The sequence below is a fragment of the Paenibacillus sp. J5 genome, from assembly GCF_054955055.1.
Window position 1 is genome coordinate 57672 of the sequence record NZ_JBUEDD010000012.1, and the last position, 56960, is coordinate 114631.

Here is a 56960-nt window from a genome sequence, read left to right on the forward strand (position 1 = left end):
GTGTCCGCAGTGTTGCTGAGCGGCTGTTTGTACCCTAAGGAGAATTTGGCGCAAAATAAAGCATCCACGCGCGAAGCTGTTCGCAATATGCAGGCGGTCATTGAGGAGTTCCAGCAGGCTACGGGTGTCCTGCCGCTCAAGAACAGCACGCCGGAAACGCCGCGGTACGAGAAATTTGTGATTGATTTGGCCAAGCTGCAAAACATGCAATATATTAGCGATTTACCCGCTGTGTCCTTTGAGAAGGGGGGCAAATATTACTTTCTCATACAGAACGAGGAGAGTGAGCCAACCGTCAAGCTGATGGATCTTGTTGTCTATCAGGCGGCGAACCAGATCCAAGGCTGGGTTGATAGCTATAAGCGTGAACAAGGCTCGCTACCGCTAGGCTCACAGGCATATCCTGGCTTCTATTATATTGACTATGGCAAGCTGGGACAGAAGGAGCCTGTCATCCAGAGCATCTATTCCGGCTTGACGCTGCCTGCGATTATCGATGAGTCAGGGACTGTATTTGTTGATTATGGCATCGATATTATGCAGGCGGTACAGCGTACTCAGGCCGAGCCCCAGGCGGGCGATGATCTTCGTGAGCTGCTCGTGGCCTCCAGCGAGCTCGTGCCTGTCAAGTCTACTGCCTATCATTGGATAGACGGTGACCCGCAGGCGGTAGCGGAGAAGAACGGAGCAGCCACGCAGTGATAACGGTGCATTTGGCGGGTACACCAGAGACGTGATACATGAGCAGTGACGCATTCTCAAGGGAGGAGGCGGCGCTGCTCTTTTGTTGTCATAGAGTTCCAACTCCTCTCATATATCATTTCTTGGAAGGACGTAGCGCGGGCGGCACAAACAATTCAGCGGAAAATGGTCATAAACAGGCCGTGCTGGCAATATGATTATACTAGTCCAAATGTTTGTACGAGTTGCGTCGCATACCCGCTCTTTCGTCCGGTGGATGGCGGCGAACCCTGGCGGTAGGAGGAATAAGCCAGTGTTGCAGCAGGAGATGTACCACCTTGTACTCGGAAATTTGATTGGGAGGGGATACTCAGTGGAGAAAGTGGACATTTTCAAGGACATTGCCGAACGAACGGGCGGGGATATTTACCTCGGTGTCGTCGGTGCGGTCCGCACAGGCAAATCAACCTTTATTAAACGATTTATGGAGACGGTTGTGCTGCCGAACATCGCGAGCGAATCAGACCGCGCAAGGGCGATCGATGAGCTGCCGCAGAGCGCTGCCGGCAAAACCATTATGACGACCGAGCCGAAATTTGTACCAAATCAAGCGGTGCAGATTAAGGTAACGGAAGGTCTGGATGTCAATGTCAGGCTCGTCGATTGTGTAGGCTATGCAGTCGAAGGGGCGAAAGGCTACGAGGATGAGAACGGTCCGCGCATGATAACAACGCCGTGGTTCGAGGAGCCCATCCCATTCCAGGAAGCGGCCGAGATCGGAACGCGCAAGGTCATTCAAGAGCATTCCACGCTCGGTGTCGTCGTGACGACCGATGGTACGATTGCCGAGATTCCGCGCAGCTCGTATATCGAGTCGGAGGAACGGGTTATTCAGGAGCTGAAGGAGGTAGGCAAGCCATTCGTCCTGATCGTCAACTCCACCCGGCCCTCCAGTGAGGAGGCGCAGCAGCTACGCGGCGAGCTGCAGGAGAAGTATGACATACCGGTGATGACGATGAGCGTGGCGACGATGGGCGAGGATGAGGTTATCTCCGTGCTGCGTGAAGTGCTCTACGAGTTTCCGGTGCATGAGGTCAATGTCAATCTGCCAAGCTGGGTGATGGTGCTCAATGAGACGCATTGGGTGCGCAGCAACTATGAGAGCTCGGTTCGCGATACTGTGAAGGACATTCGCCGGCTGCGCGATGTGGATCGTGTAGTAGCCCAGTTCATGGAATATGACTTCATCGAACGTGCAGGGCTGAGCGGCATGAATATGGGGCAAGGGGTCGCCGAGATTGATCTGTATGCGCCAGATGAGCTGTATGACCAGATTTTGATGGAGGTTGTAGGTGTAGAAATTCGCGGGAAGGATCATCTGCTGCAACTGATGCAGGAGTTCTCCCATGCCAAGCGGGAATATGACCGGTTCTCGGAGGCGCTGGAGATGGTCAAGACGACAGGCTACGGGATCGCCGCGCCGTCGCTGGCTGAGATGATGCTTGACGAGCCGGAGCTCATTCGCCAAGGCTCACGCTTTGGCGTCAGGCTGAAGGCGACTGCGCCTTCCATCCACATGATCCGGGTCGATGTAGAATCCGAGTTCGCGCCGATTATCGGCACCGAGAAGCAGAGCGAGGAGCTTATGCGGTATCTGATGCAGGACTTCGAGAATGACCCCATCAAAATCTGGGAGTCGGATATATTCGGACGATCGCTGCACAGCATCGTCAGGGAAGGCATCCAGGGCAAGATTGCGATGATGCCGGACAATGCGCGCTACAAGCTGCAGGAGACGCTCGGTCGCATTATTAATGAAGGCTCGGGCGGCTTGATCGCCATCATCTTGTAACGGAATATGGCCTGTGTAGACGCTCCTGTCGGAGTTTGAAGACACACCCTTACCAGTTGCACAAAAGCGACCGTCCACTTGGGACGGTCGCTTTTGTGCATGCAGAGCTGACGAATCTTATCATCATCGGATGCTCAACAAGTCCAGGATGACATAAAAAAGGCTTGATTTTTGCTGGAGGGCTTTCTATAATTGCACTTGTTGCTTGGATAAAGAGACGACAAATTTCGCTATTTAATACATAATTCCGATTGACATACTAGGGAAAAATGATATGATGAGTATAAATCATTTTGAGATAGAGAATTAGGAGGAAACGATCTTGAAAAAATGGGGAAAATCGTCACTGTTGCTCTTGCTTGCCGCGTTCATGCTGGTGGTCTCTGCATGCGGCAGCCAATCTGCAAATCAGCCTGCTAAGGAAGCGGACAAGCCTGCCGCTGGCGCTAACAGCTCGGCTTCAGGAGAGCAAGCGTCGGATCTGGCTTCACTGAAGGGGAAGAAAATTGCCCTCGTCATGCAATTCAATACCGGAACGTTCTCGGCGCAATATATTGAGGGTGTCAAGGAGCAAGCTGCTAAATTCGGCGGCGAAGTTCAAGTGTTCGCATCTGAGAATGATCTGGGCAAGATGGTCGCTAATCTCGACTCTGCAATTAATCAGGGCTTCGATGCTATCATGACTGACCATGGCGAAGCGGGTGCGCTTGATCCAGGCATCAAAAGAGCCGTAGAAAAAAATATTCCGGTTGTCTCGTTCGATGCGGACATCACAGTTCCCGGCGTAACCGTGCTGGCGCAGGCGGATGAGAAGATGGCAGAGGTGACGCTGGAGCAACTGGCTCAGGATGCTAGCGGCAAAGGCAACATTGTTAAGATATGGGTAGCTGGCTTCGCGCCGATGGAGCGTCGCCAGATCGCTTACAAGGCGTTCCAGGAGAAATATCCTGAGATTAAGGAAATTGCTGCATTCGGCAATGCGGGCAACCCACAGTTGGATGCGCAGCAGCAGATGGAAGCAGTGCTCACGCAATACCCGAACAAAGGTGACATCACAGCGGTATGGGCTGCATGGGATGAGTTCGCCAAAGGCGCCTCCCGCGCGATTCAGGCTGCCGGACGCAACGAGATTAAAGTGTACGGCATCGATATGAGTGATGAAGACCTGCAGATCATTCAAGACCCGGCGACACCTTGGGTTGCATCGGCAGCAGTAGACCCGAAAGAGATCGGTCGCGTGCAGGTTCGCCTGCTGTATCAAAAGCTTCATGGCGATACCGTTGCGGACAAGGTCGTGCTGGAGCCGACGTATGTGAAGCGTGAGGATCTGCCACAGCCGCCGACGGTCGTCAATACCACGAACCTGAGCGAGTATGTGAAGGAGTGGGGCAACGGCACACAGGGCGTCGCAGAGTGGATGACGGAGCTTGAGAAGGTTGCAGCGCAATAAAATTAAACAGTTAGGGGGCTGGGCGATGAAAGCGATCGGCCATCTTCAAATGGACAACATCGGCAAATCTTTTGCCGGTGTTCCTGCCCTTAGAGGGGTTCATTTCGATATACGCGGCGGTGAAATTCATGCGCTGCTCGGAGCGAACGGAGCGGGGAAGAGCACGCTGATGAAAATATTATCAGGCGCCTATACCGCCGATTCCGGACAGATCATCATCGATGGCAAGCCGGAGCGCGTCCAGTCCCCGCTGGATGCCAAGCGGCTCGGTATTCACTGCATCTATCAGGAGGTAGATACGGCGCTCGTACCGGGGTTGTCCGTCGCGGAGAATATTATGATGGATCAGTTGGCATCTGGCGGGCCGGGTCTCATACGCTGGGGAACGCTGTACAAGCAGGCTGAGGCGGTGCTGCAGCGGCTGGATGCGCACATCCCGGTACGCAAGTCCGTGGACGAGCTATCGCTCGCTGAGAAGCAGCTCGTGCTGATTGCACGGCTGCTCACCGAGCAGGCCCGCTTTGTTATCTTTGATGAGCCGACGGCACCGCTCAGCTTCGAGGAGGCTGAGCGGTTGTTCCGCGTCATGGGGCAGTTGAAGGCAGAAGGCATCGGCTCGGTGTTTATTTCGCATCGTCTGCCTGAGGTGTTCGAGCAATGCGACCGGATTACGGTCATGCGTGACGGACAGAAGGTGTATAGCGTCGAGACGTCGCAGACGGATATGGATCAGGTCATTCGGGCGATGCTGGGCAAGACGCTGGAGGAGGAATACATCAAGCAGGAGGCCGTTATTGGCGAGGTAGCGCTGCGAGTGCGGGATGTGCGGCGCGGTCATCATGTACGCGGGGTATCGCTCGATGTGCGGCGCGGCGAGATCGTCGCGGTGGTCGGTCTGGTCGGAGCCGGCAAGACGGAGCTGTCGCGGTTGCTGTTTGGAGCAGATAAGCTGGATAGCGGTGCTGTCGAGGTCGCCGCGCGTCGGGTCAAGCTGACTGAGCCGGCTGATGCCATCGGCGGGGGCATCGTGCTTGTGCCGGAGGAGCGGCGCAAGCAGGGCATTCTTGTCGAGGAGTCGGTTCAGCGCAATCTCAGCTTGCCTGTGCTGCGTCTGCTCTCGCGTGCTGGCTTCATCAAGCGAGCTTCCGAATCGGAGCTGGCAGATGATGCGATTGCCAGGCTCGGGATTAAGACGGCCTCTCCTCATCTGCCCACGATGATGCTTAGTGGAGGCAACCAGCAGAAGGTATCGATCGGGAAATGGTTGAAGACGAATGCGGATGTCTACTTGTTTGACGAGCCAACCAAAGGGGTCGACATCGGCGCGAAAACAGACATATTTCGCATCATTGGCGAATTGGCTGGTCAAGGCAAAGCGATCGTTTATTTCACTTGCGAATTTGCCGAAGCGATCGGCATTGCCGACCGGATCATCGTGATGTGCGATGGCAGATTTGTGAAGGAATTTGCCCGCGGTGAGGCGACACAGGAACAGCTATTGTATTATGCCAGCGGCGGAGGGGAGATACGATGAAATCAAGGGTGTTGGAGTTTTTATTTAAATACGGGGCGTTGCTTGTAATCGGGTTCGTCATCGTGTTCCTGTCGCTATGGAATGAGAACTTTTTTACCTATGGCAATCTGACGGATATATTGCGTTCGATCTCAATCGTTACCTTTGTAGCCATCGGTGTGACGTTCTCCTTGACTGTAGGAGGGTTCGATCTGTCTGTCGGCTCGACAGTATCGATCAGCACGATTATGGCAGCGGCGCTAATGGTGTGGTATGACCAGCCGCTATGGATCGTCATTGCGGTTCCGATCGCGATCGGCGCCTTGATCGGCTTGCTTAATTCCTTCCTGATCGTTAAGGTGCGCATTCCCGATCTGTTGGCGACTCTGGCTGTCATGTACATTATCTCCGGTGTGCACCGGACGTTCTCGAAGGGGTATACCATCTATAACAATATGCAGATGACAGACGGAACTACAGCGCCCGGCAAGTTTACGGAGTCGTTCCTGTGGCTGGGACAGGGCAAATGGCTCGGTATCCCCGTGCCGGTCATCTTGATGGTATTAACCGTTATTTTGGTGCACCTCTTCTTCAAGTATACCCGCTGGGGCAGACAGATGCACTTTATCGGGAGCAATGAGGAGGCAGCGAGACTGTCTGGCGTGCGCGTCAAGCGTGTGCGGGTAGCAGCCTATGTGGTATCCGGGGTGTTCGCGGCGATTGGCGGTATATTGCTGGCATCGCGGATTGGAACCGGTCAGATCGATGCGGGCGCTCCGTATCTGATGGAAGCGGTAGCGGCGGTATTTGTCGGTTATTCGGTGTTTGGCGCGGCCAAGCCCAATGTGATCGGTACCTTTTTCGGCGCGGTGCTTATTGGCGTTCTCGTAAACGGAATGACGATGATGAAATTCCAATACTATGTCAATGATATTATCAAGGGCTCTGTTCTGGTGCTCGCCTTGGCGGTTACCTACGTCCATCTGAGTCGCAAACGGCAGTAAAAGCATGGGCATCTTCATTTAAAAAAATTAATCTACTTGAAATTCATATTCGGCTGTATTACTATAAATTTGTTCGCTCTGAGGTATAATTTCAGGCGTTTGGGTAAAACAGAATGATAATAAGGCAATGGACACCGTCAAGGGAGGTGAATGTTATGAACAAAACCGATCTGATCTCTAAAGTAGCCGAGTCTGCAGAGCTGTCCAAAAAGGACGCGACCAAAGCGGTTGATGCTGTGTTTGATGCAATCTCTGAAGCGCTGCAAAACGGCGACAAAGTTCAATTGGTTGGCTTTGGAAACTTCGAAGTTCGCGAGCGCGCTGCACGCAAGGGCCGCAATCCGCAAACCGGCGAAGAAATCGAGATTGCTGCCAGCAAAATGCCTGCATTCAGACCAGGCAAGTCGCTGAAGGACATCGTATCCAACTAGTGAACACTAACGTCCGAACTTGGCTTCGGGCGTTTTTTGTTGTGGTGGACAAGGGTCGCCGCCTAGATATTGCACGGGTGCACGCCTCGTGTTATAATACGAGACATACCGAGCAGCAAACTGGAAAAACCGTGTAACTTAGCGGGAAACCCCACGTTAAACGAATGGAATACATAGGGCAGTATAGGGTACATCGGGGTATGGCGCAGCCTGGTAGCGCGCACCCTTGGGGTGGGTGAGGTCGCAGGTTCAAATCCTGTTACTCCGACCATACATAGTATTGAATCGACTGCTTTCCTGATGGGCGCATGTGTTCGGGGAAGCAGTTTTGCTTGATGGACAGCCCTATGATGGGCTGATGAACGGGTTGAATGAAGGAGGCGTGGAGATGGAGCCGACTAATGGTGAATATATTGTAATCAAGGCTCATGAGCAGGGTGTGCATGTCATCGGCTTAACGAGGGGACAGAACACCAAGTTCCACCACACTGAAAAGCTGGATCGCGGTGAAATACTTATTGCTCAATTTACGGACCACACTTCCGCAATCAAGATTCGGGGCAAGGCTACGGTTCTAACCAAATACGGAACCGTTGAATCAGACGATTGAGCAGGCATAGCCTGCTCATTTTTTTTGTACAATACAGTATAGGAGCATGATTATATCACGGTCATTTAACCTATACTGGAGGGAAACGGATGAGGAGTGCCTGGAAGCGAATTGCTCTTGGCGCAGGGCTAGCGGCAGCAGCTTCGCTTCTGCTCGGCCTGCTGCCGATAGCGGGCCACGTTGCTGGCAAGCAGCATCAGCCGCTAGCGGTGTTCCGCCAGGAACAGCCCCGCCTGCTCGCCTCGAGCAATGTAGTCGATGTGCTGGGGGGTCTGGAGCTTAGCCAGCACATCAAGCGTGTGCGGTGGAGCAGCGGTGTGCTGTCGATCGATCTGGCGGCTGCCAAGGATGCGACGGCGAGAAGCTTGAATCAGGATCTGCTGGAGCTGCTTCGAGTGAGCTTCGTGCATCTGGACAATGTAGAACGGCTGCTCGTTCGGGTGCTGGAGCGGCAGAAGGAAGCGGGCATCGCTGCGGCAGACGATGCACAGCAGGAGATTCGCTGGGCGCTGCTGCTGGCATCGGATGTGAGGCGCACCGACCCGCAGGTGGCGAGCTGGGTATCTGCTCCTACTGCAGATGATCTGCTGCTGCCTCATTGGCAAGAAAGACTCAGGCTCGTCTACACACCGCTATGGCGGGAGCGCTTCGGCGCCAGTACACGTTGAGTTCACTTTATTGCTGGAGTCGGCTTTTGCAGCCGTGCCGCGGGCGTTCACTTTGGTCAGAACATATGCTTGACTTTACAAGTTGTGCTATAATAATTTAGATATCGGGCTCAGTATGCTTGACTGCGCTGTTCGGAGGCTTGTCCCATGGAAACTTATCGCATACCAGAAATGGCTAGCAAATATACCAACTATGATATGATTCGGAACTACACAGAATTGCCGGCCTTCCCGGATTACCGCGTTCGCCTGCTCTATGCCTTCCTGTCTGATGAACGTGAGGCAGGGCGACATGGCGAGCTGTATGCGCTCGCGGTCTCGCTTGTTCAATTAGGCCTGGATACCCATGATTTAATTGATACCGATACGGAAGACAAGCCCGAGCAAGCGATGCGCTCCAGGCAGCTTAAGGTGCTGGCAGGAGATTACTTCAGCAGCCGCTTCTACCATCTGCTGTCCCAAGAGGGGCAGATTGATGTCATCAAGAAGCTGAGCGGCGCCATCTGCGAAGTGAACCGGATGAAGATGAGCCTGTACATGCGGATGAAGCAGTTGCGATTGACGGCGGAGGATTATCTTCGCACCTGCATTAAGCTGAAGACAGAGCTGTTCGAGGTGTTTGCCGGCATGCTGGAGGAAGGCAATCGCGGACAGTGGCCTGAAATTATGTACGGCTTTACCCGCTGTGAAGTCATGGCGGACGAGTTGGAACGGATCGAAGTGGCCGGGAGATTTAAGGGAAGCTGGGCATATTGGCATGTGCTCGGAGAAGGAACCGAAGAAGAGAAGCGTCGGCTGCAGGATAATGCCGAGGAAGAATGGATGGTTAGAGAATTGCTGGCAAAGTATCATATTCGCAGCCAATTGAGCTTTCAGCTTGCGCAGGCCGTGGAGCATGCGCAGTCGCTTGCCAAACGGCTGGATTCGAACAAGCTCGTTCAGGAATTGCAGCGAATCGGAGATTCCTTTCTTCAACCATTGGCCACTGCTCCGGCATTTAACGAGATGAGGTGACAGCATGGACTCCAAGTCCAAGGAGCAGTTCGTACATTCCGTTTTCGAAAATATTGCTCCCAAGTACGACATGATGAATAACCTGTTAAGCTTCCGCAGACATAAGGCATGGCGGAAGTTTACGATGAAGAAGATGGCAGTGCAAGAAGGTGCCACGGCGATCGACCTGTGCTGCGGGACATGTGATTGGACGATCGCGATGGCTCAGGAGAGCCGCACAGGAGCGATGATCGGTCTTGATTTTAGCGCCAATATGCTGGAATTCGGTCAGCGCAAGGTGAATGAGATAGGTCTGAATCAACAGATCACGCTCGTCCAAGGCAACGCGATGGCGCTGCCCTACGAGGACAATCAATTTGATTATGCTACGATCGGCTTCGCGCTGCGCAACGTGCCTGATCTGAAGCAGGTGCTGCGCGAGATGCAGCGTGTGGTCAAGCCAGGCGGCAAGGTGGTCTGCCTGGAGTTGTCCAAGCCGACCTGGCAGCCGTTCAAATCGATCTACTACTTTTATTTCCGGAAGGTCCTGCCGATGCTGGGCAAGCTGTTTGCCAAGCGCTATGAGCAGTATAAATGGCTGCCGGACTCCCTTGTTCATTTCCCGGATATGAATCAGCTCGCCGAAATTTATCGTGAGGTTGGACTGAAGCAGGTGAGTGTCTATCCGTTGACCTTTGGCATCGCTGCGCTGCATATCGGTACGAAAGGATCGGATAGACCATGATTCGCAAAATTGGCATTTTTCTTGAAATGATCAAATTTGAGCATAGTATTTTTGCTTTGCCCTTTGCTTTTGTCGGCGCCATTCTTGGCGCTGTTGTTTTGGAGCAGCGTCTGCCGCTCTGGTCTGAGATCGGTTGGATCATCCTTGCGATGATCGGAGCACGCAGTGCCGCTATGGGCCTGAATCGGCTCATTGATCAGGCCATTGACCTGCGCAACCCGCGCACGGCTAATCGCGCGCTGCCTGCTGGACTGTTGAAGGCCGGTGAAGTACTGGTATTTATCGCTATTTCATTTGTGCTGCTGTTCGTTGCTGCGTTCCGTCTCGACCCGCTGTCGGTGAAGCTGCTTCCCGTAGCGGTCTTTATGCTCGTTATCTACTCCTATACGAAGCGCTTCACCTGGCTCTGCCATGTTGTGCTTGGCCTGACCATCGGCCTGGCTCCACTAGGCGGCTGGGTAGCAATTACCGGCCGGATCGACGCCACAGCATTGCTGCTCTATCTGTCGGTCGCGCTATGGACGGCAGGCTTTGACATTATCTACGCTTGTCAGGACGCCGACTTTGACCGTGAGGAGAAGCTGTACTCGATTCCTTCCCGCTTTGGAGTGGCTACAGCGCTGTGGATCGCCCGCATTTTCCATCTCGTGACGGCTGTAGGCTTCATCGTGCTGTTTGCTGTGACCGATCTGAGCTGGGGCTATCTGGTCGGAACATTGATTGCCGTGGCGATCCTGTTCTATGAGCACACACTGGTCAAGCCATATGATCTGAGCAAGCTGAATATGGCATTCTTTACGATGAATGGCGTGCTCAGTATGGTGATATTTGTATTTACCTTATTCGACCTGGTGGTGCTGCGCAAATGGTAAGCGTAGCAGCAAGGAGAAGATGGGCGGTAGGCATTACGGGAGCCAGTGGCGCCATCTATGGCGTGACGCTGGTTCAGGAGCTGCTTGCACGCAACATTGAGGTGCATCTGGTCATCAGTGAAGCAGGCTGGCGTGTGCTCAAGGAGGAGCTGGGATGGGAGACTGCTCATCGCCAGCAGGCGCTGCAGTCACGATTCGGTCAGGAGCTGGCCGAAGGGCGGCTCGTGTTTCACCCGAATGCCGACATTGGGGCCAGCATCGCGAGCGGCTCTTACCGGATGGAGGGGATGGTGGTCATCCCGTGCTCGATGGGTTCATTGTCCTCGATCGCGACAGGCGCTTCGCGCAATCTGCTGACCCGCGCTGCGGACGTGGCGCTCAAGGAGGGACGCCGCCTCATCCTGGTGCCGAGAGAAACACCGCTGCATGCCATTCATCTGGAGAACATGCTGAAGCTGGCTCAGCTCGGCATAGTTATTTTGCCGGCCATGCCTGCATTTTATAATCATCCGGCTTCACTGGACGACATCGTCCGCTTCGTCGTTGGCAAGGTCATGGATAGCATGAGGCTGGAGCATGAGCTGTATAGAAGATGGGGGGAACCTAGCGATGAAGGATAACCGTCCCTTTCGTCTGGGTCGCATCGATTACGCGAATGCCTGGCCGCTCTTCCATTACATCAGCGAGGAGACGGCGGATGGTCTGGAGATCGTCCGTGACGTTCCGAGCGGGCTGAATCGTGCGTTGCAGACGGGTGACATCGACATGTCGGCGATCTCGTCTTTTTCCTACGCTGAGAATGCCGACCGTTATTACATTCTGCCGGATCTGTCGGTCAGCAGCCCAAGCCGCGTTAATTCGATATTGTTATTTTTGAACAAGCCGCTGGATGAGGTGCTATGTGGAACGATAGCCGTTACCAATACGTCGGCGACATCCGTGAATTTGCTAAGGATATTGATGGAGCAAAGGTTCGGCGGCGCACCGACATATGTGGCTCAGCCGCCCAATCTGGATGCGATGCTAGCCAAGGCAGATGCTGCGCTTCTCATAGGCGATCCGGCGATCAGGGCTTCCTGGCAGCAGCGCGGAGGAACGGTGCTTGATCTGGGCGAGCTGTGGCGCAACTGGACAGGTCATGGCATGACCTTCGCGCTCGTCGCTGTGCGCCGGGAGCTTGCACCATCCGCAGCGCATGTAATTGAAAGAATCTACAGAGCGATGCAAGACAGCAAGCGCCGCAGTCTGCAGGAGCTGGAGCCTCTTGTGAGCAAGGCACGTACCCTAATTGGAGGGACAGCGGAGTACTGGCACCGATATTTTACCGAGCTGAAATTTGATTTTGGCCCCAGGGAGCAGGCGGGTCTGCAACTGTATTATGATTATGCCTATGAGCTGGGGCTGCTGAAGCGCAAGGTGAAGATGGAATATTGGCCCACTATATCTGCTGTACAGGTGAACGAATGAAACTACTGGATTTGTATGCAAAAATGAAGCATGATTTAAATGTGATCGAGGACGAGCTGGAGAATAGCATGACTTCTGACCATGCATTGCTTAGCGAAACCTCGCTCCATCTGCTCAAGGCCGGGGGCAAGCGAATTCGTCCGGTGCTCGTGCTGCTGGCGGGCAAGTTCGGGGAGTACGATCTGGATCGTCTCAAAAAGGTGGCCGTAGCGCTGGAGCTGATCCATATGGCATCGCTGGTTCATGATGATGTCATTGACAATGCCAAGACGCGAAGAGGACAGCTCACGGTCAAGTCGAAATGGGACAACCGGATTGCGATGTACACCGGGGACTACATTCATGCCAAGGCGCTGTTAATCGTGACTGATCTGCATCATCAGCAGCTCCATCAGATGCTCTCCAAGGCAATGGTGGAGATGTGTGTGGGCGAGATGGAACAGATCCGTGATTTCTTCAATACGAAGCAGACGGTTCGCAACTATTTGCTGCGCATTCGACGCAAGACAGCGCTGCTCATTGCGATTAGCTGCCAACTAGGGGCCATAGCAGCGGATAGCGACCGAAAAACGGCGCTCGGATTGTACAAGTTCGGTTATAATGTAGGCATGGCATTCCAGATTAAGGATGACCTGCTCGATCTATGCGGTACAGAGAAGCAGATTGGCAAGCCGCCCGGTTCGGATATTCGCCAGGGCAACATAACGCTGCCTGTGCTGCTGGCGCTGCAGGAGCCGCATCTTGCGCCATCGCTGGAGGCAGAGATCGCTCGCATACGGGAGGCGGACGGACAGGCCGATACGCGCCAAGCGATCGCGCTGATCAAGGGAAGCCGCGGCATTGCCCGTTCAGAGGAGCTGGCAGAGAAATATATCTCGAAGGCCATCATGGCGCTCGATCAGTTGCCGCCGATACCAGCGCGCAAAAATCTGGCTGACATAGCAAGGTTTATTGCCAAACGAAATTACTAAAGGCAGGGGAACGAACATGGAAAGAACCTTTTTGATGGTGAAGCCCGATGGCGTGCAGCGCGGACTCGTTGGGGAGATCGTCAGTCGCTTCGAGAAGAAGGGGCTGCAACTGGTTGCTGCCAAATTTATGAAGCTGGATGAGGAATTGGCCTCCTCCCATTATGCGGAGCATGTCGGCAAGCCATTCTACCCGAAGCTTATCGAGTTCATTACGTCAGGACCTGTGTTTGCCATGGTGTGGCAAGGGGATCAGGCGATTGGACTGGCCAGGGCGCTGATCGGCAAGACGGATGCGCTGGTGGCTGCGCCGGGAACGATTCGCTCGGACTTTGCTGTACATACGAATTTCAATCTCATTCATGGCTCGGATTCCCTGGAGAGCGCGGAGCGCGAGATTGCGCTGTACTTTAAGCCAGAGGAACTGATTGATTACGAGCATTTGATGCAGCGCTGGATTTAAGCGTGCAAGCTAGCTGTGCCATTAGCATCCAAGGGGGAAGCGGCTGTGGAGGATCAGGATTTTGCACTGTTTATATCGAGGATCAAAGAGAAGACAGCGATCGATCTGGGGCAATACAAGGAAGCTCAGATGAAGCGCAGGCTGACGACGCTGCGCATGAAGCATGGCTATATGACGTTCAAGGCCTATTGGGAGGCGTTGCAGACCTCGCCCAAGCTTATGGAGGAATTTCTGGATCGGATGACGATCAATGTGTCAGAGTTTTGGCGCAACCCGACCCGATGGCTCGCGCTGGAGCAAAAATTCATGCCGGAGCTGCTGAGGGACAACAAAAGCTTGAAAATCTGGAGCGCCGCCTGCTCGACGGGCGAGGAGCCGTACACCTTGGCGATGATTCTTGACCGGCTCGGCGTCTTGGAGCGGGCCTCGCTGCTGGCGACGGATCTGGATGCAGGTGTACTGGCCAAAGCGGCCAGAGGAGAATACGCTGACCGCTCGGTCAAGGATGTTCCCAAGCCCTATCTGCAGTCGTATTTCACGAGCCAGGGGGATACATATACCGTTACTGACAAGCTCAAAAAAGCGGTTCGCTTCAAGCAGCATAACCTGCTGCATGACCGCTTCGAGGGGCCGTTTGACCTGATCGTATGCCGCAATGTGATGATTTATTTTACAGATGATGCCAAGCAGCAATTATATCATCATTTTTCCAGAGCTTTGCGGCCAGGCGGCCTGCTGTTTGTCGGCAGCACGGAGCAGATTTTCTCTCCTGCACAGTATAATCTAGAGACAGTGGAAACCTTCTTCTACCGCCGCACCCCGTAGGAATATTCATTTCCAGCTTCTCCAATACTAAGCGCAGGCGAAGGCCAAGCGAATGTTTGGAGGGAGAGCATGGATAAGCGAACCGTAGTCGCTGCTTACCGTCGAGGCTATATTAATCTGCAGGAATGCGCGCAAATATTAGGGCTGGATAGTCTGCAGGTGCAGCGCATTATTGAGGCCTCCGGTCAGGCTGTTACAGGCGAAGCGGACAGCAAGCGTCGTCTTGCGCTTGCTGACCGGGCTATGCGGGGATAGAAGCAACAGGAGGATAAGGGGTATCGTCCGGCGTGATGGCGCAGGGAGGATACCCCTTTTCCTTGTCAACAGACAAGAGCATATACTATAATGAGCAAAGATATTGAGGGCGTTGCCAGTTGAAGGAGGAAATGAATTGAGCTTACGTTATTTGACAGCGGGCGAGACGCATGGGCCGCAGCTTACAGCTATCATTGAAGGGTTGCCAAGCAATCTGAGCATTGATTTTGAGGAGCTGAACTTTCAGCTTCAGCGTCGCCAGAAGGGACATGGCCGCGGTCGGCGCATGCAGATCGAGAAGGATACGGCGCAGATTGTCGGCGGTGTGCGCCATGGCAGAACAACCGGCGCTCCTGTGGCGCTCGTCGTGGCCAACAATGATTGGAAGCACTGGACATCGGTGATGAACATCGAGCCGATCGAGGGCAGCGATGAAGAGAAGCGCCGTGTGCATCGTCCTCGTCCAGGACATGCTGATCTGAATGGCGGCTTGAAGTATGACCTCAAGGATCTGCGCAATGTGCTCGAGCGCTCCAGCGCCCGCGAGACGGCTGCCCGTGTGGCGGTGGGAGCAATCGCCCGCCAACTGCTGGCGGAATTCGGCATTAAGGTGGCCGGTCAGGTCATTCGGATTGGCGAGATTGAGGCGCCGCCTCATTCCCTGCCGATCGATGAGCTGATTGAGCGTACAGAGCAATCGCCAGTGCGTGTCGTCGATAAGGAAACCGAGGAGAGAATGACGGCCTATATTGACCAGATCAAGGCGGAGGGCGACTCGATCGGCGGCATCGTCGAGTGCATCATCGAGGGCGTCCCTGTCGGACTGGGCAGCCACGTGCAATGGGATCGCAAGCTGGACGGACGGATCGCTCAGGCCGTTGTCTCGATCAATGCGTTCAAGGGATGCGAGATCGGCATAGGCTTTGAAGCAGCGAAGCTGAGAGGCTCACAGGTGCATGACGAGATTATGTATGATGCGGAGCGCGGCTATCACCGGGCGACGAATCGTCTGGGCGGATTCGAGGGCGGCATGACGAACGGCGAGCAGATCGTGGTGCGTGGGGTCATGAAGCCGATCCCGACGCTGTACAAGCCATTGCGCAGTGTCGATATCGATACGAAGGAGCCGTTCACAGCGCAGGTGGAGCGTTCGGATAGCTGTGCGGTGCCGGCTGCGAGCGTCGTGCTGGAGCATGTGGTGACCTGGGAGGTTGCGCGCGCATTTCTGGAGAAATTCGGCGGCGATTCGATTGAGGAGATTCGCGCCAACCTGAACAACTACCTTGAGCAAGTGGGGCGGTACTAAGATATGAGAGAACTGACAGTTGATTTGGGAGAGCGCTCGTACCCGATTTACATCGGAGAGGGAGTGCTGAAGGATATTGCAGCCCTGTTCGACAAGCATGGCATAAGCAAGAAATCGCCGCTGCTTATCGTATCGGATACGAATGTTGCCCCCCGGTTTTTGCCGCAGTTTGAGGCCAGTCTGGCGGAGGGCGGATACAGCACGGTCTCCGCTGTCGTTCCTGCAGGAGAAGCGTCCAAGTCGATCGCTCAATTCGAGCAGCTCATTACAGTGGCGCTCGAAGCGGGGCTTGACCGCAACTCGGCGGTTATCGCGCTTGGCGGGGGCGTAGTTGGCGATCTGGCGGGCTATGTCGCTGCTGCGTACATGCGTGGAACCCGCTTCATTCAGATTCCGACGACGATACTCGCGCATGACAGCAGCGTAGGGGGCAAGGTAGCGGTCAACCATCCGCAAGCGAAGAATATCATCGGCGCCTTCCATCAGCCGGAGATGGTGCTGTATGATCTACTTACGCTGCAGACGCTGCCGCCACGCGAGGTGAGAAGCGGGCTGGCAGAGGTGGTCAAGCATGGCTTGATCTGGGATGCCGAATTTGTAGATTGGATCGATGAGCATGCTGACAAGCTGCTGGCGCTTGACCCAGAGGCGCTCGGCTATGCCCTGTACAAGGGCTGTGGCGTCAAGGCCTCTGTCGTCTCGCAGGATGAGCGGGAGAATGACCTGCGGGCGATTCTTAACCTCGGGCATACGATAGGTCATGCGCTGGAGGCTGTGGCGAACTACAATGAGCTGCAGCACGGAGAGGCGATTGCGATCGGGATGGTCGGCGCAGCACGACTAGGGGTGGAGCTCGGCGCGCCTGCCGAGGTATACGAGATCACGAAGCGAGTTCTTCAGCGTGTGGGCCTGCCTGTCGCGGTGCCGCAGCATCTGGATACCGACGAGATTATGAGCGCGATGATGCATGACAAGAAGTTCAAGGAAGGCCGGATGGTCTATATTATACCGACGGCGATCGGCAAGGTCGAGATTAACAAGGCGATGTCAGCCGATAGCGTCAGGGCAGTAGTGGAGCAGTTGAAACAGGAAGGGTGAGCTTGAAGTGAGTGTGCGGGGTATTCGAGGGGCAACAACAGTAGAAGTCAATGAAGAGGGCGTTATTTTGGCGGCGACCAGCGAGCTGCTGCAGGAGATCGTGAAGGAAAACCAGATCATTCCGACAGACATTTGCAGCATCTGGATTACGGTGACGCAAGACCTGGACGCGACGTTTCCGGCCAAGGTGATTCGTGAGATGGCCGGCTGGGAGCTTGTTCCACTGATGTGTTCGCTGGAGGTTCCGGTCAAGGGGAGCCTGGAGAAATGCATTCGTTTCATGGTTCATGTTAATACGGATAAGCAGCAGAGCGAGATTCGCCATGTCTATCTGGGCAGAGCTCGGGCGTTGCGACCGGATTTTAGCGGCAAATCCTAATTGTATGGCGGTTTTGGTTGACGATATGAGCTGTGGTGTTGTATAGTGGAATCATTATTTGTTATGCATGAGTTGGATGGGCATATGGGAATGAAGCTTGAGGCTGTGTTCCATATCCATCTGCGTCTGACTGCCGGGTTCTCCTTCAGAGGAAGGGGGAGCGGAAGACAGGCGAGCAGAGCAGAGCTAGCAGTGTTTAGAATAGCCGAGATGAGCTAAGTGAGTGAGCCAGATGAATAGCAGATGGGTCTTTCGAGTAACAAGCCGCCGGTCGTGTAAGCGCCATGGCTTGGTAGAGATACATCCCGCGGCGGATCGCCGCCTCCTGCAAGCGTGTTGACCGGAAGGACAGCGCCATTGCAGCAAGGGAGGGATGTCATCGTTGGAGCCTGCTGTTACTGCGCTTTCCTGATCTGATCGTATATTCGCTCCTGCTGCGGCAGGAGCTTTTTTATTGCTCATTCTGCTGAGCCAGTCCGGTGCTTCAATCAGACGTTATTCATTTGAACGAGGAAGGGAAGGGATGAGAGCGATGACAAACGAGCTGCAGAAGGTCATGTCGTTGGCTGGTGAATATAACTTGATTCCGATTGTACGCCACGCGATGGCGGATACGGAGACGCCAATCCGATTGTTTCAGCATTTTTATCGCGAGAAGCGGGCATTTCTGCTGGAGAGTGTAGAGGGCGGGGTCAAATGGGCGCGTTATTCGTTCATCGGCACGGACCCGTTCATGATGATTTCGGGCAAGCAGGGCGAGATGGTGATCGAGCAGCATGGAGAGAAGCGGGTGTTCAAGGATAAGCCGATTGAGACGCTCAAGGCTTACCTGAGCAGCTACCGCAGTCCGGCAAGCGACGAGCTGCCGCCCTTTACGGGGGGAGCGATCGGGTTCTTCGGCTATGATCTGCTGCAATATTATGAGAAGCTTCCTGCCCATCGACTCGATGATCTCCAGATGAATGATCTGCAATTCATGTTCTGCGACCAGATTATCGTATTCGATCATTTCAAGCAGCAGTTGCAGGTGATCGGCAATGTTCATATTCCCGAGCAGGCCACAGATGAACAGATTCGCAGTGCCTATGAGACGACCGTTGCGAAAATTACCGCTGTACTGGAACGGCTGCAGCAGCCACCAGCATTGCCAGTGATGGCGAGCGGCATCGTGCCTGCTGATCCTGAGCTTGGCGAGGTGCATTCGAATGTAACGAAGGAGCAGTTCATTGCCAATGTGGAGCAGGCGAAGGAATATATTCGATCAGGCGATATTTTCCAGGTCGTTCTATCCCAGCGGTTCAGCATCGAGACAGAGGTTGATCCGCTGCAGGTGTACCGTATTCTGCGGACGATGAATCCGTCTCCATATATGTATTATCTGAAAATGGACGATGAGGTCATCGTCGGCACATCGCCAGAGGCGCTCGTCAAGGTGGATCATGGGCGGGTGGAGACCCGGCCGATTGCAGGTACGAGGCCGCGCGGCAAGACACCGGAGCAGGATCTGCAGCTCGAACGTGAGCTGCTGGCCGATGAGAAGGAGCGAGCGGAGCATCTTATGCTGGTTGATCTGGGACGAAACGACATTGGCCGCGTCTGCGAGTTCGGCTCCGTAACCTGTGATTCCTATATGGAGATTGAACGATACTCGCATGTTATGCATATCGTCTCCAACGTCTCGGGCAAGCTGCGCGCTGACAAGGATTTCTTTGATGCCTTCGTCTCCTGCCTGCCGGCCGGAACGGTATCTGGCGCACCGAAGCTGCGGGCGATGGAGATTATCGCCGAGCTGGAGAATGAAGCTCGCGGCGCTTATGCAGGAGCAATCGGCTACCTGGGCTTTGGCGGCAGTCTGAATACATGCATTACGATCCGCACAATTATCTTCAAGCAGGGCAAGGCCTATGTGCAGGCCGGAGCCGGAATCGTCTGGGATTCGGTGCCAGAGAGCGAGTACATGGAGACGGTCAACAAGGCGATGGCGCTGCTCAAGGCTATCCGCGCTGCAGAGCTGATGTTTCCCGTTCAGTCACCGGCGCCGCAGGACGGAATTAAGGTCACGAATATCGATTACCATCTAAAAGCGTAGGGGGCGGGGATGATGACGATTGTAGGAATGCAGCAGGCGCTGGCCAGAGTCGTGGGCGGAGAAAGCCTGAGCCGCGAGGAAGCGGCTGCTATCATGGAGTTGATCATGAACGGGGAGGCGACCTCGGCGCAGATCGCCGCACTTGTCACCGCAATGCGGATGAAGGGCGAGACCGTCGACGAGATTACCGGCTTCGCCCAAGTGATGCGTGCCAAGGCGAGCCGTGTAACCACGGAGCAGGAAGGGCTGCTCGATACGTGCGGCACTGGTGGCTCCGGCATTCATAAGTTCAACATATCGACAGCCTCGGCCATTATTGCTGCCGCGGCGGGCATCCGCGTCGCCAAGCACGGCAACCGGGCGATGTCCGGCAAGGCTGGTTCAGCGGACGTGCTGGAGGCGCTCGGTGTCAATATTACGCTGACCGCAGACCAGGCGGCGCGCTGTCTGGATTCCATCGGCATCTGCTTCATGTTCGCGCAGCTCTACCACCCTTCGCTGCGTCATGCAGCCGGGCCACGCAAGGAGCTGGGCATTCGCAGCATCTTCAATATGCTGGGGCCGCTGACCAACCCTGCGGGAGCGGATCGTCAACTGCTCGGCATCTACGAGCGCTCGCGCACCGAGACGGTGGCTGGCGTGCTGCAGCAGCTCGGGCTGAAGCGAGCGATGATCGTCAGCAGCCATGACGGGCTGGATGAGATCAGCCTGTCAGCGCCGTCCCAGCTTTCGGAGCTGAACGGTGGGGTCATTCGCACCTATGATATTACGCCAGAGGAGCTGGGCCTGCGCCGCTGCACCCTGGGCGATGTGATGGGCGGGGATGCCGCCGTTAATGCAGGCATTATTCGCCGGGTGTTCAGCGGCGAGGAGCGGGGAGCTTACCGCGATATTATCGCAGCCAACGCCGGGGCATGCATCTATGTAGGAGGCGCTGCCTCCTCGCTGATCGAGGGCGTACAGCAAGCACAGGCGATTATGGAGCAAGGAGCCGCACAGCGCAAGCTGGAGCAGCTAATACGGACGACAGGAGAGTTGGCTCATGTTTCTTGATAAAATTGTTGCAGTTAAACGCAAGGAAGCAGATGATCTTGCGGAGACATTCTCTTTGGCAGATTACGAGCGTCAGATTGCCGCGATGCCGCAAACCCGTGGATTTGAGCGGGCGCTGACTACCGGACGCCGCCGTGCGCTGGGTCTGATCGCTGAGGTGAAGAAGGCTTCGCCATCCAAGGGGCTAATTCGCGGCGACTTCGATCCCGTTCAACTCGCTGCCATCTATGAGCGTCATGGAGCGGATTGCATCTCGGTACTGACAGATCAGGATTTCTTCCAGGGGAGCAACGCGTATCTGACCCAGGTGCGGGAGCAGGTGAAGGTACCGCTGCTGCGAAAGGACTTTATTATAGACTATCGCCAAGTGTACGAGGCTCGTGTCATCGGTGCGGATGCTGTGCTGCTGATCGCGGCAATCCTCAGCTCCAGGCAACTGAATGAATACTATGATCTGGCCAAGTCACTCGGGATGGATGTGCTCGTGGAGGTGCATGACCGCGAGGAGCTGGAGGCGGTGCTGGAGCTGAATAAGGCGACGCTGATCGGCGTCAACAATCGCAATCTGAAAACCTTCGTGACAGATATTCATAATACAGAGCAGTTAATAGATTTGATGCCGAAGTCGGTGACGGTCATTAGCGAGAGCGGCATCTCTACTCCGAAGGAGATTGATTATTTGCAGGGAGTGGGCGCGCATGGCGTGCTTGTCGGCGAGCATTTCATGCGGCAAGCAGATGTCGGCGCTGCCGTCGAGAAATTGATGGGCCCGATCGATAGAGCATGAGTGTCCATATCAAGGTATGCGGCTTGAAGGAAGCGGAGCACATCCGGGAGCTGGAGGGACTGGCGATCAGCCAAGTGGGCTTCGTGCTGGCGCCCAGCCGCCGTCAGGTTACGACGCAGCAGGCAGGCGTACTGGCAGGCGCAGTGGGGCTGCTGCGCAATGGCAAGGGGCAGCGCATCGAGACAGTAGGTGTCGTCGTCAATGCATCGCTGGCGGAGCTGTCGGCGATTATCGATGCTGCGCCGCTGGATGTGCTGCAACTGCACGGGGCGGAGAGCCCGGAGCTATGCCGAGAGGTTCGCGAGCAGCTTGGCGTGAAGGTATGGAAGGTGTTCTCGCTTGCCGCAGGCGCGGCAAATATAGAGGCAGAGGAGCCGCAGCGTCTGCTGCAGCCCTATGCAGGTACGATCGATGGTGTGGTGATCGATACAGCCGGAGGCGGCACAGGGCAGGTATTCGACTGGCACAGCATCCCCGCCTACAAGGCGGCCTGCAGGCAACTGGGAGTGCCATTGTATGTGGCTGGCGGTCTGCACGCTGGTAATGTCGGCGATCTGCTGGCCTATGAGCCGGATGGGGTAGATGTATCGAGCGGCGTAGAGACGAATGGGATGAAGGATATAGAGAAAATCAGGGGATTTGTTGAAAGGGTGATACGGCAATGAGTCAGGTACCTGACAAAAACGGGCGCTACGGCAAGTTTGGAGGCCGCTACGTGCCGGAGACGTTGATGAATGCACTGTTCGAGCTGGAGGAAGCGTTCGATCACTATACGAAGGATGAGCAATTCAATGCGGAGCTGCGCTATCTGCTCAAGCAATATTCCGGCAGGCCAACGCCGCTGTATTATGCAGAGCGGCTCTCGAATCATCTGGGCGGCGCGAAGATCTATCTGAAGCGCGAAGACCTGAACCATACAGGCGCTCATAAGATCAACAATTCGCTGGCGCAGGCGCTGCTGGCCAAGCGAATGGGCAAGACGAAGGTTATCGCCGAGACGGGCGCAGGCCAGCACGGGGTAGCATCAGCGACGGCCGCGGCGCTGCTCGGTCTGGAGTGCAAGGTGTTCATGGGCGAGGAGGACATGAAGCGGCAGCAATTGAACGTCTTCCGTATGCGGCTGCTTGGCGCAGAGGTGGTGCCGGTGACGTCGGGCACGCGGACGCTCAAGGATGCCTGCAACGAGACGCTGCGCTACTGGGTGAGCCATGTGACGGATACGTATTACATTCTCGGCTCTGTGACGGGTCCACACCCGTATCCGAAGATGGTGCGCGACTTCCAACGGATCATCGGGGACGAGACCAGAGAGCAGATGTTGAACGAGCAGGGCAAGCTGCCGGATTATGTGGTGGCGGCGGTCGGCGGCGGCAGTAATGCGATCGGTATCTTTTACCCCTTCCTCGGGGACGAGTCGGTTCGCCTGATCGGAGCTGAGGCAGCCGGCAAGGGTACTGAAACGACGGAGCATGCAGCCACGTTGACCAAGGGGCGGCACGGCGTGTTCCAGGGCTCGCTCAGCTATGTGCTGCAGGATGAGCATGGACAGGTGCTGCCGGCGCATTCGATCTCGGCTGGACTGGACTATCCGGGCATCGGGCCGGAGCACGCCTACCTGAAGGACAGCGGCCGTGCCAGCTATGAGCCGATTACCGATGCGGAGGCGCTGGAGGCGCTGCAACTGCTGTCGCGCACCGAGGGTATTATTCCTGCGCTGGAATCGGCCCACGCGATTGCACAGACGATGAAGCTGGCGCCAACTCTGGCTGCCGACCAGACGATTGTCGTCAATCTGTCAGGGCGCGGGGACAAGGACGTTGAGGCTATTATGGGGTATTTGGAGGGGAATGCGCATGAATCACATTGATCAGACGTTTGCTGCGTTGAAGGAGCAGGGCAAGACAGCGCTCATGCCTTTCTTGACGGTAGGCGACCCGGATGCCCAGACGACGATTGAGATTATTCGCAAGCTGGAGGAGGCGGGCGCGGACATTCTGGAGCTTGGGGTGCCTTACTCTGACCCGCTCGCTGACGGCCCAGTTATCCAGCGTGCTTCCGGTCGCGCGCTGGAGCATGGAATTACGATTACGGAGTGCATCCAGGTGGCTGCCGACGCGCGGGCAGCGGGTGTCAAGCTGCCCTTTATCCTGTTCACGTATTATAATCCGGTCTTCCAGCTTGGTCTGAAGCCCTTCTTCGAGCTGCTTCGCGGCAAGGGGATCAGCGGCTTGATTATACCGGATCTGCCGCTTGAGGAGGATGAGGAGCTGCGTGCCATGGCAGAGCAGGAGAACATTCATCTCATCCCGTTGGTGGCGCCAACCTCAAGAGAGCGAATTGCCCAGATAACGGGTCGTGCCAGAGGCTTTATCTACTGTGTGTCCTCGCTCGGCGTAACGGGCGTCCGTTCGGACTTCCATGCCGGTATAGACAGCTTCCTGAACGACGTGCGGCAGTCGACCGACCTGCCGATTGCGATCGGCTTTGGCATCTCCTCCAGAGAGCATGTCGAGCGCTTCTCGCAGCAGTGTGACGGCGTTGTAGTCGGCAGCGCGATTGTGAAGCGGATCGAGGAGGCGCTGCCGCTGCTGGAAAGTCCGGAGCAGCGCGAGCAAGGACTGGAGCAGATCCGTGAGTTTGTGCAAGAGCTGAAGAGCGGAGCGTAGGGCGAGCTTCTCAACCCGATCAAGGATCATTCGCCGCCTGTTCGTTTATGATCATCCCGTAAGGCAATCACGTATGCACAGCAGCATGCCAGAGCGCCGGACGGGATGATTTTTGACTTTTCATTAGGGCGTGGATGTGAGAGAATGAGAAGGATTATGTTCTGATAGGGAAAGAGAAATTCAATGAGGTGATTGTAGTGCAGCCCAAGAAACATATCGTTCATCTGCCTGTCTATCAGCCAGGCAAGCCTGTTGAAGAGGTCAAGCGCGAGCTGGGATTGACCGAGGTGATCAAGCTGGCCTCCAATGAGAATCCATTTGGCTGTTCGGACAAGGCCAAGGAAGCCATAGTAGCCGAGCTTGCGAATACAAGCATATACCCTGACGGAGCCAGCGTCTCGCTGACGGCTGAAGCTGCGGCGAGGCTCGGTGTCGAGACGAACCAGATTATTTTCGGCGCCGGCTCGGATGATGTGATTCTGATGCTGGCGCGCGCGTTCTTCGTGCCTGGCGACGAGACGATCATGGCGGATCAGACCTTCGCCCAGTACAAGCATAACGCCGAGATCGAGAATGCAACCATTATCGAGGTGCCGCTCAACGATGGCAAGCATGATCTGCCGGCGATGCTGGCGGCTGTAACAGATAGAACCAAGATCATCTGGATCTGCAATCCGAATAATCCGACAGGAACGATCGTTACACATGATGAGCTGGAGCAGTTCTTGCGTCAGGTGCCGCCTAGCGTGCTGGTCGTGCTTGATGAGGCCTATTGCGAGTATGTCTATGATGAGGAGTTCCCGCGCGGCCTTGAGCTGCTGAAGTCGTACAAGAACCTCGTGCTGCTGCGCACCTTCTCCAAAATCTATGGCCTCGCTGCATTGCGCGTCGGCTATGGCATCGGGCACCCAGAAGTAATCAGCCTGATCAATCTGGTTCGCGAGCCATTCAATACGAGCCGTTTCGGACAGGCTGCCGCTAGGGCAGCGCTAACAGACGAAGAGTTCGTCGCACGCTGCCACGAGCTGAACAAGCAGGGCATTGCCTATGTAACCGGCGAGCTGGAGCGGCTCGATCTGAGCTACTTCCCGGCGCATGGCAACTTTGTCATGTTTGATACGAAGCATCCTTCCGCACAGGTATTTGACGGCCTGCTCAAGCGCGGCATCATTTCCCGTGCCAAATGGTCGAAGTATCCGACCCATATACGGATTACAATCGGCAGCCGCGAGCAAAACGAAAGGTTCATCGCTGCGCTGGAGCAAGTATTGCAGGAATTGGCGGTGCAGGTATAGACGATGACAACTATAGCTATATTCGGTGTCGGCCTGATCGGAGGCTCTCTGGCACTGTGCTTCAAGGGCAAGCCCGACCTTCATGTCATCGGGCATTCGATACGACCGTCGTCCGTAGAGAAATATGTACAACGCGGCGTTGTGGATGAAGGAACAACGTCGATGCAGGCGGCTGCAGAGGCTGCTGATTTCATCTTCCTCTGTGTGCCTGTAGGCAATCTGGAGGAATATGTGCAGAAGCTCAGCAGCTTTAAGCTCAAGCCTGGCTGTATCATCACCGATGTCGGCAGCACCAAGGCGTCGGTGACAGCCTGTGCGCGCCGTTACCACCTGGAGGGGGCGTACTTCATCGGCGGTCATCCGATGGCCGGATCGGAGCGCTCTGGCGTCGAAGCGGCCAGCTCGTTTCTGTTCGAGAACGCCTACTATGTCCTCACACCAGATCAGGATGCTCCGCCGGAGGCTGTCGAGCGGCTGCGCACCCTGCTGGAGCATACGAGAGCGCATATCGTCTTGGTGGATGCGGTGGAGCATGATCAGATTGTCGGCGCGATCAGTCATCTGCCGCATATTATTGCCGCGCTGCTCGTGAACCAGGTTCGCGGCTATCACGAAGGCAATCCGCTCTATGGCTCGCTTGCGGCAGGAGGGTTCCGCGATATTACCCGGATTGCATCAAGTGATCCTGTCATATGGCGTGACATCCTTATCAACAACCGCGACGTAATGCTGGAGCTGCTATGCGACTGGCAGCAGGAGACCGAGCGGATGATCGGTATCCTGCAGCGTGCAGACGGCGCGGCTGTGGAGAAGGCCTTTGAGCTTGCGGGCGAGTTTCGCAGCCGTCTGCCGGAGCGGCGCAAGGGCATGATCCATTCGCTGTATGAATGCTATGTCGATGTGCCGGATCATCCGGGCATTATCGGCCGCATCGCCACGGAGCTTGGCAATCATCGCATTAATCTGAGCAATCTCCAAATCATTGAGAGCAGGGAGGATGTGCCTGGCGTGCTGCGGCTGTCCTTCCGTGAGCAGAGCGATCTGGATGGGGCTGTGGAGCTGCTGGAGTCGCTAGGCTATCATACGCATTATTAATCCGAGCAGGGGCAGGCTTGAAGGTAACAGAGTCTGTCCCTGCACTCTTATGCTGCAGCGTTGTATAACGGCGACCAGCAGAAAATAATTTCACAAAAAATGAAAGCGCTTATTGACAAACTGAAAACGGATACATATAATAAAAGTACAGTATGGTTTCTCTCCACTCCTATCCAAATACTTCTTGCCTTGCAAATAGGCAAAGAGCCGCTAATTAGCGGCTCATTTTTTTTTTGGCGAATTTCCAGTTTGCAGCAACCTTTGATTGGCCTTCGCCGTCTGTTAGGTTGGAATATGCGGTGAAACGTCAATTTCTTATACAAATCTTAAGGTACGCTTCTCGAAGGATATGATACAATAGAGATAATTGTTTGCCGCGAGCTATTATTCCTCGATGATTTCGATTTTTTATTCCTATACCGCAACTTTTTGCTCCCGATTCGGTACATATCTATAAGCAATGCCGAACTGGGTAGATCACTCCGAGGGCCAAGGAGGGTCGCACTTCATGACCGATTCCCAGTTAATTAGAGAGATTAAGGATGGCAACGTACAGCTTTATTCGGAATTGATGCGACGCTACCAACGCAAGATACTCTCGTTTATATTTCATATGTTGAAGAGCGCGCAGTTGGAGCTGATGGCAGAGGATCTTTGTTCAGAAACCTTCTACAAGGCGTACCGAAGCCTTCATTCCTTCCGAGAAGTTGATGCTTCCTTTTCTACGTGGCTGTATACAATTGCCCGCAATACGGTTCTAAGCGAGCTTCGCAAGCAAAAGAATGCCCATCTCTCGCTTGACGAGTCAGGATACATACCGGTAGCCCCGCTAGATGCTGTTCCCGAGCAGCAGGTGCTGCAGAACGAGCGGATGTCGCTAGTGCGTGAGGCGATTAATAATCTTCCTGAGAAGCAGCGCTCTGCCCTTATACTTAGGGAGTACGATCAGCTTGATTATCAGGAGATAGCGAATATACTCGGTCAGACGGTTAGCTCCGTCAAATCCTTGCTATTCCGTGCGAGAGCCAGCGTGAAGCTGCAGCTTGAACCCTATTTTGGAGAACAACTGGCAGTGGAAGAATTTGAAGGGATGAAGACACGATGAAATGCCATGAGGTTCAAGAGGCGCTCGGGGTCTACTGGGATCTCCCAGAGAATGACCCTGAACGAATGGCGATTGATCGGCATCTTCAGCAATGCGAGAGCTGCATGGAGGAGTTTCGCATCTGGGAAGAAAGTGAAGCCATGATTCGCAGTGCTGCGGAAAGTCCAGCCGGGATGGAACCGATGGATGACATTACTCGCGGAGTTATGGAACGGATCTATATGGAGCAAGCCTGGATGCAGCCGATTAACGAGCGCCGTTATCAGCTCAGCAAGGTGTTCAAGCGGAATGTAGCTGCTGTGATCGCATGCTGTATGGCGATGTTCGTCTGCGGATTCGTATATTTTCTATTTGGAGAGCGCACGGACCCGCAAGCAACAGTATCCAATATTACCGGTCTGCTCGATACGGTGAATGCCAATGAAGGCATTTCGCTGATCAGCACCGATTTTTACAACGAAATTCCTGTTGCAAGCATCAGTGATCCCTTTGTGTTGAATGTCGTGCCAACTGTACCGCAATATTGGGTCGCACTGTCGATATTAGGGATCATTGTAACGCTGCTTATACTGAATTGGCTGTCTCGAACTCGAACATAGCTCACGTCTCCAGCGTATGGTGCTGGAGACGTTTGTTTTATGTGGAAATAATTATCTATCGAGGTAATTCCGTCTAAATCGATATGACTTGATGTACAACTTGTTTTGGCTTATATTGTTGTGATAAACAACATCAGACAGGAGGATGAATCATGCAGGATACAAGGAGATTAGGTTGGGTGAGACATGGCAGGACCGACTGGAACGCTCTTGGCAAAATCCAGGGTCAGACCGACATTCCGCTGAATGAGGAGGGGATATTGCAAGCAAGGTCGCTGGCCAGAAGGCTTGCGCAGGAGCCGTGGCAATGGGAGGCTGTCATTGCTAGTCCGCTGTCGCGGGCAATGGATACAGCGCGGATCGTAGCGGATACGCTCGCTATTCCGTTGCTGCCCCCGGATGAGCGGCTCAAGGAACGGAGCTTTGGCGAGATCGAGGGCACTACAGAGGAGGAACGGCTGGAGAGATGGGGAGCACAATGGCGCCAGACCTATACAGGACAAGAGAGCGATGAGTCTGTCAAGGAGCGTGGATTCGCATTCATTAACGATTGGCTAAGCAGAGAAGAGCCACGGCGGTTGCTCGTCGTTACACATGGCAGCTTCCTGACCCAGATGCTTCATGCGCAGTGCAGCGGGCTTGACCGCAGCTATATTGGCAATCTATCCTATTCCGTTGCAGAATACCGTGAGAACAGATGGCACTCTTTGTTGCATAATTGTATGGCCCACCTGAAATAAACCTTCGTCCATACGTTTATTTTCCCATAATCTTCCCATAATGGTTAGTACACCGCATATGAACCGGAGGGGAGATTATGAATCTTGCAGAGATGCTTGGTTACGCAGATATCGGGCAATTGAGCCGCATCGCAGATGTATACCATTGCGACTGCAACAGCCATTCCAAAAATGATCTGATTCAGTCCATACTCCGGGCGATTAGCAATAAAGAAGGATTTAAAAATGTGGTCAGCTCCATGAGCTGGGAGGAGAAGCGATTTTTAAATTCCTTGCTCTTCGATTCGCAAAATGCATTCAGTCTGGAAGAATTGATCGCCCGGGTTCAGCTAAGCCGCTTCGATCTGGAGGCTCAGCACGGTGCAGTTTCCTCTGCGTCGTCCCAGCCTGCAGCATCTGTTAAGCGTGAAGGCTCCGTCACCTCCGCCTCGGTGAAACGTACCAGGAAGGCCAGGGCGGAGGTGCAGAAGCAGCAACCGCAGACGCCGCGGGAGATCATCAGCCGATTCAAGCAGACCGGCTGGCTGTTCAACGGCTTCTCGGGTCCCAGTCGCTACCTGTTTCATATTCCTGATGATCTGAAGACGAGATTTGGAGATGAACTGGCTCGCCAACTGCGCAGCTCGCTTCGCTACACCGGAGAGCCGGAGGGCTTCCGCGATGAGCAGGGGCTGCTTGCAGAGGATCTGCTGGCGCTATTGCATTACACGGCTAGACAGGAACCGCCGCTGAATGCAGAGGGCTCGATGTACAAGCGCAATGTGCAGCAACTGCTGGACAGCCTGCATATTCGCGAGGAGCTGCCTGCAAGGGGAGCGTGGCGCTTCGGTTATGGCAGACGCATCAAGGACTATCCGAATCGTCTCTCGCTGCTCTATGACTATGCTTATTACAATGAGCTGTTGGCGGAGCAAGGCGAGAAGCTGGTATTGACGGCCAAAGGTCAGCGCTGGGCCGAGGAGCGGATACTGGAGGAGCCCACGAGAATCTACCGGTTCTGGCTACGGTTGTACAAGGGAGCGGTGCCGAATCTGCTCTCGCTCGCCGGGTGGGTCGATCGGCTGGCGGATCAATGGGTTACTGTTGCATCGTTGCGCACTGCGCTGGAGCCGCTGATTAAGCCGTATTATTACGACAACCCTTCAGCTATATTTGATGAGCGAATTCTTCGTATGATGATGCATCAAGGCTTGCTGCAGATAGGCGAGAAGCAGGGAGAGGGAATGGTCATTCGTATGACCCGTATCGGCCGGGCGGTGGTTGCTGGTGTCTATGTAGCGGTTCATGACCGCATCGAGCTGGAGTAGGCTGCAGCATATTCCAATGTAGCCGGGGCCATAGCACGCGAGCATCCGGCACCGAGTGAATATGCTTATTAGTAGGAGCAGGTTTAGGGCGTGTCTGAACACTCTGAACGGAACAGATCTGGCCGAATTTTCGTTCCAGGCAAGGCGCTTTTTCGCAGGCGTACCGGGGGTACGTCAAGAAAAAGCAACGCAGCATGGGGCGAAAAGGCGGGGAGAGATGCCCTTGAACGGGTTTTCAGACACGACCTAGTTGAAGCAGATGACAAGAGACTCCTCTCCTGCCGAATCTTCTCCGGCTGATAAGCCTGCTGCGGAGAGAGAGGGCTGGGGATCAGCATGGCGCACACACAATTGGACGATAGGATCTCTTGAACGATTGGTTGGAGGTGCATCCTATGGATAAAATGAAAATGACGTATGAGACGATGTTGGGCTTGGCTGCGGAGATGCTGCTGGATGACGCGGTTCTGAAATTTCGGAAAGAACGTCTATATAAAGCGATTGACACTGCATTGGCAGACGGGGATGAGATGACATTCAAGGAGCTGACCAATGAATTGAAATCGATACAGGCTTCCTAAGCTGCAATTGCAGCTACAGGCAGGCTTGCTTTGGATCGGCCGAAAGCGCCAATAATAAGACAACTTAGGCAAGTTCCCCTTCCAGGGCCCCGTGCATATGCAATTGGGGTCATCTTTTTTCTTCTATTACACCTGCGAAGCAGGTGGTACAGTTGCCGCCTGACTTGTTTGGCGGCTTGTTATCATGTAACATAATTATATATATGTAGAAATACGATTGCGGGAGGGGCAGCATGAAGTTTAGCGACATTGAAGCGGAGCGCTGGGAGGAACTGAAGCCATATCTGGATACGTGCCTGCTTCCGGTGACCGGGCTGGACGGGACGGAGACGCCATATGAGGCGACAAGCGCGCTGGAGAATTTGCGGGATGTGATGGCCCTGGTGGAGGTTCCATTCAAGGGCAGGCTGGTGACCTATCCTGCTTATCATTTCTATGACCCGTCGGATCATATGCGACTGGACGAGCTGTGCAGACGTCTGCGTATGACGGGCTTTCGTTATATTATTGTGGCGACAGCCAAGCCTATGCTTGGTCTGGCAGGAGTTTCGGCTGACTTGTTCATTGCACCTGACGCAGATGGGGCATATCCTCAGGCGTCTGAAGTTCAGCAGGCCGTGGCCGCCATGTGGCAGCGCCAGCAGCAAAAAAACGAGACCGAGGCCGTTGCGACAGAATAAAAAACAGCCTGCTTTGGAATGATAGTACCATACAAGGTCAATTGTGACAAAATCCCAACAAATTTTGACGCGAAACCAAAATCATGAACCTAAAAAATGTGGCATATTCTTGACGGTCTTGGACACCTAGGCTATTATAAGTAATGTCCTAGTTCGTCGTGTGTTTTGTCGTGCGACAAAACGCAAGATACGGTTGGTAAGGGGGGTAGAACAGAATATGAGTAACCATGAACACCATGATTCCGCACATCAACCCGTCAAGCGTAAGGAAATGTCACGCCGCCAGTTTTTGGCTTATACGCTTGGAGGAACAACGGCTTTCCTGGCTGCAGGTCCAGTTCTGCCGATGGTACGCTTTGCGGTTGATCCAATCCTAACAAAGAAAACAGAAGGCACATTCGTCAAGGTTGTGGAAGAAAGCAAGATTACGAATGAGCCGCAGGAATTCAAGTTCCAGGTGCATCAGGTGGATGGCTGGTATGAGAGCGATCCTGAGATGGCTGCCTGGATCGCGAAGGATAGTCAAGGTAATGTTTTTGCCCTCTCGCCGGTATGCAAGCACTTGGGATGTACAATTAACTGGAACTCGCAGAACGACAATCAGTATTTTTGTCCATGCCATGAAGCGAAGTACACCAAAGAAGGCAAGAATCTGAAGGTTGCACCGTCTCCACTGGACGAGTACGACTTGAAGATTGAGGATGGCTTCATCTATCTTGGACCGGTTAAACCGAACACTAAAGTATAAGGAGGGCGTACATTCAGATGTTTAAGGGTGTATACAATTGGATTGACGAACGTCTTGATATTACGCCAATGTGGAGGGACGTAGCGGATCATGAGGTTCCTGAGCATGTCAACCCCGCTCACCATTTCTCTGCATTCGTATACTGTTTCGGCGGTCTGACGTTTTTTATCACAGTCATTCAGATCTTGTCAGGAATGTTCCTGACGATGTATTACGTGCCGGATATTATTAACGCTTACGCGAGCGTTGACTATCTGCAGCACAAGGTTGCATTCGGCGGTATTGTTCGCGCGATGCACCACTGGGGCGCAAGCCTTGTCATTGTAATGATGTTTTTACATACCCTGCGCGTATTCTTCACTGGCTCCTACAAGGCGCCGCGCGAGATGAACTGGGTTGTAGGGATGTTGATTTTCTTCATCATGCTTGGACTTGGTCTGACCGGCTATTTGTTGCCTTGGGACAACAAGGCATACTTCGCCACGAAGGTTACCCTGCAAATCGCTGAATCAGTGCCTTACCTGGGACCATACATTAAGGAGCTGCTGAACGGCGGGGAGATTGTCGGCGCGCAAACGCTAACACGCTTCTTTGCAATTCACGTCTTCTTCTTGCCGGGAGCATTGCTCGCACTGCTTGCAGCGCACTTCTTCATGATTCGGAAGCAAGGGATTTCCGGACCACTATAAGCGAAGGGAGGGTTCTTCATGGCGCATGGCCATAATTCTAAAGAAAAGGTCGTATTTGTCGGCGATTCGCGTATCCGCAAGGATGGCAGAATGGCGAACATACCACCTGATTTCACTGCATTTCCCGGGAAGTCCGAGGCGTTCATTCCTTACTTCCTGCTGAAAGAATGGATGGTTGGTGCGGTTGTGCTGGTCGGATTTCTCGTTCTGACAATTGCCCACCCTGCGCCGCTTGGTTATCCGGCGGACCCGATGAATGCATCGTTCATTCCGATGCCAGACTGGTATTTCCTGTTTATGTATCAGTTGCTTAAATATCCGTATGTGTCTGGTGATTATGTGGTGCTGGGGGTCATGGGGGTACCGGGTGTTGCCTTCGGCGCGTTGCTGCTCGCTCCTTTCCTGGATACAGGCAAGGAACGCCGCTTCTATCGCCGTCCGATCGCATCGGCCCTGATGCTATTGTCACTCATCTCCATTATTTACTTGACCAAGGTTTCATGGGATCATTACCAGCATCAGCTCGAAGCGACCAACACGAAGCCAGAGCATATCGTGCGTGAGGAGAAGGCTCGCGAGGCTTGGGAGAAGGGGCAGCCTGCTCCGAATCCGGTCAAGCGTGCAGCTCCGGTAGCTATCGTCGCTGAGGATGATCCGGCCTACGGAATCGTGAAGCAGAACTGTCTGAGCTGTCACGCGTCTGATATGAACGGCGGCAATGGTGTGCCTGCGCTGCGTGGTATCGGCGACCAGTATAGCAAGGATGAACTGTTGAACGTCATTACGAACGGCAATAATAATATGCCTTCCTTCAAGGATAGACTGTCTGCTGACGAGATCGATCAGGTTGCAACCTGGCTCTCCAAGCAGAAGAAGGAAGCCGCACAATAATGTTGCCTAGAACCTGATCGCAGCCTTGCGATCAGGTTTTTTTCTCTAGGTCGTGTCTGAAAACCCGTTCAAGGGCATCTCTCCCCGCCTTTTCGCCCCATGCTGCGTTGCTTTTTCTTGACGTACCCCCGGTACGCCTGCGAAAAAGCGCCTTGCCTGGAACGAAAATTCGGCCAGATCTGTTCCGTTCAGAGTTTTCAGACACGCCCTAAAATCATGGTTAAGGCGCTATAACGGGAGAAGGGTGCAATGCAGCCCTGTGGAAGTGAAAGGAGAGGCATGTATGCCATGGTCTTTGCTGCGGTTTTGGGACCGCGCTGTATTAATGAATCGCACCTTCTTGTTGCTGCTGCTGCTCGTGAATACCGGCGGCACCGTCTACGGCTACATGTGGTACGGCAATCAGCTTGCCTATACCTATGAGCATCATCCGCTGTGGCAGCTTGTATTTGTACCGGACAGCCCGACAGCGAGCCTGTTCTTCACCCTGTCGATACTGTTTCTGCTGTATCCGCCGCAGCGCCCGGGACGTCTCCTCCGAGGGCTGCGCGCTGTGCTGGAGGGGCTTGCTGTATGCACCTCGATCAAATACGGCATCTGGGCGGTAGCGATGATCTTTGCCGGGGCCGCGCAGGGTGATCCGCTGGAGTGGCAGCATTGGATGCTCGTCGCCTCTCATCTGGGGATGGCGCTGGAGGCGCTGCTCTATGTGCGCTTCATGGCATTTGGCAGATTAGGGGCGCTTGCCGCGCTCCTCTGGCTGCTGCTTAACGATACGATGGACTACACCTACGGTATTTTCCCGGCGTTATCCCGAGCCTTGCTGGATGATCTGGCGGCGATCGAGCGTTTCACGTATGGGCTGTCGTTGTTTAGCTTTGCAGTTGCGCTGCTGGCGCTGGCTGGACGAGGAAGGCAGCAGCGCTTGTAGTATATATTTGCTTCAATAGTTATAAAGCGGACATCCCCCCCATATGGTAGTATGGGGGGGATGTCCGTATGAGAGGAATCTGTGCTGCAATTGCTGCCGGCTTGCTATTGTTCAGTCTGTGTGGATGGCAGGCAGAGGCGCAGCAACGGGATATAGAGGATGGGAAGCGCGCTGCGGGCTATACCCGCGAGACGGTGCGATTGCTTGAGCTGTCGGACGAGCTGTATCAGAGTGCCTTTGCAGGCAACAGGCAGTTGGTCTTCCAATATACGCAGCGGCTGGCCCGTCTGTCGGCTGTGCCTGAGCTGCGCAGCGCTGTCGGCAGCGCTGCTGGCTGGAGAGAGCTGGATGCCACCACAAGACGGCTACAGCAGGTTATTCTAGGCGGCAAGCCGCATGCCGAGCTATGGCAAGCCAGTTCAAGGTTAATGCTGGCGTATGATGCGCTCGCCAAATCGGAGCAGGCGCTGTGGTTGAATTACGAGGAGGTGCTGAAGGAGGATGTGCGCCGCATCTTCCTCGCCTGGCGGACGCTGGAGAAGCATCATGCTGCAGCGGCTGTCGCGGCGCTTAAGCCACTGGAGGATCATGTTCGACTCATTCGGCCGGCAGCGCTGCTGGAGCGGGAGGTGGAGCAGGTGGAAGCGCTGCAGCAGAGCGTTGTGTTTGCTAGACGTCTGCTTGAGGCTGCGGCTGACGGGAGAGCGGACAGGTCGAGAGTGGAGCCGATGTTTGGCATCTTGGACGCTGCGATCGACCGATTGTTCGGGTCGCAGTATCCTACAGAGGCGGAGCCGGTCTTCTCTCCGGTATTGACGGGGATGCCATGGCGATGGACCTTGCTGTTATCCATCATTATTATTTCGGTGCTGAGCTTTTCCGGCTATCGCAGATACCGCTATGAGCGGGAGCGTATCGTGCCGCGCCAGCCGGTCAATCGGGATTAAAGCCCTCGCCCAGCACATCGTTCACCTCGCTAATAATAATGAAAGCCGATGGATCGACCGCCTTAATCACACTCTTGAGAGCTTGAATCTCCTGTCTGCTGACCACGCAGTAGACCATATGCATCGAACGGCCAGAGTACGCTCCAACAGCAGGCAGCAGTGTAACACCGCGCTCCAGCTCGCTGGTGATCCGCTCCGCGACGAGCAGGCCATTGTCGGTAATGACAGAGAAGGCTTTGGCTGCGTAAGCTCCTTCCTGAATAAAATCGATCACCTTGGAGGCAATGAAGACGGTCACGAGCGTATACAGCACCTTTTCCTTGGGAATGTAGAGCAGCGAAGCGGCGATAATGGCGAAATCAAGCGCCAGAATAATCTGTCCCATGCTCCAGCCTTTGCGGGCGGATAGGACACGGGCAATGATGTCGGCGCCTCCCGTCGTGCCGCCAAAGCGAAATACAAGGCCAAGTCCTGCGCCCAGGGTGACGCCAGCATAGAGCGCCGCCAAAATATAATCTGACGTCGTGTGGAACGGAACAAGCCAGCCACGGCGGATCAGTGCTTCCAGCAGAGCCAGACAGAAGGCTAATGAGCCTGTACCGATCAGGGTTAGCAGCATGGAGCGGCCGCCTAACAGCCGCCAGCCCACCAGAAACAGCGGAATATTGAGCAGCAGGGTGGAGACTGACAGCGGCCAGCCGAGCGCGTAGTTGAGCAAGACCGCCACCCCGGTCACGCCGCCTTCCATGAGCTGGTTGGGCAGGATGAAATAGTGAAGGCCGAAGGCGTAGATTGCCGTTCCGATCACGATGAAGGCAAGCGAACGGATGGAATGATATGCGGGGGACATAGGCATGAGGCCTCCTTGCGCTAGACATGAAGCCTGCGAATGCGCAGGCGTATAGATTGTTCAGATGAGCTGACGGTTCGCTCCAGGGTGTGTATGCTAGCTCCACAGGGTACGCCTGTGAGGGTTTGCATACATGCCCTAGTTAGCGTGCGCTTTCATTCGCTGTGTTATCCATCGATAAGCACAAGGTTGACCATTGTGTTCGACGTCGCTTTGCGATAACATATGTAGTAAACGTTAGGATAGCACTGAAATTTGATAGGGAAAGGGTAAGGAGTATGCCGGAGCAAACGGATCAAACGGAGAAATCATTAGCTGAAATTCAAAGAGAAGTCGATGCTTATATCAGCCAGTTCAAGGAAGGGTACTTCAGTCCGCTGGCGCTGCTGGCCAGACTGAGCGAGGAAGTTGGCGAGCTTGCGCGAGAGGTGAACCACGTCCACGGCGAAAAGCCCAAAAAGCCTGATGAGGCAGATAATTCAATCGAGATGGAGCTGGGCGACATCCTGTTCATATTGAATTGCTTCGCCAATTCGCTGAACATTGATCTGACCGAGGCGCATAATAAGGTGCTGAACAAGTTCAATACACGCGATGCGAATCGCTGGACACGCAAATCCTCAGAACGGGCTTAAGGCTTGGTACATATGCTATACCATCACTTCGACAACTAGGAGGATGGTATGGATGGAAGGCAAGGATAAGGTCGGCAAGGCATACGAATCCATCCTGTATGGCGATTTTGAGCAGGCAATCTACTGGTTCGAGCAAGCGATGGCGGATGAGCCGGACAACGCGGAGTATCCTTACCGCTGCTCCATAAGCTGCTCGCGCAGCGGCAAGTGGGCCAAGGCGCTTGAGTATGCAAGGCTGGCCGTGCAGCTTGCGCCAGAGCATTCCAAGTATCAGTATCAGCTTGGTATGGTGGAGGCGAGATGGCTGACAGCTCAGGCGGCGCGGCTGCTGGAATCTGCTAGCCCGGAGTATGCGGCGGCTTGTGAGCTGCTGGAGGAGGCATATGAGCGTGATCCACTGCACGCGCAGACATTGCTGCTGCTGGCTGCTGCTTACGATAAGCAGGCGCGATACCCTGAAGCGATGCATGCGCTAGGCCAGGTGCTCAAGCTGGAGCCGGGACATGCGGAGGCAGCCAGGCTGTATGACGAGTTGAAGCAGAAGGGCTGGAGAGTTGTTATGCCGACACATAGGAGAATAATAAAAAGAGAAGGGTGAGATTTCAGGTGACAGAGCGAATCAAAGTCGCTGTAGCAGGCGCAAGCGGCCGGATGGGGCGGGAAGTAGTAAAGATGGTGCTGGAGGATGAGACGTTGGAGCTCGTTGCGGCTGTCGCGCGCAGCACAGGCCAGATCGATGCCGGCTTGTTGGCACACAAGCCGGCCTGTGGCGTCCAGGTGACACAGGATCTGGCAGCCGCATTGCAGGCGACACAGCCCGATGTGCTGGTTGACTTTACGATACCGCATGTGGTCTACAGCAACTCGCTGACAGCGATCGAGCATGGCGTCCGCCCGATTATCGGTACGACCGGCTTTACACCTGAGCAGATCGAGCAGTTGGACAAGCTGTGCAAGGAGAAGGAAATTGGCGGGCTGATCGCGCCGAATTTCTCGATTGGCGCATTGCTGATGATGAAATTCGCTGCGGAGGCCTCTAAATATATGCCCCATGTGGAAATCATTGAGTACCATGGGGATCAGAAGCTGGATGCTCCGTCAGGCACCTCGATCAAGACCGCCGAGCTCATAGCTGAGGTGCGCGAGGAGCTGCGTCAGGGCAACCCGGAGGAGAAGGAAGTGCTGGAGGGCGCCCGCGGCGGCTATTATAACGGATTCCGCATACATAGTGTGCGTCTGCCCGGCGTATTTGCCCAGCAGGAGGTTGTATTTGGCGGTTATGGACAGACGCTGAAGATTCGCCATGATTCCTATGAGCGCGCTGGCTATATGCCAGGTGTAAACCAGGCGATCAAAAAGGTGATGAATTACACCGGGATGATCTACGGCTTTGAGCATTTAATGGACTAAGAACAGCAGCTTATAAGGCGCAGGAGGTAGACACGATGTTAAATATTGCATTTATAGCGCATGATCGCAAAAAGGATGAAATGGTGAATTTCGTCATTGCTTATGAGTCGGCATTTGCTCCTCATCAATTGTATTCGACCGGCACGACCGGCTCCAGAATTATGGAGCAGACAAAGCTGAGCATCCATCGGTTCATGTCCGGCCCTCTGGGCGGAGATCAGCAGATCGGCGCGCTCGTGGCGCAAAATGAAATGGACCTTATCATCTTCCTCCGCGACCCATTGATGGCACAGCCCCATGAGCCCGATATTATTGCCTTGCTGCGTCTATGCGATGTGCAGGGGATTCCGGTGGCGACCAACATTGCTACCGCCGAATTGCTGGTTCGGGCGCTGCAGCGCGGCGATTTCGCATGGAGAGAGCTCGTTCATAAATACAAGCCGGAGGAAGCCCAATGAGCCTTGCATCGGTGGAGTTGCTCGCGTTCGGTGCTCACCCGGATGATGTCGAGATCGGCATGAGCGGTACGCTGGCCAAGCATGTGGCGGCGGGCATCTCATGCGGCATCTGCGATCTGACTGAGGCGGAGATGTCCTCGAACGGCACACCCTTACTGCGTAGACAGGAGGCGCAGCAGGCCGCACAGGTGCTGGGTCTGTCTTATCGTAGCTGCCTGAAGCTGCCCGATCGTGGCCTGACGGGCAGTGCGGAGCAGGTGATGGCGATTACAGCGGAGATTCGCAGGCTCAAGCCGCGTATCGTGTTTGCCCCGTATTGGGATGACCGCCATCCTGACCATAATGCGTGCAGCAGGCTGGTGGAGGAAGCGGTATTTAATGCGAAGCTGCGTCGCTATATGCCGGAGCTGCCGGCTCATCAGGTGGAGCAGCTTGTATTTTATTATATTAATGACGTGAAGGACGTCGGCATGATGGTAGATGTCAGCTTGTACTATGAGCAGAAGCGACGTGCGCTTCGCGCCTACGTGTCGCAATTCACCGCGCCGTCTGCTGGTAATGACCAGGTGCTCACACCGCTGACCGGAGGCTATCTGGATAATGTGGAGGCGCGGGATCAGATGCTGGGTGCGACCAGGCAATGGCCGCATGCGGAAGGCTTTATTGTGAAACGTCCGATTCGGGTAGACTTGTTCTGATTCCACAATCCGGGCGGCGAAGAATGAATGGAAGCATGGCGATATATACTCAAATAAAACAGCGTGATCCGGTTGGATGGGAGCTGTCTGGCCGTTAGCTAAGAAATGGGGTGCATTATAGGATGAAATCGCTAAAGATTGGCATTACCTGTTATCCCACCTTGGGAGGCTCCGGGGTTGTTGCAACTGAGCTCGGGAAGCTGTTGGCGGAGAGAGGACATGAAATTCATTTTATAACTCATAGTATTCCGTTCCGTTTGGGACAATTCCATAAAAATATTTTTTATCATGAGGTCGAGGTTAACGATTATTATGTGTTCCGTTATCCGCCCTATGATATTTCGCTTGCGAGCAAGATGGCTCAGGTGGCCAAGATGCAGCAGCTTGATCTGCTCCATGTCCATTATGCGGTTCCCCATGCTATTTGCGCATTTTTGGCCAAGCAGATGATGGATCGTGACCTGAAGACGGTTACGACGCTCCATGGCACGGATATTACCGTGCTGGCACAGGATGAATCGCTTAAGGATCTGATTCGTCTGGCCATTACCCGCAGCGACGCCGTGACGGCGGTATCAGAGGATCTGATCCGTGAGACGCGGGAGCTGCTGGATATTACAGAGCCAATTGACCTGACTTACAATTTTGTAGACAAACGCATCTATTATCCGCGTGACGCGAGCTCTTTGCGCAAGGATTATGCAGCTCCCGGGGAAAAAGTTATTATGCACATCTCCAATTTCCGTCCGGTCAAGCGGGTATCAGATGTTGTAGATATATTCGCCCAGATTCTTCATTCCCTCCCTGCGAAGCTGCTGCTTGTCGGCGAAGGGCCGGAGCTGTCCAAGATTCAGTTCAAGATTAATGCGATGGGGCTTCAGCATAAGGTTCATTTTCTGGGCAAGCAAGAGGATGTCGCGCAGGTTATCTCGATGGCGGATCTGCTGCTGCTCCCCTCTGAGAAGGAAAGCTTCGGTCTTGTCGCGCTGGAAGCAATGGCTTGCGGCGTGCCAACGGTGGGATCGGTTGCGGGCGGCATCCCGGAGCTGGTGACGCATGGAGAGACGGGGTATCTGGCACCGATCGGCGACACAGAGGCGATGGCGCGTCATGCTGTCCATCTCCTGTCGGATGAGAAGCTGTATGCCAAGATGCGTGAGGCTTGCCTGCAGCGTGCGCGTGTAAGGTTCTGTAATGACCGAATTACGGCGGAGTATGAGCAGATCTACTATCGTGTGCTTGGTATGGAAGCCCCGGTGGCTCTTGAGGCATGCAGTGAGTAGCAATCATCCGCAGTTGCTTGAACATGCGCTGTTTCAAGCCGCGCTGCCGATCATTCACAGGCTGGAGCGAGCGGGATTCGAGACGGTGTTTGTTGGAGGCTGTGTGAGAGATCGGCTCGCTGGACGGGACATCTCGGATGTGGATATTGCTACGTCTGCGGCGCCAGATCAGGTCATCGAGCAGTTTGAGCATGTGATTCCGACCGGATTGCAGCATGGTACGGTAACGGTGGTGATGGACGGGGAGGCTTACGAGGTTACGACCTTTCGCAAGGAATCCGCCTATGAAGCGTACCGCAAGCCTTCCAGCGTCGAATTCATCTCGGATTTGGCGGAGGATTTGCGGCGACGGGATTTCACGATCAATGCAATGGCGATCAATGGCCGTGGACAGTTGCTCGATCCGTTCGGCGGGCAGGAGGATCTGCGAAGCGGCCTGGTGCGTTGTGTAGGCGATGCAGATGCGCGGCTGCAGGAGGATGCGCTGCGTATGCTGCGAGGCATCCGATTCGCCGCAGAATTCGGTACAGGCCGTGAGCCGATCGAGTCCGCCACCTGGGCGGCCATGCTCCGTCACCGCTCGCTATTACGGCACATTGCCATGGAGCGCGTGGGCGTCGAGCTGCACAAGATGGTGAAGGGTCGGCAGCCGGATCAGGCGATGAGGCTGCTTCATGCGAGCGGACTGCTGGCGCATACGAAGGAGGCGCTGCCCCTGGCGGGTGAGGCGGCTCTAGTAAGGTGGAGCCAGTACGCGGGGCTCCAGCGATCAGCGGAGTATGGAGTGGAGTGTGGAGCGGACGCTGAGAGCCAGGCGAGGCTTACTCTATCCGCCCTGGGGCATCCTTCCAGCCGCTGGGCGGCGCTGTGCATTGCCAGTGGACTGGACGAGCAGGAAGCGAGAGCGCTGATGCAGGCTCTGCGTTATTCTCGACACTATGAAGATGAGGTAACGAAGCTCGTAGCCTTGCATCTGCGGGGACTGGCGCAACTGGAGCAGGCGGCTGATGATTGGCGCAGGTCATGGACGCAGCTCATACTGGAGTATGGGACACACTATGCTGAACGATGGCTGGAGCTGCTGGAACAAGCACCTGATCTCACGTACCGTAGCATGGAATCGCTCGACATCGCTTGTGGATGCAGCGAGCTGGGCACAGATGTGGAGCAGGGGACCGCAGGGGCTACGAATTCACAGAAGCGGTCTGCTTCAGCAAGCACCGATGCGAGGCTTGCAGGGCTGAGGCTTGTGCTGCAGGAATTGCCGGTGCATTCATTGCAGCAACTGGTTGTGAATGGCAATGATCTGATGCAGCAGTTGGCTCTGAGGCCTGGCCCCCATATAAGAGTGCTGTTGCAGGAGCTGCTGCTCCAGGCTGCTCTAGGGGAAGTGCCCAATGAACAGGAAGCGCTGCTGCTGGCGGCGCGCCGCCTGGCAGAGAAGGAGTAATCATGAGCGAGCAAGTATTAAGGATGTTCTTGAATAAGGAAGGCGAGTATGTCTCTGGAGAAGCCATCAGCCGCGAGCTGCAGGTGAGCCGGACAGCCGTATGGAAGAAAATCCGCAAGCTGGAGGAAGAGGGCTATCGCTTCGAGGCTTCACGCAAGCTGGGTTATAAGCTGCTATCGGGCCCTGATCGGCTGAGCGCCGTCAAGCTGCAGGCTATGCTGGATACCCGTTGGTTGGGACGACGACTCCATCTCCACGACACCGTGGATTCGACGCAGCATGTAGCGCGCAGGCTGGCAGAGGAGGGGGCGCCGGAGGGAACGCTCGTCATAGCCGAGCAGCAGTTGCAGGGCAAAGGCCGACTCGGCCGCCGATGGGAGTCTCCCAAGGGCAAGGGAATCTGGCTCAGCCTCTTGCTTCGTCCACAGCTCAGTCTGCAGCGCAGTCCGCAGCTAACGCTGCTGACCGCCGTAGCGCTGTGCCGGGCTCTAAGGAGACTAACCGAACTGGACATTGGCATTAAATGGCCGAACGATCTGTTGTCCGGTGGGAAAAAGCTCAGTGGCATTCTGCTGGAGTCATCGGCAGAGGAGGAGCGGCTCAGCTATGTGATTGCAGGGATCGGCATTAGCGCCAACCTGGAAGAGAGTGATTACCCGCCAGAGCTGCTGGAGAAGGCGGCTTCGCTGTATATGCTCGGAGGGCGAAAGCATGATCGGCACCAGATTGTCGCCAGCTTCATGAAGGAGCTGGAGGAGCTATACGAGCTGTACATGAGAGAGGGCTTCGGCCCGATCCGAACGCTCTGGGAGGCGCTGGCGGTATCGTTGCACAAGCGCGCGGTGCTCACGACGCCACAGGGCGAGCTGGAGGGCGTACCCGTCGGACTCGACGAGAATGGTGCCTTGCTGCTGAAGATGGATAATGGGGAAGTACTGCCCGTATTTTCGGCCGAGATGGGATGGCCGTAACCCTGTTCATAGACGGGGTTCTTTTTTTTTGTTAGAATAGAAAAGCCGGAGCGTCTATCCCTGTGGATGGCGAGAGACATTATGCCTGCAATCTGATTTCAGGGCGGTATCCCAAGCTGGAGCTGCACCTGGATAGGAGAAGCAAGGCAGAGCGATCTAGCATGGCCGGCAATGGATGAAGCACAGCGTATTCTGCTCTGAGCCGTAGGGACCGAGACAGAAGGAAGCTCGTGAATATGCGATATTCCTTTCATGTTCCTTTTTGGTTTAGGGACCTTTTTAGCAGCGTCTAAAAGGTTTTTTTGTGCATCCTAATACTTAAAAGGGAGTGGGATAATGAGTAAGCCGTTGACGGTAACCAAGATGAAGCAAATGAAGCAAAACAAGGAGCCGATCACTGTTGTAACCGCGTATGACTATCCTTCCGCACGTCTGGCGGAGGAAGCGGGAGTCGACATGATCTTGGTGGGCGATTCGCTCGGCAATGTTGTGCTCGGCTACGATACGACGATTCCGGTAACGGTAGATGATATGGTCTACCATACACGGGCGGTGGCGCGGGGGGCCGGCTCTACGTTTATTATAGCGGATATGCCGTTCATGTCCTATCATGTCAGCAAGGAAGAAACATTGCGCGCTGCGGCCAGACTGATGCAGGAGGGTCATGCCACCTCGATTAAGGTGGAGGGCGGCGCAGAGATTGCCCAGGAGGTGCAAGCATGTGTGCGGGCGGGCATTCCTGTTATGGGGCATCTGGGATTAACGCCGCAATCGGTTCACATGCTCGGCGGCTACCGTGTACAGGGCAAGGATGAGGCATCTGCCAGCAAGCTGCTGGATGATGCGCTTGCATTGGAGCAGGCCGGCGCATTCGCCGTCGTGCTGGAGCTGGTCACGGAGCCAGTAGCAGACATGATCAGCAGCCGGTTGTCGATTCCTACGATCGGTATTGGAGCGGGACGGGGCTGTGATGGCCAAGTTCTGGTCTATCATGATATTTTGCAATACGCTTCGCCCTACCAGCCTAAGAAATTTGTTAAAACCTACGCAGATGTCGGCTCGACCATTCGCGGGGCCATCCGCTCCTATGTGGAGGATGTCAAGGAGCGCCGCTTCCCTGCAGAGGAGCATGTATTTGCTCCAGGAGAGACGAGGCAGGCGGAGCCTGCTCTGTACGGCACAGCAAAGGGGAATATAGAATGATTATCTGCCAGACCATCGCAGAGGTGAAGTCGCATATCTCTAATTATCGAATCGAGCAGGGGCAGCAGGCCAAGGTGGGCTTTGTGCCGACGATGGGCTTTCTGCATGAGGGACATGCAAGCTTGCTGCGCCGCTCGAAGCAGGAATGCGGCTTGACCGTGCTCAGCATTTTCGTCAACCCGCTGCAATTCGGGCCAAATGAAGATTTTGATCGTTATCCACGCGATGAGGAGCGTGACCTGCAAGTGGCGAGACAGGAGGGAGCAGACGTAGTCTTCATGCCTTCCGTCAGCGAGATGTACCCCGTTCCCGCCAAGACGAGAGTGCTCGTGAGCGGTGTGACCGAGCGGCTGTGCGGGGCTTCGCGTCCCGGTCATTTCGACGGCGTCGGCACTGTGGTCAGCAAGCTGTTCCATATCGTCGGTCCTGACCGCGCTTATTTCGGTCTGAAGGATGCGCAGCAGGTCGCCGTCATTACCACCATGGTACGCGATCTGAATATGCCAGTGGAGATTGTACCATGCGAAACGGTGCGTGAGCAGGATGGCCTGGCGCTAAGCTCGCGCAACGTATACCTGAGAGGAGAGCAGCGAACGCAAGCTGTTGTGCTCTCGCAGGCGCTTGCCCTCGCTGGACAACTTGCAGCGGAGTCAACGCTCGGTGCGGACGAGCTGCAGCGAAGATTGAGCGAGTATATTACTGCTGAGGCGCCGCTCGCTGTGATTGACTATGTAGAAATATTGAGTTATCCAGATCTGGAGCAGCTACAGCCAGGCGAACCGCTTGGTTCTGTAGGTGGTAGCTGGATCGTTGCGCTGGCGGTCAAGTTCGGCACGACCCGCTTGATTGACAACCGACTATTTTGGGCGAAAGAGGTGTCCTCTCATGTATAGAACGATGATGAAATCGAAGCTGCACCGTGCTACAGTGACAGAAGCCAATCTGAATTATGTAGGAAGCATCACTATTGATGAGGATTTGATGGGGCACGCCGATCTGTGGGCCAATGAGAAGGTGCAGATCGTAAATAACAATAACGGTGCCCGCTTTGAAACGTATGTCATTCCCGGCGAACGCGGCTCAGGCGTCATCTGCTTGAACGGAGCGGCGGCTCGGCTCGTTCAGCCAGGCGACAAGGTCATTATTATATCTTATGCGATGATGGCTGAGGAGGAAGCACGCGCGTATCAGCCGAAGGTAGTAATACTGGATGAGAACAATTCGCCGACAGAAGTGCTTGCGGAAGAAATTCATGCAACTGTCAAATAAGCTGCGGGCTGTTAATGCTTTGCAACTCGCGGCTTGAGGGTATGAAAACCTCCTTAGCAACAAAGAATGAGCATACAGCTATGAAGCCAGACGTCGCTTAGCACTGCTGCTCGCTAGCCACCGGGATGAGGGGAAGAAGTCTGTGGAGGCGATTGGCATCCAGATACTTCCTTCCATCTGAGACAGGCGCAGCATTCATGCAGCAGGAAGGTCGAAGTACCGTATGGCTTATTCTTCTGCTGGGGAGGATGACAATGATGTTCAGCCACTTGTTCGCTACAATGAATGAACTGCTTGACGAGTTGATCGCCCGCAATCGCCATGGCAAGCGCCAAGAGCAGGATGAGGAGCAGTTGGCGGTGCTCAAGGCGATGAGTGACAAAATCATGGAAGAATGGCTAATATTTGAGGAGAAGCTCGCGCTTTTTAGTGATCAAATGCAGGAATCCAGCCCGCAGAAGTCGAATATATGGATGATGCCAGGTCAGACGGCCACAGCGATGGTGACCCCGCAGCAATCTGTGGCAACTGTAGATACTGTCATTACCGCAGATGCTGCCTCCTCGGAAACGGCGGAGCAGTTATTAGCCAGGGGGCAAGGATATTTCAAGCTGTACATGTTCCCGGAGGCAGCCAGCGCCTTTCTTCATGCTATGGAGCAATCACCTGATTGCAACCTTGCAAGATTATTTTTGGCAATGACGTATATGCATATGCAGGAATGGCAGGATGCTCAACGGCATTTCCAATTGCTTGTGGCGCTAACGGATCATCCGACATGGCAGGCGCTCGGCTTGAACGCGCTTGGCTGTATTCAGGCCATCCGCCAAAATCTGGAGCAAGCCGAGGTGTATTTTCAGAGAGCTTATGATGCTGATCCCACCTTCGAGGAGACGCTCAGTAATCTTCATGCGTGCAAGACCCGGGACGGGCAGTTGTCGTTATATTTCGGGAGCGCGAAACTTAGCTGTTTGTGAGAGGGTCGAACCGGATGAAATTTGCAGTACTGGATTTAGAAACCACCGGCCATCAAGCCGATGACGAAATCATACAAGTTGGTTTAGTTATATTAAATGAGGCACTCGAAATTACGGATACATTCAGCTCGTTCATCAAGCCGACGATCCCGATTCCTCCCTTTATTACCCAGCTAACCGGAATTGATGATACGATGGTCGCCGAAGCACCTCCAGTCGATGAGGTGCTTCTCGCCATGATTCCACTGCTGGCCGATGCGGTGCTTGTTGCGCATAATGTCGGCTTTGATGCAGGCTTTTTGAATCAGGCGCTTGATCACAGCGGCTATATGCCGTTTGTCGGCCGCAGGCTGGACACGATTGATCTGCTCAAATTTTTGTATCCCTCGCTGACAACGTATCAGCTAGGCGCAGTCTCGGAGCTATTCGGCATCGCTCATGACCGCCATCATCAAGCGGACAGCGATGCGCTAGCGACTGCTGTACTGCTCCAGCATGCCGTATCCAAGCTCAGGGAGCTTCCGTTAATTACGTTGCAGCGGCTCGCGGCTTTGTTCAATCCGCAGGATGATCTAGGCTGGTTTATCTCTCAGACGCTGCAATATAGGGAGACACAGACCGCTGTGGATATGGACGCCCATTCCTATTACCGACAGTTTGCGCTGCGGGTGGAGGAATGGTCGGAGGAGGAGCCGCCTCGGCAGCAAGCTGATGCGCTGGCGGCGATAGAAGAGATGGATTTTGCCGCCTTTCTCGATCATGTGCGCGGCACCTTCCGTCAGCATGTGACCAACTATGAGGAACGGGATGCTCAGAACCAGATGTTCCAGGAGGTCTATGAAGCCTTGGAGAGCAGCAGTCACCTGCTCATTGAGGCTGGTACGGGCACGGGCAAGTCACTTGGCTATCTCATTCCTGCGCTATATTATGGTGTCCGCAATGATAGAAAGATAGTCGTCAGCACACATACCATCAATTTACAGGAGCAGATTCGGGAGCGTGACATTCCGCTGCTGCAAGCGACGATGCCCTTTGAATTCCGGGCATCTGTGTTCAAGGGTCGAGGGAATTACCTCTGCCTGCGCAAGTTTGAGGGCAAAATCAACATGCAGGACTTCGTAGCTCCGCATGAGGATCGGCTGACCGCCGCGCAGATGATCGTATGGCTCGGCGAGACGGGAAATGGCGATCAGGAGGAGCTGCACTTTGGCAACAAGGGCGCTGACTTTTGGGAATCGGTATCCAGCGACGCCGACTCCTGCTTAAACCGCGCCTGCCCATGGTTTAAGCGCTGCTATTACCATCGGGCCAAGCATGAGGCGAATCTGGCGGATGTCATCATCACGAATCATTCCATGCTGTTCACCGACATCCGTGCTGACCACCGTCTGCTGCCGGCTTATGAGTATCTGGTTGTGGACGAGGCGCATCATCTGGAGGACGTAGCAGGCAAGCATCTAGGGATGCAAATCTCCTATTTCTCCCTCCAGCATCCGCTATTGCGACTGCACAAGGACGCGCGCAGTGGCCTGCTGCCGTCGCTTCAGGCTAAGCTGCAGCAGGAGGATGATGAGCATCTGGAATCCTGGCTGGAGACCATCGACAGCATCCAGCCCTACCTGGTGGAGGTGCGCGAGGGCTGGGATCGGATGATGGAGCTGCTCTATACGAGCTGCACCAGCGCGGCTCCAGCCGATACGCAGGAGAATATGCCTGCGGTGCTGCGGCTCAAAGCAGAGGAGCTGCCGCCTGCCTGGGACGAAATTACGATGCTGGAGAACAATCTGCACACCCAGCTTAGCCGCATGACGAAGACGCTGGACAAGCTGCTGTCGGACATTAAGGATCGCATTGAGGAGCATGCTGTGCAGGCGCTCGTCACGGATCTGAATGGCATAGTGAAGGACGTGAACCGGCTGAAGGATGATCTGCGCATCTTCGTGAAGATGGAGGATAGCAACATCGTCCACTGGATTGAGGCTTCGCCCCAATACCGGGCCAAATCCGTGCAGTTGTTCGCCGTGCCGGCAGATGTAAGCGGGCAACTGAAGAAGCATTTTTTTGATACGAAAAAAAGCATCACGCTCACCTCTGCCACCCTATCGATTCAGAAGTCGTTTCAGTATGCGAGCGAGCAGCTTGGTCTAAGCTGGCATGAGAAGGAGGGCAAGCTGAAGACCGTCCAGTTGCCGTCGCCGTTCAATTACCGCGATCAGGCATTGGTCATTATTCCGCGCGATTTCCCGAGTGTCAAGGGCCCTGCCGGCGATCCGCAGTTCATCGCCCGCCTGACCGAATCTCTGGCCGCAGCAGCGCGCGAGACCGGGGGGAAGATGCTCGTGCTGTTCACCTCCTACAAGATGCTGCGTCTGGTGTATGATCCGCTCAAGGAGGAGCTGTCCTCCTCAGGCATTCAAGTGCTGGGGCAAGGCATTGACAGCGGCAATCGCAGCAAGCTGACACGGCGCTTTCAGCAGAATCAGGCATCCGTGCTGCTCGGCACAAGCAGCTTCTGGGAGGGAGTAGATATTCCCGGTGATGCGCTGACGGCGCTGGCCATCGTGCGTCTGCCCTTTCAGCCGCCCAATCATCCGCTCGTCGAGGCCAAGTCGGAGCTGCTGGTGCAGCAGAAGCAGAATCCATTCATGAAGCTGTCCATTCCGCAAGCGGTCATTCGCTTCAAGCAAGGCTTCGGACGACTTGTGCGGAGCAGTCGCGATCGCGGGGTGGTGCTCTTGTATGATACGCGGGTGTTGGAGACGTACTATGGAAAATATTTCTTGTATTCTCTCCCTGGCCCCAAGATTGAGCATATGCATGTGGACAAGATCGTTCCTCGAATGAGACAATGGCTTGCCGATGAAGCAAAGGAGGAAGAAGGGTGAAGCAGCCCAAAATATCTGAAGCGGTCGTTCGCCGTCTTCCCATTTATCTTCAATTTTTGAATGAGTTGAACAAGCGCGAGGTGCAGACCGTCTCTTCTCAGGATCTGGGACAGAGGCTGGATCTGAACCCCGCGCAGATCCGCAAGGATCTGGCTTACTTCGGTGAATTTGGCCGCAAGGGCATCGGTTATGATGTCAATTATCTGATTGAGAAGATTCGGCAGATTCTCAAGCTGAACCAGACGCTTCACGTGGCATTGGTTGGAGCGGGTAATCTGGGACATGCGCTATGCAATTATAATATGTATATTAAGGACAATATGAAGATTACAGCCGTCTTTGATGCCGTTCCCGCCAAGGTCGGTACACGTATTAATAGCTTGACGGTTCAGCCGATGGAGCTATTGAAGGAGACGATTGCAAGCAACAACATTCGGATCGGCATTATTACGGTACCTGCGGCCGAAGCGCAAAATGTGGCAGACCAGTTGGTTGAAGCAGGCGTCGAGGGGATACTGAACTTTGCCCCGATTATTCTGAAGGTGCCGGAGAGCGTCCGCATCCATCATGCCGATTTTACGCGCGAGCTGCTGAGTCTGGCCTATTATCTGGAGAATGAAGGAGAGTCATCATTATGAGCCGCCTGTGGATTGAGAACGGTATATTTGTCACGATGAATGAGGATCAGCCTGTAGTGAGCGGGCATATGGTTATCGAGGACGACAGGATTGTGTATATTGGCGAGGCGGCCCCGGAGTTAGCGCTGACCGAAGGCGCGCGTGTGGTCAAGGGAGCTGGCAAGCTGTACATGCCCGGCTTGATTAATACGCATGGACATGCGGCGATGTCGCTGCTGCGGGGCTATTCGGATGACAAGACGCTGCAGTCATGGCTGCAGGATTATATGTGGCCGATGGAAGGCAAATACGTCGATGAAGATACGCGCGTAGGTACATCGCTGGCTGTGCTGGAGATGCTCAAGAGCGGTACGACGACCTTTGTCGATATGTATGACCGGATGGACATCGTGGCGCAGGTGGTCGAGCAATCAGGGATGCGCGGCTGGTTGACACGCGGCGCGATCGGACTATGCTCCGAGGAGGAGCAGCGCGCCAAGCTGGCGGAGGCAGTGGAGTTCGCCAAGAGCTGGAATGGCCGCGCTGACGGGCGGATTCGCACGATGATGTCGCCGCATGCGCCGTATACATGCCCTCCGGCCTTCATCGAGCAATTCGTACAGGCGGCGCATGATCTCGACCTGCCGATGCATACGCATATGTCGGAGACGCTGGCCGAGGTCGAGCAAAATGTGCGAGATTATGGCTGCCGCCCTGTTGAGCACCTGCAGAAGCTGGGCGTATTCTCCCGTCCTTCGTTCATTGCCCATGGCGTTCATCTGACAGATGAGGAAATCGAAGTACTGGCAGCCCATAAGGTTGGCGTATCGCACAACCCGGCCAGCAATCTCAAGCTGGCAAGCGGTGTGGCGCGGGTGCCCGAGCTGCTGAAGGCTGGCGTGACTGTATCACTGGGCACTGATAGCGCTGCTAGCAACAACAACCTCGACCTGTTCGATGAGATCAGGCTGGCTGCGCTTATTCATAAAGGTACGAGCGGCGATCCTACAGCGGTGCCTGCGCTCACGGCGTTGCAGTTGGGAACCGTATACGGGGCGCAGACGCTCTGGCAGGAGCAGGAGCTCGGCCGCTTGCGCGCTGGCATGAAGGCGGACTTTATAGCGCTGAATATAGATCAGCCACATTTCTTCCCTCGTACAGACTATATCTCCCATCTGGTCTATGCTGCTTCGGGCCGCGACGTGGTGGATGTATGGGTGGACGGGCGCCAGGTGGTGGAGAACGGGCATTGTGTGCATCTGGATGAGGAACGCATCCTGCATGAAGCACAGGCTCGCTTCGAGGCGCTGGAGCGTCGATAATGCGTGCACGCTCCAAATCCAGGCTGATGACGCCTGGTCGCTGGGTGCTGGCTATCGTATCCGCTCTGCTGCTACTGTTCCTGCTGTTTAATCTATATTACCGTTCCACCCAACAGGACATCTGGCAGGAGGAGAACGCCGCCAAACGGATTGCTATCGAGCAAGCAGGCTTGACGGAGGTGGATAAGGCGACCAAGCATGTGTGGGATCAAATCTCGTGGGTCATCCAGGGTAAGGATAGCCAGGGGCGGGAGCAGATGGTCTGGGTCGTCGGGGATCAGGCAACGATCGAGCCGGTTGAAGCTGGTATCACGAAGGAGAAGATTGAGGCTAAGGTGCTGAAGGATAAGCCGGATGCGCGTATAATCCGTATTATACCTGGTTTGCTGAACGGCGAGCGAATCTGGGAGGTATTTTATAGCCGTGAGGAGAGCGTGCGTAAATATTATTATGAATTTTACCGCTTTAGTGACGGATCGTTTATTACGATATATAATTTGCCCTCCAAGTTTTCGGATGGGGCGGATTAGATTAGACCAAGGTGAGTGACGATGTCCCTTGAGCGGGCTGGATGAGACAGTTCAAGCTAGATAGGGGAAATAAGGAAGCGCAGGACACAGCGATTAGGCTGAGTTCTGCGCTTCCTTTATTTACAGCCGCAATCGTATAGATTGATATGATATACTCTGATATAGATGTTAAGCCATCTATAGTTGATATATGAAGAAAACATATACGTTCACATCGTTCCTGACCTTCTTAAATTTAAGCCAGACGAAGCTTTGTCATTAAGAAACGGCATCAGCCGTTTACACATGAAATCTTCTATTTCTACGCGAAACGAAGCTTTGCCAGTCAAGGACGGCATCAGCCGTTTACACTAGTGGAGGGGGATTAGATTATGCAGATTAAATGGTTGCCTACCGCGATTACGGCTGCTGTTGCGGTCGTCTTGTTGCTTGGCGGATGGTTTTTCTATCAAAATGTAGCTGTTGAGCGTCCGCTCGACAAGCTGGTAAATACAGTTGATGGTGTCGCATCCTCCGTCTCCACCGTTAACGGACAGACGGTAGCTGTGGAATTGAAGCTTAAGCCGGATGCTGATATGGCGAGCGTCGTGCAGACGATTAAGAAGCAAGGCGCCTCCGTCATCGGCAACCGCGAGTTGAAGGTCAGCTTCCCTTCTGATTCTAGCGAGAAGCTGGACAAAATCTGGTCCACCCTGCTGTTCCCTGTCGCGGAATCGATGGAGAAGCGGGAGTATTCGGGCATAGCCCGCACGCTGGAGGAGCTGCGCAAGCAGCACCCTGACCTGAAGGTCTACTCCAGTATGGATGACTCGAATGTCTATATTGCATTGCAGGACGGCAAGGCTTCAAAATATATTGTATTGCCGCGTTACCCAGCTACGATGGGGGTGTGGAATCATGCTTAATAAGCTATGGAAGGAACTAAGCATCGGGACAGGAGTAGGTGTTATTGTCTTTCTGGCCTATATTGGCGTTGTGACGCTGCCGGTACTATTCGCTGTGGCCGTGCTGGCTCTGCTCGTCGTCGCTGTACGCAGCCGCGGCAACCTGGCGACAGCCCACGGTGGCAGGCGTTCAGGGCTCAAGCCATCGGGGTCGCTAAGCTTTGAGGAGATTGGAGGCCAGGAGCGCGCGAAGCAGGAGCTGATCGAGGCGCTTGATTTTCTGGTCAACCAAGAGGAGATCGCGCGGTTAGGTATCCGACCACTGAAGGGGATCTTGCTGACCGGGCCGCCAGGAACGGGCAAGACGCTGCTTGCCAAGGCCGCCGCCGCTTACACAGACTCGATCTATGTTGCGGCATCGGGCAGCGAATTTGTTGAGATGTATGTAGGTGTAGGGGCGGGCAGAATTCGTGACCTGTTCAAGGAGGCGCGCCAAAAGGCGCAGAAGTCGGGCAAGAGCAGCGCGGTCATCTTCATCGATGAGATTGATGTTATCGGGGGCAAGCGCGACGGAGGCCAGCACCGTGAGTATGATCAGACGCTCAATCAACTGCTGACGGAGATGGATGGCATCTATACGAATGAGTCGCCGCGTATCCTGCTCATTGCCGCAACAAACCGCAAGGAGATGCTGGACAGTGCGCTAGTACGCCCTGGCCGATTCGACCGCCACATTCAGGTGGATCTGCCGGATAAGAAGGGGCGTCTGCATATTCTGTCGCTGCATGCGCGCAATAAGCCGCTTCATGAGGAGGCCAATCTGGAGCGAATCGCTGAGGAGTCCTTCGGCTTCTCCGGTGCGCAGCTTGAGAGTGTTATGAATGAGGCGGCCATCTATGCGATGCGCGACAAGCGTGAGGCCATTATGCAGCAGCATTTATCGATGGCGATCGATAAGGTCATGATGGGAGAGAAGACCGACCGTGAGGCGTCCAGAGAGGAACGGGAGCGGATTGCGCTTCATGAGCTAGGTCATGCGATTGCTGCAGAGCTGGTTCGACCAGGCAGTGTATCGACCGTGGCGCTGTCGCCGCGCGGACAGGCGATGGGATATGTGCGCCATAACCCGGAGAAGGATCAATATTTGTATACGAAGGATTTCTTGGAGGCACAAATTATGATCGCGCTGGGCGGGGCGGCAGCCGAAGAAATCTTCTACGGCGGACGCAGCACGGGCTCGCGCGGAGATTTCGATCAGGCGATGGGCATCGTGCGCACGATGGTCGAATCCGGGCTGACGGAGCTGGGGATTATCGACGGCAGCATGATGACCCCCGACCGCTGGGCTAGCATCAGCTCCACTATGCTGGATCAATTGATGGAACGGACGAAGGCTATGCTGTTGAAGCAGCGCAATGTCTTTCTTGGTTCGCTTGATATATTGCTGAAGGAGGAAACGCTAAGCGGCGAAGGCTTCAGGAAATTACTGCATGGTCAACCGGATAATGCGCTGACACCGGTGTGAAGACGTGTTCAATTCCGAATTTTTTTCTACAAAGGAGGGGCAATCCTGTCGGATTGACCTCTTTTCTTGTATAATAATAAGGGTATACAGGGAAATGTATATGATAAGGCGGGTTGTATCGTTCGGGTTGAAGCCTGCTGGCGTGTACTTATGAAAATTGTTGACTATAAGATGCTAGGTGGGATTTGATATGCCGGTACGCAAAGTAGGAGTTGTCGGGCTTGGCACGATGGGCCAAGGGATTGCTCAGATGCTTGCTAATAAAGGATTGGATGTCTATGTAACCGAGCGGACGCCTGAGAAGCTCGATTATGCAATATCGATGATTGAACATAGCCTGGATAAGCAGATCGACAAGTGGGCCATGACCCAGGCAGAGAAGAAGCTGGTGTTGAACCGGATTCACAGGACAAGCAGCTTGTCGGATCTGAAGGAATGCGAGATGGTCATTGAGACGGTGACCGAGGACTTGGAAGAGAAGCGCAGTGTACTGAAGGAGATAGACGAGCACTGCCCGGAGGATATTATTATCGCGAGCAATACCTCGACGCTTAGCTTGACTGAGCTGGCAGGGGCAACCGCGCATCCCGAACGTGTCATCGGGCTGCACTTCGTGCATCCGGTATCGAAGATTGATGTGGTAGAGATTGTTCGCGGCCTCAAGACGTCAGAGCAGACCTTCGAGCAGACGAAGCATTTCCTTGAGGATACGATTAATAAGAAGAGCGTCATGGTGTTCGAGTCCCCTGGTTTTGTTACAACTCGTCTCATCTGCCTTCATATTAACGAGGCGCTGCATGTGCTGGAGGAGGGCGTCGCTTCGGCTGAGGACATCGATAGCGCGATGCGGATCGGCTATTCATTCCAGCATGGACCGTTCGAGATGTGCGACCGCTTTGGCCTGGACGCTGTAGTGGCTGCGCTGGAGAACATGTTCCGCGAGTATGGCGAGCTGAAGTACCGTCCGTCGATTGTATTGAAGAAGATGGTTCGCGCAGGCAACCTGGGGGTCAAGACAGGAGTCGGCTTCTTCAAATATAATAAGGATGGGGATCGGATATGAAAATACTCGTTATCAACGCAGGAAGCTCATCGCTCAAGTACCAGATTTATGATATGACCGACGAGAGCGTGATGGCAAGCGGCCGTGTGGAGCGGATCGGCATGGACTCCTCTATTTTGACGCATGAGGTGCCGGGACGGCAGGATATGCGCGATGTAAGCGAAATTCTGGATCATGTCACTGCGGTCAAACGTGTGGTAGACATCCTCGTTGACCCGCAGTATGGCGTATTATCGTCGATTCACGAGATTGAAGCCGTTGGCCATCGTGTCGTGCATGGAGGAGAGAGCTTCAAGCAATCGGTCATTGTGACGCCTGAGGTGAAGCTGGAGATTCGCAATCTGTTCGATCTGGCGCCGCTGCATAATCCGGCTCATATGATGGGGATTACGGCGGTTGACGCCAATCTGCCGGATGTGGCTCAGGTGGTCGTGTTCGACACCGCGTTCCATCAGACGATGCCGCCCAAGGCCTATCTGTACCCGATTCCTATGGTGCTGTATCGTCGCCACAAGATTCGCCGTTATGGCTTCCATGGCACGTCGCACTATTATGTAAGCGACATGGCGGCCAAGCTGCTCGGCAAGCCATTGAACGAGATGAAAGTGATTTCTTGCCATATCGGCAACGGAGCGAGCGTGACGGCGATCGAGGGCGGGCAGTCGGTGGATACGAGTATGGGACTTACGCCGCTGGAAGGGCTGATGATGGGCACACGCAGTGGAGACATCGACCCGGCAATCGTACCCTTCACGATGACCAAGGAGGAGCTGACGCTGAGCGAGGTGAATTCGATGCTCAACAAGCACTCTGGTCTGATGGCCATCTCCGGCTTGAGCAGCGATATGCGTGAGATTGTTCAGGGCATGGATGATGGCGACAAAAATGCTACGCTGGCGTTCGAGATGTATGTCTATCGCCTGCGCAAATATATTGGTTCCTACGCAGCGGCGATGAATGGCTTTGATGTGCTGATCTTTACCGCTGGCGTGGGCGAGAATTCGGATCGTCTGCGGGCAGCAGTATGTGAGGGACTGACCTTCTTCGGGCTGGAGCTGGATGAGGAGCTGAACAAGCAGCGCTCCAGGGAAGCCAGAGTGATCTCGAAGCCTGGCTCGCGCATTCAGATGCTGGTTGTACCGACGAA

At 54.6% G+C, this 56960-nt stretch carries 60 protein-coding genes and 1 tRNA gene (2 of these 61 cut by a window edge); 60 read left to right on the forward strand and 1 reads right to left on the reverse strand.

Features of this window, described 5'->3' with window-relative positions; genetic code table 11:
* The 40 genes from ACY1JZ_RS20655 to ACY1JZ_RS20850 form a co-directional block, all read left to right on the forward strand.
* Nucleotides 1-702, forward strand: the 3' portion of a protein-coding gene (locus ACY1JZ_RS20655; RefSeq protein ID WP_462630771.1) for a YphF family lipoprotein. The gene continues 48 nt to the left of window position 1, outside the view; only the last 702 of its 750 coding nucleotides appear in the window; the start codon falls outside the window, past its left edge; it ends in the stop codon at nucleotides 700-702.
* 352 nt (nucleotides 703-1054) lie between these two features.
* Entirely contained in the window at nucleotides 1055-2533 is a 1479-nt protein-coding gene (spoIVA, locus tag ACY1JZ_RS20660; RefSeq protein ID WP_270171599.1) for a stage IV sporulation protein A, read from the forward strand.
* 322 nt (nucleotides 2534-2855) lie between these two features.
* Nucleotides 2856-3983, forward strand: coding sequence for a sugar ABC transporter substrate-binding protein (locus ACY1JZ_RS20665; protein WP_462630772.1), 1128 nt, complete (start codon nucleotides 2856-2858; stop codon nucleotides 3981-3983).
* Between the two features lie 25 nt (nucleotides 3984-4008).
* Nucleotides 4009-5517: a sugar ABC transporter ATP-binding protein gene (locus ACY1JZ_RS20670; protein ID WP_462630773.1), complete on the forward strand. Its 1509-nt coding sequence runs from the start codon at nucleotides 4009-4011 to the stop codon at nucleotides 5515-5517.
* Nucleotides 5514-6500: an ABC transporter permease gene (locus tag ACY1JZ_RS20675; RefSeq protein ID WP_462630774.1), complete on the forward strand. Its 987-nt coding sequence runs from the start codon at nucleotides 5514-5516 to the stop codon at nucleotides 6498-6500. The genes ACY1JZ_RS20670 and ACY1JZ_RS20675 overlap by 4 nt, the downstream gene beginning before the upstream one ends.
* Nucleotides 6501-6655: 155 nt before the next feature.
* The gene (hbs, locus tag ACY1JZ_RS20680) at nucleotides 6656-6931 is read left to right on the forward strand and encodes a non-specific DNA-binding protein Hbs (RefSeq protein ID WP_462630775.1); all 276 of its coding nucleotides are present in this window, start codon (nucleotides 6656-6658) and stop codon (nucleotides 6929-6931) included.
* 194 nt (nucleotides 6932-7125) lie between these two features.
* Nucleotides 7126-7202, forward strand: a tRNA-Pro gene (locus ACY1JZ_RS20685).
* Between the two features lie 117 nt (nucleotides 7203-7319).
* On the forward strand, nucleotides 7320-7541 hold the full coding sequence (gene mtrB / locus ACY1JZ_RS20690; protein ID WP_270171590.1) for a trp RNA-binding attenuation protein MtrB: 222 nt from the start codon (nucleotides 7320-7322) through the stop codon (nucleotides 7539-7541).
* Between the two features lie 89 nt (nucleotides 7542-7630).
* Nucleotides 7631-8209: a hypothetical protein gene (locus tag ACY1JZ_RS20695; protein WP_462630776.1), complete on the forward strand. Its 579-nt coding sequence runs from the start codon at nucleotides 7631-7633 to the stop codon at nucleotides 8207-8209.
* Between the two features lie 147 nt (nucleotides 8210-8356).
* Nucleotides 8357-9223 (forward strand): heptaprenyl diphosphate synthase component 1, encoded by an 867-nt coding sequence (locus tag ACY1JZ_RS20700; protein WP_462630777.1) that lies wholly within the window; start codon nucleotides 8357-8359, stop codon nucleotides 9221-9223.
* Between the two features lie 4 nt (nucleotides 9224-9227).
* The gene (locus ACY1JZ_RS20705; protein WP_462630778.1) at nucleotides 9228-9947 is read left to right on the forward strand and encodes a demethylmenaquinone methyltransferase; all 720 of its coding nucleotides are present in this window, start codon (nucleotides 9228-9230) and stop codon (nucleotides 9945-9947) included.
* Nucleotides 9944-10819, forward strand: coding sequence for a UbiA-like polyprenyltransferase (locus ACY1JZ_RS20710; RefSeq protein ID WP_270171585.1), 876 nt, complete (start codon nucleotides 9944-9946; stop codon nucleotides 10817-10819). The genes ACY1JZ_RS20705 and ACY1JZ_RS20710 overlap by 4 nt, the downstream gene beginning before the upstream one ends.
* On the forward strand, nucleotides 10813-11439 hold the full coding sequence (locus ACY1JZ_RS20715; RefSeq protein WP_462630779.1) for a UbiX family flavin prenyltransferase: 627 nt from the start codon (nucleotides 10813-10815) through the stop codon (nucleotides 11437-11439). The genes ACY1JZ_RS20710 and ACY1JZ_RS20715 overlap by 7 nt, the downstream gene beginning before the upstream one ends.
* On the forward strand, nucleotides 11429-12286 hold the full coding sequence (locus tag ACY1JZ_RS20720; protein WP_462630780.1) for a menaquinone biosynthesis protein: 858 nt from the start codon (nucleotides 11429-11431) through the stop codon (nucleotides 12284-12286). Before ACY1JZ_RS20715 ends, ACY1JZ_RS20720 begins: the two co-directional genes overlap by 11 nt.
* Nucleotides 12283-13257: a polyprenyl synthetase family protein gene (locus ACY1JZ_RS20725; protein ID WP_270171579.1), complete on the forward strand. Its 975-nt coding sequence runs from the start codon at nucleotides 12283-12285 to the stop codon at nucleotides 13255-13257. The genes ACY1JZ_RS20720 and ACY1JZ_RS20725 overlap by 4 nt, the downstream gene beginning before the upstream one ends.
* Nucleotides 13258-13273: 16 nt before the next feature.
* The gene (gene ndk / locus ACY1JZ_RS20730) at nucleotides 13274-13717 is read left to right on the forward strand and encodes a nucleoside-diphosphate kinase (protein ID WP_270171577.1); all 444 of its coding nucleotides are present in this window, start codon (nucleotides 13274-13276) and stop codon (nucleotides 13715-13717) included.
* A 45-nt stretch (nucleotides 13718-13762) separates the two neighbouring features.
* The gene (locus tag ACY1JZ_RS20735; RefSeq protein ID WP_270171575.1) at nucleotides 13763-14542 is read left to right on the forward strand and encodes a CheR family methyltransferase; all 780 of its coding nucleotides are present in this window, start codon (nucleotides 13763-13765) and stop codon (nucleotides 14540-14542) included.
* A gap of 69 nt (nucleotides 14543-14611) precedes the next feature.
* Nucleotides 14612-14797 carry a hypothetical protein gene (locus tag ACY1JZ_RS20740; RefSeq protein WP_270171573.1) on the forward strand — a complete coding sequence of 62 codons (186 nt, stop codon included), beginning with the start codon at nucleotides 14612-14614 and terminating at the stop codon, nucleotides 14795-14797.
* Nucleotides 14798-14933: 136 nt separating this feature from the next.
* Complete coding sequence (gene aroC, locus ACY1JZ_RS20745) at nucleotides 14934-16103, forward strand: chorismate synthase (RefSeq protein WP_270171571.1); 1170 nt, start codon at nucleotides 14934-14936, stop codon at nucleotides 16101-16103.
* Nucleotides 16104-16106: 3 nt separating this feature from the next.
* The gene (gene aroB, locus ACY1JZ_RS20750; RefSeq protein WP_462630781.1) at nucleotides 16107-17201 is read left to right on the forward strand and encodes a 3-dehydroquinate synthase; all 1095 of its coding nucleotides are present in this window, start codon (nucleotides 16107-16109) and stop codon (nucleotides 17199-17201) included.
* A 7-nt stretch (nucleotides 17202-17208) separates the two neighbouring features.
* Nucleotides 17209-17580, forward strand: a complete 372-nt coding sequence (gene aroH, locus ACY1JZ_RS20755; RefSeq protein ID WP_462630782.1) for a chorismate mutase — start codon at nucleotides 17209-17211, stop codon at nucleotides 17578-17580.
* 532 nt (nucleotides 17581-18112) lie between these two features.
* A complete protein-coding gene (trpE, locus tag ACY1JZ_RS20760) occupies nucleotides 18113-19669 on the forward strand; it encodes an anthranilate synthase component I (RefSeq protein ID WP_462630870.1) in 1557 nt (518 codons plus the stop codon).
* A gap of 9 nt (nucleotides 19670-19678) precedes the next feature.
* Nucleotides 19679-20722, forward strand: a complete 1044-nt coding sequence (trpD, locus tag ACY1JZ_RS20765) for an anthranilate phosphoribosyltransferase (protein WP_462630783.1) — start codon at nucleotides 19679-19681, stop codon at nucleotides 20720-20722.
* Entirely contained in the window at nucleotides 20712-21509 is a 798-nt protein-coding gene (trpC, locus tag ACY1JZ_RS20770) for an indole-3-glycerol phosphate synthase TrpC (RefSeq protein WP_462630784.1), read from the forward strand. The genes trpD and trpC overlap by 11 nt, the downstream gene beginning before the upstream one ends.
* Nucleotides 21506-22174, forward strand: coding sequence for a phosphoribosylanthranilate isomerase (locus ACY1JZ_RS20775; protein WP_462630785.1), 669 nt, complete (start codon nucleotides 21506-21508; stop codon nucleotides 22172-22174). The genes trpC and ACY1JZ_RS20775 overlap by 4 nt, the downstream gene beginning before the upstream one ends.
* Nucleotides 22171-23376 (forward strand): tryptophan synthase subunit beta, encoded by a 1206-nt coding sequence (gene trpB, locus ACY1JZ_RS20780; protein ID WP_462630786.1) that lies wholly within the window; start codon nucleotides 22171-22173, stop codon nucleotides 23374-23376. Before ACY1JZ_RS20775 ends, trpB begins: the two co-directional genes overlap by 4 nt.
* A complete protein-coding gene (trpA, locus tag ACY1JZ_RS20785) occupies nucleotides 23363-24175 on the forward strand; it encodes a tryptophan synthase subunit alpha (RefSeq protein ID WP_270171560.1) in 813 nt (270 codons plus the stop codon). Before trpB ends, trpA begins: the two co-directional genes overlap by 14 nt.
* A 197-nt stretch (nucleotides 24176-24372) precedes the next feature.
* Nucleotides 24373-25470 carry a histidinol-phosphate transaminase gene (hisC, locus tag ACY1JZ_RS20790; protein WP_462630787.1) on the forward strand — a complete coding sequence of 366 codons (1098 nt, stop codon included), beginning with the start codon at nucleotides 24373-24375 and terminating at the stop codon, nucleotides 25468-25470.
* A 3-nt stretch (nucleotides 25471-25473) separates the two neighbouring features.
* On the forward strand, nucleotides 25474-26565 hold the full coding sequence (locus ACY1JZ_RS20795) for a prephenate dehydrogenase (protein WP_462630788.1): 1092 nt from the start codon (nucleotides 25474-25476) through the stop codon (nucleotides 26563-26565).
* A gap of 508 nt (nucleotides 26566-27073) precedes the next feature.
* Entirely contained in the window at nucleotides 27074-27670 is a 597-nt protein-coding gene (locus ACY1JZ_RS20800; protein ID WP_270171557.1) for an RNA polymerase sigma factor, read from the forward strand.
* A complete protein-coding gene (locus ACY1JZ_RS20805; RefSeq protein ID WP_270171555.1) occupies nucleotides 27667-28269 on the forward strand; it encodes an anti-sigma factor family protein in 603 nt (200 codons plus the stop codon). The genes ACY1JZ_RS20800 and ACY1JZ_RS20805 overlap by 4 nt, the downstream gene beginning before the upstream one ends.
* A 179-nt stretch (nucleotides 28270-28448) precedes the next feature.
* Nucleotides 28449-29009 carry a histidine phosphatase family protein gene (locus tag ACY1JZ_RS20810; RefSeq protein ID WP_462630789.1) on the forward strand — a complete coding sequence of 187 codons (561 nt, stop codon included), beginning with the start codon at nucleotides 28449-28451 and terminating at the stop codon, nucleotides 29007-29009.
* A gap of 77 nt (nucleotides 29010-29086) precedes the next feature.
* Nucleotides 29087-30316 (forward strand): hypothetical protein, encoded by a 1230-nt coding sequence (locus ACY1JZ_RS20815; protein WP_462630790.1) that lies wholly within the window; start codon nucleotides 29087-29089, stop codon nucleotides 30314-30316.
* A gap of 395 nt (nucleotides 30317-30711) precedes the next feature.
* Entirely contained in the window at nucleotides 30712-30897 is a 186-nt protein-coding gene (locus ACY1JZ_RS20820) for an IDEAL domain-containing protein (RefSeq protein WP_270171550.1), read from the forward strand.
* 233 nt (nucleotides 30898-31130) lie between these two features.
* Nucleotides 31131-31577 carry a DUF2487 family protein gene (locus ACY1JZ_RS20825; protein WP_462630791.1) on the forward strand — a complete coding sequence of 149 codons (447 nt, stop codon included), beginning with the start codon at nucleotides 31131-31133 and terminating at the stop codon, nucleotides 31575-31577.
* A 217-nt stretch (nucleotides 31578-31794) separates the two neighbouring features.
* The gene (locus tag ACY1JZ_RS20830; RefSeq protein WP_270171546.1) at nucleotides 31795-32325 is read left to right on the forward strand and encodes a QcrA and Rieske domain-containing protein; all 531 of its coding nucleotides are present in this window, start codon (nucleotides 31795-31797) and stop codon (nucleotides 32323-32325) included.
* Nucleotides 32326-32342: 17 nt separating this feature from the next.
* Nucleotides 32343-33014 (forward strand): menaquinol-cytochrome c reductase cytochrome b subunit, encoded by a 672-nt coding sequence (gene qcrB / locus ACY1JZ_RS20835; RefSeq protein ID WP_270171544.1) that lies wholly within the window; start codon nucleotides 32343-32345, stop codon nucleotides 33012-33014.
* Between the two features lie 18 nt (nucleotides 33015-33032).
* Nucleotides 33033-33905: a menaquinol-cytochrome c reductase cytochrome b/c subunit gene (locus ACY1JZ_RS20840; RefSeq protein WP_270171542.1), complete on the forward strand. Its 873-nt coding sequence runs from the start codon at nucleotides 33033-33035 to the stop codon at nucleotides 33903-33905.
* Between the two features lie 283 nt (nucleotides 33906-34188).
* Nucleotides 34189-34836: a DUF1405 domain-containing protein gene (locus tag ACY1JZ_RS20845; RefSeq protein ID WP_462630792.1), complete on the forward strand. Its 648-nt coding sequence runs from the start codon at nucleotides 34189-34191 to the stop codon at nucleotides 34834-34836.
* A gap of 68 nt (nucleotides 34837-34904) precedes the next feature.
* Nucleotides 34905-35783, forward strand: a complete 879-nt coding sequence (locus ACY1JZ_RS20850) for a sporulation protein YpjB (RefSeq protein ID WP_462630793.1) — start codon at nucleotides 34905-34907, stop codon at nucleotides 35781-35783.
* On the opposite strand, the gene ACY1JZ_RS20855 is transcribed toward ACY1JZ_RS20850, so the two are convergent.
* A complete protein-coding gene (locus tag ACY1JZ_RS20855; RefSeq protein WP_442954891.1) occupies nucleotides 35770-36639 on the reverse strand; it encodes a YitT family protein in 870 nt (289 codons plus the stop codon). The two genes, ACY1JZ_RS20850 and ACY1JZ_RS20855, sit on opposite strands and share 14 nt — an antisense overlap.
* Nucleotides 36640-36911: 272 nt before the next feature.
* Here ACY1JZ_RS20855 and ACY1JZ_RS20860 point away from each other — a divergent pair, with 272 nt between their 5' ends.
* The 20 genes from ACY1JZ_RS20860 to ACY1JZ_RS20955 all read left to right on the forward strand — a co-directional run.
* A complete protein-coding gene (locus ACY1JZ_RS20860) occupies nucleotides 36912-37268 on the forward strand; it encodes a nucleotide pyrophosphohydrolase (protein WP_270171538.1) in 357 nt (118 codons plus the stop codon).
* 52 nt (nucleotides 37269-37320) lie between these two features.
* Nucleotides 37321-37866 (forward strand): tetratricopeptide repeat protein, encoded by a 546-nt coding sequence (locus ACY1JZ_RS20865; RefSeq protein WP_462630794.1) that lies wholly within the window; start codon nucleotides 37321-37323, stop codon nucleotides 37864-37866.
* 8 nt (nucleotides 37867-37874) lie between these two features.
* Nucleotides 37875-38678, forward strand: coding sequence for a 4-hydroxy-tetrahydrodipicolinate reductase (gene dapB / locus ACY1JZ_RS20870; RefSeq protein WP_270171534.1), 804 nt, complete (start codon nucleotides 37875-37877; stop codon nucleotides 38676-38678).
* A gap of 35 nt (nucleotides 38679-38713) precedes the next feature.
* On the forward strand, nucleotides 38714-39136 hold the full coding sequence (locus ACY1JZ_RS20875) for a methylglyoxal synthase (RefSeq protein ID WP_270171532.1): 423 nt from the start codon (nucleotides 38714-38716) through the stop codon (nucleotides 39134-39136).
* On the forward strand, nucleotides 39133-39834 hold the full coding sequence (bshB1, locus tag ACY1JZ_RS20880) for a bacillithiol biosynthesis deacetylase BshB1 (protein ID WP_462630795.1): 702 nt from the start codon (nucleotides 39133-39135) through the stop codon (nucleotides 39832-39834). The genes ACY1JZ_RS20875 and bshB1 overlap by 4 nt, the downstream gene beginning before the upstream one ends.
* A gap of 122 nt (nucleotides 39835-39956) precedes the next feature.
* A complete protein-coding gene (bshA, locus tag ACY1JZ_RS20885) occupies nucleotides 39957-41117 on the forward strand; it encodes an N-acetyl-alpha-D-glucosaminyl L-malate synthase BshA (protein ID WP_270171529.1) in 1161 nt (386 codons plus the stop codon).
* Nucleotides 41110-42567, forward strand: coding sequence for a CCA tRNA nucleotidyltransferase (locus ACY1JZ_RS20890; protein ID WP_462630796.1), 1458 nt, complete (start codon nucleotides 41110-41112; stop codon nucleotides 42565-42567). Before bshA ends, ACY1JZ_RS20890 begins: the two co-directional genes overlap by 8 nt.
* 2 nt (nucleotides 42568-42569) lie before the next feature.
* A complete protein-coding gene (locus ACY1JZ_RS20895; RefSeq protein ID WP_462630797.1) occupies nucleotides 42570-43538 on the forward strand; it encodes a biotin--[acetyl-CoA-carboxylase] ligase in 969 nt (322 codons plus the stop codon).
* 336 nt (nucleotides 43539-43874) lie between these two features.
* Entirely contained in the window at nucleotides 43875-44741 is an 867-nt protein-coding gene (gene panB, locus ACY1JZ_RS20900) for a 3-methyl-2-oxobutanoate hydroxymethyltransferase (protein WP_462630798.1), read from the forward strand.
* On the forward strand, nucleotides 44738-45634 hold the full coding sequence (panC, locus tag ACY1JZ_RS20905) for a pantoate--beta-alanine ligase (RefSeq protein ID WP_462630799.1): 897 nt from the start codon (nucleotides 44738-44740) through the stop codon (nucleotides 45632-45634). The genes panB and panC overlap by 4 nt, the downstream gene beginning before the upstream one ends.
* The gene (gene panD / locus ACY1JZ_RS20910; RefSeq protein WP_462630800.1) at nucleotides 45627-46010 is read left to right on the forward strand and encodes an aspartate 1-decarboxylase; all 384 of its coding nucleotides are present in this window, start codon (nucleotides 45627-45629) and stop codon (nucleotides 46008-46010) included. Before panC ends, panD begins: the two co-directional genes overlap by 8 nt.
* A 254-nt stretch (nucleotides 46011-46264) precedes the next feature.
* Nucleotides 46265-46987, forward strand: coding sequence for a tetratricopeptide repeat protein (locus ACY1JZ_RS20915; protein WP_462630801.1), 723 nt, complete (start codon nucleotides 46265-46267; stop codon nucleotides 46985-46987).
* A 14-nt stretch (nucleotides 46988-47001) separates the two neighbouring features.
* On the forward strand, nucleotides 47002-49872 hold the full coding sequence (gene dinG / locus ACY1JZ_RS20920; protein WP_462630802.1) for an ATP-dependent DNA helicase DinG: 2871 nt from the start codon (nucleotides 47002-47004) through the stop codon (nucleotides 49870-49872).
* Complete coding sequence (locus tag ACY1JZ_RS20925; RefSeq protein ID WP_270171513.1) at nucleotides 49869-50510, forward strand: redox-sensing transcriptional repressor Rex; 642 nt, start codon at nucleotides 49869-49871, stop codon at nucleotides 50508-50510. Before dinG ends, ACY1JZ_RS20925 begins: the two co-directional genes overlap by 4 nt.
* The gene (locus tag ACY1JZ_RS20930) at nucleotides 50507-51811 is read left to right on the forward strand and encodes an amidohydrolase (RefSeq protein ID WP_270171511.1); all 1305 of its coding nucleotides are present in this window, start codon (nucleotides 50507-50509) and stop codon (nucleotides 51809-51811) included. The genes ACY1JZ_RS20925 and ACY1JZ_RS20930 overlap by 4 nt, the downstream gene beginning before the upstream one ends.
* Complete coding sequence (locus ACY1JZ_RS20935) at nucleotides 51811-52341, forward strand: cell wall elongation regulator TseB-like domain-containing protein (RefSeq protein ID WP_270171510.1); 531 nt, start codon at nucleotides 51811-51813, stop codon at nucleotides 52339-52341. The genes ACY1JZ_RS20930 and ACY1JZ_RS20935 overlap by 1 nt, the downstream gene beginning before the upstream one ends.
* Before the next feature lie 371 nt (nucleotides 52342-52712).
* Nucleotides 52713-53246, forward strand: coding sequence for a hypothetical protein (locus ACY1JZ_RS20940; protein ID WP_462630803.1), 534 nt, complete (start codon nucleotides 52713-52715; stop codon nucleotides 53244-53246).
* A complete protein-coding gene (locus tag ACY1JZ_RS20945; protein WP_462630804.1) occupies nucleotides 53239-54750 on the forward strand; it encodes an AAA family ATPase in 1512 nt (503 codons plus the stop codon). Before ACY1JZ_RS20940 ends, ACY1JZ_RS20945 begins: the two co-directional genes overlap by 8 nt.
* Before the next feature lie 190 nt (nucleotides 54751-54940).
* Entirely contained in the window at nucleotides 54941-55813 is an 873-nt protein-coding gene (locus ACY1JZ_RS20950) for a 3-hydroxyacyl-CoA dehydrogenase family protein (protein WP_462630805.1), read from the forward strand.
* A protein-coding gene (locus ACY1JZ_RS20955; protein ID WP_462630806.1) for an acetate kinase crosses the window boundary here: on the forward strand, nucleotides 55810-56960 show its 5' portion. 67 nt of this gene lie beyond the right edge of the window; the window shows 1151 of its 1218 coding nt (coding positions 1-1151); the start codon lies at nucleotides 55810-55812; its stop codon lies off the right edge, out of view. Before ACY1JZ_RS20950 ends, ACY1JZ_RS20955 begins: the two co-directional genes overlap by 4 nt.

Bases quoted from the DNA above. Each gene is read 5' to 3' on its own strand.
- ACY1JZ_RS20670 (WP_462630773.1), top strand. From the start codon at position 4,009: ATGAAAGCGATCGGCCATCTTCAAATGGACAACATCGGCAAATCTTTT.
- ACY1JZ_RS20675 (WP_462630774.1), top strand. From the start codon at position 5,514: ATGAAATCAAGGGTGTTGGAGTTTTTATTTAAATACGGGGCGTTGCTT.
- hbs (WP_462630775.1), top strand. From the start codon at position 6,656: ATGAACAAAACCGATCTGATCTCTAAAGTAGCCGAGTCTGCAGAGCTG.
- mtrB (WP_270171590.1), top strand. From the start codon at position 7,320: ATGGAGCCGACTAATGGTGAATATATTGTAATCAAGGCTCATGAGCAG.
- ACY1JZ_RS20695 (WP_462630776.1), top strand. From the start codon at position 7,631: ATGAGGAGTGCCTGGAAGCGAATTGCTCTTGGCGCAGGGCTAGCGGCA.
- ACY1JZ_RS20700 (WP_462630777.1), top strand. From the start codon at position 8,357: ATGGAAACTTATCGCATACCAGAAATGGCTAGCAAATATACCAACTAT.
- ACY1JZ_RS20705 (WP_462630778.1), top strand. From the start codon at position 9,228: ATGGACTCCAAGTCCAAGGAGCAGTTCGTACATTCCGTTTTCGAAAAT.
- ACY1JZ_RS20710 (WP_270171585.1), top strand. From the start codon at position 9,944: ATGATTCGCAAAATTGGCATTTTTCTTGAAATGATCAAATTTGAGCAT.
- ACY1JZ_RS20715 (WP_462630779.1), top strand. From the start codon at position 10,813: ATGGTAAGCGTAGCAGCAAGGAGAAGATGGGCGGTAGGCATTACGGGA.
- ACY1JZ_RS20720 (WP_462630780.1), top strand. From the start codon at position 11,429: ATGAAGGATAACCGTCCCTTTCGTCTGGGTCGCATCGATTACGCGAAT.
- ACY1JZ_RS20725 (WP_270171579.1), top strand. From the start codon at position 12,283: ATGAAACTACTGGATTTGTATGCAAAAATGAAGCATGATTTAAATGTG.
- ndk (WP_270171577.1), top strand. From the start codon at position 13,274: ATGGAAAGAACCTTTTTGATGGTGAAGCCCGATGGCGTGCAGCGCGGA.
- ACY1JZ_RS20740 (WP_270171573.1), top strand. From the start codon at position 14,612: ATGGATAAGCGAACCGTAGTCGCTGCTTACCGTCGAGGCTATATTAAT.
- aroB (WP_462630781.1), top strand. From the start codon at position 16,107: ATGAGAGAACTGACAGTTGATTTGGGAGAGCGCTCGTACCCGATTTAC.
- trpE (WP_462630870.1), top strand. From the start codon at position 18,113: ATGACAAACGAGCTGCAGAAGGTCATGTCGTTGGCTGGTGAATATAAC.
- trpD (WP_462630783.1), top strand. From the start codon at position 19,679: ATGATGACGATTGTAGGAATGCAGCAGGCGCTGGCCAGAGTCGTGGGC.
- trpC (WP_462630784.1), top strand. From the start codon at position 20,712: ATGTTTCTTGATAAAATTGTTGCAGTTAAACGCAAGGAAGCAGATGAT.
- ACY1JZ_RS20775 (WP_462630785.1), top strand. From the start codon at position 21,506: ATGAGTGTCCATATCAAGGTATGCGGCTTGAAGGAAGCGGAGCACATC.
- trpB (WP_462630786.1), top strand. From the start codon at position 22,171: ATGAGTCAGGTACCTGACAAAAACGGGCGCTACGGCAAGTTTGGAGGC.
- trpA (WP_270171560.1), top strand. From the start codon at position 23,363: ATGAATCACATTGATCAGACGTTTGCTGCGTTGAAGGAGCAGGGCAAG.
- ACY1JZ_RS20795 (WP_462630788.1), top strand. From the start codon at position 25,474: ATGACAACTATAGCTATATTCGGTGTCGGCCTGATCGGAGGCTCTCTG.
- ACY1JZ_RS20800 (WP_270171557.1), top strand. From the start codon at position 27,074: ATGACCGATTCCCAGTTAATTAGAGAGATTAAGGATGGCAACGTACAG.
- ACY1JZ_RS20805 (WP_270171555.1), top strand. From the start codon at position 27,667: ATGAAATGCCATGAGGTTCAAGAGGCGCTCGGGGTCTACTGGGATCTC.
- ACY1JZ_RS20815 (WP_462630790.1), top strand. From the start codon at position 29,087: ATGAATCTTGCAGAGATGCTTGGTTACGCAGATATCGGGCAATTGAGC.
- ACY1JZ_RS20820 (WP_270171550.1), top strand. From the start codon at position 30,712: ATGGATAAAATGAAAATGACGTATGAGACGATGTTGGGCTTGGCTGCG.
- ACY1JZ_RS20825 (WP_462630791.1), top strand. From the start codon at position 31,131: ATGAAGTTTAGCGACATTGAAGCGGAGCGCTGGGAGGAACTGAAGCCA.
- ACY1JZ_RS20830 (WP_270171546.1), top strand. From the start codon at position 31,795: ATGAGTAACCATGAACACCATGATTCCGCACATCAACCCGTCAAGCGT.
- qcrB (WP_270171544.1), top strand. From the start codon at position 32,343: ATGTTTAAGGGTGTATACAATTGGATTGACGAACGTCTTGATATTACG.
- ACY1JZ_RS20840 (WP_270171542.1), top strand. From the start codon at position 33,033: ATGGCGCATGGCCATAATTCTAAAGAAAAGGTCGTATTTGTCGGCGAT.
- ACY1JZ_RS20845 (WP_462630792.1), top strand. From the start codon at position 34,189: ATGCCATGGTCTTTGCTGCGGTTTTGGGACCGCGCTGTATTAATGAAT.
- ACY1JZ_RS20850 (WP_462630793.1), top strand. From the start codon at position 34,905: ATGAGAGGAATCTGTGCTGCAATTGCTGCCGGCTTGCTATTGTTCAGT.
- ACY1JZ_RS20855 (WP_442954891.1), bottom strand. From the start codon at position 36,639: ATGCCTATGTCCCCCGCATATCATTCCATCCGTTCGCTTGCCTTCATC.
- ACY1JZ_RS20860 (WP_270171538.1), top strand. From the start codon at position 36,912: ATGCCGGAGCAAACGGATCAAACGGAGAAATCATTAGCTGAAATTCAA.
- ACY1JZ_RS20865 (WP_462630794.1), top strand. From the start codon at position 37,321: ATGGAAGGCAAGGATAAGGTCGGCAAGGCATACGAATCCATCCTGTAT.
- ACY1JZ_RS20875 (WP_270171532.1), top strand. From the start codon at position 38,714: ATGTTAAATATTGCATTTATAGCGCATGATCGCAAAAAGGATGAAATG.
- bshB1 (WP_462630795.1), top strand. From the start codon at position 39,133: ATGAGCCTTGCATCGGTGGAGTTGCTCGCGTTCGGTGCTCACCCGGAT.
- bshA (WP_270171529.1), top strand. From the start codon at position 39,957: ATGAAATCGCTAAAGATTGGCATTACCTGTTATCCCACCTTGGGAGGC.
- ACY1JZ_RS20895 (WP_462630797.1), top strand. From the start codon at position 42,570: ATGAGCGAGCAAGTATTAAGGATGTTCTTGAATAAGGAAGGCGAGTAT.
- panB (WP_462630798.1), top strand. From the start codon at position 43,875: ATGAGTAAGCCGTTGACGGTAACCAAGATGAAGCAAATGAAGCAAAAC.
- panC (WP_462630799.1), top strand. From the start codon at position 44,738: ATGATTATCTGCCAGACCATCGCAGAGGTGAAGTCGCATATCTCTAAT.
- panD (WP_462630800.1), top strand. From the start codon at position 45,627: ATGTATAGAACGATGATGAAATCGAAGCTGCACCGTGCTACAGTGACA.
- ACY1JZ_RS20915 (WP_462630801.1), top strand. From the start codon at position 46,265: ATGATGTTCAGCCACTTGTTCGCTACAATGAATGAACTGCTTGACGAG.
- dinG (WP_462630802.1), top strand. From the start codon at position 47,002: ATGAAATTTGCAGTACTGGATTTAGAAACCACCGGCCATCAAGCCGAT.
- ACY1JZ_RS20930 (WP_270171511.1), top strand. From the start codon at position 50,507: ATGAGCCGCCTGTGGATTGAGAACGGTATATTTGTCACGATGAATGAG.
- ACY1JZ_RS20935 (WP_270171510.1), top strand. From the start codon at position 51,811: ATGCGTGCACGCTCCAAATCCAGGCTGATGACGCCTGGTCGCTGGGTG.
- ACY1JZ_RS20940 (WP_462630803.1), top strand. From the start codon at position 52,713: ATGCAGATTAAATGGTTGCCTACCGCGATTACGGCTGCTGTTGCGGTC.
- ACY1JZ_RS20945 (WP_462630804.1), top strand. From the start codon at position 53,239: ATGCTTAATAAGCTATGGAAGGAACTAAGCATCGGGACAGGAGTAGGT.
- ACY1JZ_RS20950 (WP_462630805.1), top strand. From the start codon at position 54,941: ATGCCGGTACGCAAAGTAGGAGTTGTCGGGCTTGGCACGATGGGCCAA.